Here is a 54,334-nt window from a genome sequence, read left to right on the forward strand (position 1 = left end):
GTGCGCCTGCTGCCTGTGCCTTGGCGTAGATATCATCCAACTTGTCGTCGCTAACGGCGGAGGAAAACTGCTTTTTAAGCATCCAGGCTTCATGCAGGCATAGGCCAAAATCATGCAGCTCGCAGCGAATCAGGTGACGGTGCATTCGCCGACACAGCGTCACGCTTTCGCGCAGTAGATCGGTCTGCGACAGCTCCGCCTCCATTTCCTGGCGCTGCATTTCGTGCAATTGTCCCGAGTCATGCAGCGCGCCCGTGTCGCAAAGCACCAGGCAGGCCTCCAGCTCGAACCGGGCCGCATCTTCAAGGCGTATGGGGTGCACCAGGTTACGCTGGTTCTCGAACTCGATCAGATTGAAGCCGCCGAACGCAGACGCGTACTGATCCTGCCAGCCACCGGCAATGCCAAAACACAGTCGCTCTGCCTGAAAGGCCAGTTCGGCTATTTCATAGGTATTCCACCGATCCTGCCGCAGCTCATTGAAGGCGGCGATGATCGCCGTGGTTGCCGCCGAGGAGCCACCCAGACCGGAACCCACGGAAAAATCAGACCGCAAGTAGAGATCAAAACCATAGGCAGGCCGAATGACCGAAACAATAGTCGCCAGCAAGCTCTTGTGCTCACTGATCAGCAATTGCGACAAACTTGGGTAATGCTCTTCGTGCGCAATATCCTCGGAGTAAATATGCACACTGGCGTCATCGCGCGGTACCAATGTCGCGTGCGCGTAAAGCCCTACCGTGCAACTCAGCACGGCGGCAGGATGATCAACAAAGAAGTAGGTCAGGTCCGCCCCACCGCCACAAAAACTCATTCGCACCGGGGCGCGCGCGCGCGCCAGCACCGGCACTTCCGGGCTGGCCGTCATTTGCCGTGTATAAATCTCGCAGAGACGCCCGTTGACATCCAACCCCGGCAGCGCGTTGTAGCCAAGATCGAAGGTTTTCAACAACTGCTCACGCGTGGCGCCGAGCTCAACCGCGCGGAAGTTCCGATTCATGCAAGCAGTGACCGGCAGCTTGGTGTCACCGCCCTGCAGTAGGTACCGCCGTACGTCACCGTTGGTGACGACGCCTACCAGCCGCTCTTGCGCCTCGACGACAAAGGCAATCTGCAGGTCTCCCGACTCGATGCACTTCACCGCATCAAGAATCGTCTCATCCACCCGAACCGTGAGCATATCCAGTAACCGGCTCATTGTTGCGCACTCCCATCCGAGGAGGCTTTGAAGGCGGCAAGTGCGTCAGGGGTGCCAATATCGACAAAAGACCCAGCGTAGGTAACAACGCGCAGCGCGCAGCGCGCTATCAGTGACGGTAACAGGTCCAGCTCCATCGAACAGGGCCGCGGTTGCTCACCGGCCATTGCTGCAGGGGTAAAACAATACACTCCGGCATTGACCAATCCCGGACCGGTCTCGCCTTTTTCCAGCAACTCGAGCACGTGACCATCATCCGCTACCCGCAGACTGCCGTAGCGCGCACGATCGGCCACTGCCACCCCCAGTATCACACTGTCGACGCCATCGCTGCGCAGCCGGAAGGCATCATGGGCGAGATAGGTGTCGGCATTGAGCACCAGATAGGGCGCATCTGCAGGATGCTGCTGCAGGGCATTGAGCAGCGCCCCGCCCGTCCCCAGCGGATGCGGCTCGATGACCAGGTCCAGTGACAACCCAGCGCCTTGCGACAGGTCTGCGAGCATTGTCTCCAGCTGATCAGCACGGTACCCGGCGCAGAGCACCACATGCCCTATGCCAGCGGTCTTGAGCTGTCTCAATAACAGCAACAGGAAGGGCTCGCCGTGCACGTCCACCACAGCTTTCTGCCCCCCCTTGGTGACCTCACGCAAACGCGTCCCCAGGCCGCCACACAGCACGTAGGCACGCATCAGGCAATCCTCGCAAAAAAGGACTCGATACTCGCGGCGATGTGTTCCAGGTGTTCTTCGCCCAATCCCGGCCAGACACCAACCCAGAAGGTGTCCCTCATGACTTTCTCGGTCACTGGCAAGGCGCCGGAAATGCGGAACTCGCGGCCCTGCATGTAGGGCTGACGCACCAGATTGCCGGCAAACAGCAAACGTGTGCCGACGCCCTGGGAATCCAGAAAGCGCAATAGGTCAACTCGCCTATGGCGTTCGCCGTCACGCAGCGTCAGCGGAAAACCAAACCAGGACGGATCGCTGTTGGGTGTCGCTTCCGGCAGAATAAGGTAGTCGCTCGCGGCAGCAAGACGGGCGTGTAACCAGTTGAAGTTGGCTTTTCTGGCAGCAATAAAATCGTCCAGTCGATCCATTTGCGCGAGCGCACAGGCCGCCTGCATATCCGTGATCTTCAGGTTGTAACCCAGATGCGCATAGATATATTTGTGGTCGTACCCTTCCGGCAGGCTACCGAGTTGCCAGTCAAAACGTTTGCCGCAGGTATTGTCTTCACCCGGCGGGCAATAACAGTCACGCCCCCAGTCACGGAACGACTCCATGATGCGTTTCAACAACGGCTTGTCGGTAAACACGGCCCCACCCTCACCCATGGTGATGTGATGCGCCGGGTAAAAACTGAGGGTACCAATGTCACCGAAAGAACCGACCATTTTGCCGTCATAGGTGGCGCCCAGCGCATCGCAGCAGTCTTCTACCAACCACAGCCCATACTTGTCGCAGAGCGCGCGTACAACGCCAAGATCAAACGGGTTGCCCAGGGTGTGCGCCAGCATCACCGCCTTGGTTTTCGGCGTGATCGCCGCTTCGATCAGCGTCGGGTCTATGTTGCAGGTAGCCAGATCTACATCCACAAAGACAGGTATTGCGCCACACTGGATGATCGGATTAACGGTGGTCGGAAAGCCTGCTGCCACGGCAATAACCTCATCGCCGGGCGCGATGGCGCGATCACCCAGCCGAGGCGAGGTCAACGCCGAGAATGCCAGAAGATTTGCCGATGAGCCTGAGTTGGTGGTCAGCACGTTGCGCCGCCCGAGGTACTTTGCCAGGCGCTTTTCAAAGGCTTCGTTGAACCGACCGGTAGTCAGCCAGCCATCAAGCGCAGCGTCTGTCATCAATTGCAGTTCGGCAGCGCCAATCACCTTGCCCGACGGCGGCACCACAGAATCACCCGGTACAAAGGGTCTCGGGGCCAAGCTGAGTTCAGCGTACTCCTTGACCTTGCGAGCTATCTCCTCGCGCAACTCCTGCTTGCGGGCCTCACTCATATCGACTCGCCCTGATGAAGTGCTATCTGCTGCAGGCAGAGCGCATGGGTGTCATCACCACTGCGCCAAGCCTGATGCCAAGCCAAGGTTTGCTTTAGGGCAACATCCAGAGTCCAGCGCGGTTGCCAGCCCAATAGTTGCCGCGCGCGCGAGGAGTCCAGCGCCAGCAGTCCAGCCTCGTGCGGCTGAGGGTCTGTGGCAGAACACCAGCGAGCGGCGCCATCACGCCAATACGAGGCCATGCGCGCCACGACTTCCGCTACGCTGGCGACGCCACTGCTATCAGGCCCGAAATTCCACGCTGTGGCGTCGCCAGGCGAAGCTTTCAGCAGATGTTCGGCCAGCAGCAGGTATCCGTTCAGCGGGTCCAGCACGTGTTGCCATGGCCTGGTGGCGTTGGGATAGCGCAAGCTCAGCTCTTCACCAGCGTCCCAGGCCCTCAGGACATCGGGAACCAACCGCTCGCGCGCCCAATCGCCCCCGCCGATGACATTGCCCGCACGTGCCGTTGCCAGCGCAACGCCAGCCGGTTTGAAGAAGGCATCCCGAAAGCTTGCGCATACCAACTCCGCACAGGCTTTTGAGTTGCTATAGGGGTCGAACCCACCTAAGCGATCAGTTTCTCTGTACGGCCAGTGCCATTCCCGGTTCTCGTAGCACTTATCGGTAGTTATCACCACGATGGCCTCGACCGACGCGCAACGACGCAAGGCATCCAGCAGATTCACCGTACCCATTACGTTGGTGGCATAGGTTTCTACAGGGTCGCGGTAAGACGCGCGCACTAGCGGTTGCGCGGCAAGGTGAAAAACCACCTCCGGAGCAAAGGCCAATACCCGATCAGACAATGCCTGCTGGTCGCGCAGGTCGGTAATGCTGCCGTCAACGCGATCCGCCAAACCGGTGGCTTGCCAGAGGGAAGGTTCACTATCGGGCGCCAAGGCAATGCCATACACCTGCGCCCCGAGGCTTTGCAGCCAAACGCTCAGCCACCCGCCCTTGAAACCCGTATGCCCGGTCAGCAGTACCCGCCGACCAGACCAGAAAGCCGCATTCACTCCCACAGGCGCCACTCCGCCTGCCCGCTGGCCCAACGCTCTTCGAGAAAATTGCGGTCTCGCAGCGTATCCATGGGTTGCCAGAATCCGCGATGAAAATGACACATTAACTCGCCGTCGGCGGCCAGCCGGGTCATGGGTTCAAATTCCCAGGTTGTGTCGTCGCCCTCGATGTAGTCGAGAGCCGCCGGCTCAAGTACAAAAAAGCCGCCATTGATCCAGCCACCATCGCCCAGCGGCTTCTCCTTGAACCCAGCAACCTGATGCCCCTGGATATCGAGGGCACCGAAGCGCCCCGGCGGCTGCACCGCAGTTACGGTTGCAAGCTTGCCGTGGTCACGATGGAAAGCGATAAGCTCGGGTAGATTGATATTGGAAACACCATCACCGTAGGTAAAGCAGAAGGTGTCGTCACCAAGGTACTCTCGCACCCTCTTCAGGCGGCCGCCGGTGCTGGACATTTCCCCGGTATCCACCAGGGTTACCCGCCATGGTTCTGCATGCTGCTGGTGAATATGCATGCGATTCTCGACCATATCGAAGGTGACATCCGACATGTGGAGAAAGTAATTGGCGAAATATTCCTTGATAACGTAACCCTTGTAACCGAGGCAAATCACAAAGTCAGTAATCCCATAATGCTGGTAGATCTTCATGATGTGCCAAATGATCGGCTTACCGCCTACCTCTACCATGGGTTTTGGCTTGAGGTGCGACTCTTCGCTGATCCTGGTTCCCAGACCACCCGCCAGAATGACTGCCTTCATTGTTTTAATCCTTGTCTCGAGGCTACGGGTCGCCAACATTCTGTCGCAAACCCACTTATATGTCGCCATACGCCAACCTACAGCAAAAACCTTGCCAGCCGGAAACAAAATACCATTGTGGCCAGCAACTTACAGCTCATTGCTGGTCTTGTCTGCCAGACTGATTCCAGCGAGCCCGTGCCAAACTCCGGACACTCGTAGTTCAAGCTGCAGCTACAACCGGATAGACTCGTAAACCACTAGAGACCCAGTGCAAGGATCGAACATGCATTTGCGCTTTCTCATCACCGGCGGCGCCGGCTTCATCGGCTCTGCTGTCATTCGCGAATTGCTGAGCAACACCCCACACCAGGTCGCCAACGTCGACAAGCTGACCTATGCGGGCAACCTGGAGTCTCTGGCCGCAGTCGAAAACTCCGCAGCCTACAGCTTTCATCAGCTGGATATCTGCGACCAGCCCAGTATTGGTCAGCTGCTCGCCGAGTTCCAACCTGATGTTGTCATGCACCTGGCGGCGGAGTCGCATGTTGACCGCTCCATCGACGGCCCTGCCGCGTTCATGCAGACCAACATTCTCGGCACTTACAGCCTGCTGGAAGCCTGCCGGAGCTACTGGCAGAGCATGCCGGACGTGCGCCGCAGCCGCTTTCGCTTTCATCATGTTTCCACCGATGAAGTGTATGGCGACCTGGAAAGCGACAACGCCCTGTTCACCGAGACAACGCCTTACGCTCCCAGCTCGCCCTATTCCGCCAGCAAGGCCAGCTCAGATCACCTGGTGCGCGCCTGGCAGCGCACCTTCGGTCTGCCGGTGGTGGTCACCAATTGCTCCAACAATTATGGCCCTTACCACTTTCCGGAAAAGTTGATTCCGCACATCATTCTCAACGCCATTCAGGGCAAATCATTGCCGGTGTACGGCGATGGCGGCCAGATTCGCGATTGGCTGTATGTCGAGGATCACGCCAGAGCCTTGATCGAAGTGGCAACGAAGGGCCAAATCGGTGAGACCTACAATATTGGCGGTCACAACGAGAAGCGCAATCTGGAGGTGGTCGAGACCCTGTGCGACCTACTGGATGAACTAGCCGCGCAGCAGCGCCCCGCTGGGCTGCAGCGTTATCGAGAACTGATTACCTTCGTGAAGGACCGGCCCGGCCACGACCGCCGCTACGCCATAGACGCGTCAAAAATTCAGCGCGAACTGGGCTGGGTGCCTCGCGAGACCTTTGACAGCGGCATCCGCAAGACCGTGGAATGGTATTTGCTTAACCCCTCTTGGTGGCAGCGAGTGCTTAGTGGAGATTATCACTTGGGCAGACTCGGCCATACTCAAGACTGACTACAACAACAGGGCGTGGGCATGAAAGGCATCATTCTGGCTGGCGGTTCCGGTACAAGGTTGCACCCGATCACCCGCGGCATCTCCAAGCAATTGCTGCCGATCTACGACAAGCCGATGATCTATTACCCGCTATCGGTGCTGATGCTGGCGGGGATTCGCGACATTCTGGTCATTTCTACCCCTGAGGACCTGCCCAACTTCCGCAAGCTGTTGGGTAGCGGCGACGACTTTGGCATTAACCTGAGCTACGCCGAACAACCTTCGCCAGACGGCTTGGCCCAGGCCTTTCTGATCGGAGAAGACTTCATTGGCGACGACAGCGTTTGCCTGATTCTTGGCGACAACATCTTCTACGGGTATGGCTTCAGCGCCATGCTGGCCGAAGCCGCTGCGCGCCCCAACGGCGCCACGGTGTTTGGCTATCACGTAAGCGATCCGGAACGCTTTGGCGTAGTGGACTTTGACGAGCGCGGCCTGGCCATTTCCATCGAGGAAAAGCCAGCAAAGCCCAAATCCAACTACGCGGTCACCGGCCTGTATTTTTATGATAACGACGTGATCGACATAGCCCGAAAAATCAAACCTTCGCCCCGCGGCGAGCTTGAGATAACCGACGTCAACATGGCCTACCTGCAGCGTGGTGACCTTAATGTCAGCCTGCTGGGACGCGGTTTTGCCTGGCTCGACACCGGCACCCATGACTCGCTGATGGACGCCAGCTATTTCGTGCAAACTATTGAGGCAAGGCAAGGCTTGAAGGTCGCGTGTCTGGAAGAGATTGCCTTCAATCAGGGCTGGCTGTCTGCCGAGCAACTGCGCACCGAGGCTACCGCCCTGAGCAAAACCGGTTACGGTCAGTACCTGCTGCGGGTATTGCAGCAGGAAGGTAGACGATGAAGGCACAAGCGACAGCGCTCCCCGGCGTACTCATTATTACCCCCCAAAAGTTCGGCGATGAGCGCGGTTTCTTTGTAGAAACCTTTCAGGCCGAACGCTACCGCGCACTGGGCATTGCCCATGATTTTGTCCAGGACAATCACTCTCGCTCTGCCAGGGGCGTACTACGCGGGCTGCATTTTCAGCGCAATCATCCGCAGGGCAAGCTGGTCAGGGTCAGCCGTGGCAGCGTGTTTGACGTGGTGGTAGACGTCAACCCAGCCTCGCCGACCTACGGGCAGCATGTCAGCGCCGTCTTGTCCGATGAAAATGGCTTGCAGCTGTGGATTCCGCCAGGTTATGCCCATGGCTTCTGCGTGCTCAGCGACCTGGCTGACTTTGAGTACAAGTGTACCGAGTACTACCGCCCGGAGGATGAAGGCGGCCTACTGTGGAATGATCCTGCTCTGGCTATCGAGTGGCCCATCAGCGACCCAGTTCTGTCCGCCAAGGACCAGCGCAACCCCACCCTGGCAGAGTTGCTTGCCGAAGGCGGCGAATGATGCGGGTTTTGTTGACCGGCGGTAATGGGCAGGTCGGGCGAGAACTCTTGGCGCAGACCCCAACAGACATAACCTGCGTGGCACCAAGCTCGACCGAGCTGGACATTACCCGTATGGACCAGGTGCGCGCCTGGGTAAAACGGGTATCACCGCAACTGATCATCAACGCCGCTGCCTATACCGCGGTGGATCTGGCGCAAAGCGAACCCGAGCGCGCCTGGGCCATCAATCACCAGGGTGTGGTCAACCTGGCTGCGGCGGCAAAAGAAGCTGGAGCCCGGTTATTTCAATTGTCCACCGACTACGTTTTTGACGGCAACGCCAAGGCAGCTTACGTCGAGACCGCCCCCTGCCAGCCACTGAATGTTTACGGTGCCAGCAAGCTTGCCGGTGAAACGGCGCTACAGACAGCGATGGAGCATAGCTTGATCCTGCGCACCAGCTGGGTCTTCAGTTGCCACGGCAACAACTTTGTCAAAACCATGTTGCGCCTTGGACAGCAGCGCGCGGAGCTGGGCGTGGTCGCCGATCAATACGGTAGCCCGACATCCGCTGCCGATATCGCCACGGTGCTCTGGCAACTTGCCGTACAGCCGCAAACCAAGGGCGTGTTCCACTACAGTGGCGCACCGCGCTGCAGCTGGTATCAATTCGCCACGCAGATTTTTTCCGAGGCGCACACCCTCGGGCTGCTGCAACGCGTTCCCCAGCTGACGCCGCTAACCAGTGCCGAGTACCCCACAGCAGCCAGCAGACCAGCCAATTCGGCGCTTGATTGCAGCTTGCTGCGCCAACGCTTTGGCATTACCCAGCCGGATTGGCGGCACGCCCTGCGACTCGTTCTGGCTCAACTGCGCGCCATGCCACGCCAATAACGCCGCATGCGGTCCATCGATCGCGCCGCCCTGCTGCCGGCTTCATTACATCTGCATGAATATTGCCCCAGCGGTGAAGGCATGCAACACCCCTGTAACCTGCCTCCGGTTAGCTGGTGTCATTTCCAGACCCGTGTGCCAAGGCGCACGCCAACAGACTGACACCGAGGTGCCCATGTACGCTGAGAAAGCCGTTATTCGCGTGCACCGCGATTTGCAGGTGCACACCTGGTTCTACCCCAACCCCGCAGCTGAATCGACCATCATTCTGGTCAATGGCTCGCTGGCTACCAGTGCGTCCTTTGGCCAGACGCTGCGGTACCTGCAACCCCTGTTCAATGTGGTGCTGTTCGATCAGCCCTACAGCGGTCACTCCCGCGCGTACAACGGCAATCAGCTACTGATCGGCAAGGAAGATGAGGCGCTGATTCTGCTGGATCTGATAGAGCATTTTCGCGCCGACCAGGTGTTGTCTTTCTCTTGGGGTGGCGTGGCGACCATGCTGGCACTGGCGCAGCGACCGGAGCGCATAAAGCGCGCGGTGATCACCTCGTTCTCGCCAATCATCAACCCGGCCATGCAGGACTACCTCGCGCGCGGCAAAGCCTATCTGGCCGCCTGCGACCGGCAGCAGATTGGCAACCTGATCAACGAGACGATTGGCGAGTTTTTGCCGCCGTTGTTCAAGCGTTGCAACTTCCGCCATGTCAGCAGCTTGGACGAACACGAGTACGCGCAAATGCTCCTGCATATCCGCCAGGTACTCGAGCTGGATAGTAGTCAGTACATGAGCTGCGTCAGCAATATCGATATACCGCTACTGTTCGTCAACGGTACCTGGGACAAGTACACCAGCGCCGAAGATGCGCTGCATTTCGGCAATCTGGCGCCACGCGCCGAGTTTGCGCGTATCGCCCATACCGGGCACTTTCTGGATCTGGAGCACAAAACCGCCTGGCAGGACACCCGAGCTGCGGTGGAATCATTCGTCCTGCGCGAGGTGCGCGAGGAGCCGGTCAGGCCTCGCCAGCTGGCGCTGGCAGGCTGACTCGCTCACCGCTATTGCACCAAGGTGCACAGCGGTGAGCGACCGGCGGCTCAGGGATTCAGCGAGTCGAACACGGTGGTTTCCGCGTCGGCGGCTTGCGCACGCAGACCGATCAACTGCTTGATCTTGCGATGCGGGAACACATAGAACTGGTTGTCCTCGACCGCTTTGAGCGTCTGCTCGGCAATATCGTTCGCCTGAATCTTGCCCTTCTGAACCGCAGCCTTGGTCATCTCGGCACGCTTGAGCATTATTTCGCTCGGCGCAATGGTATCAGCCTTGTCCGCCGGGCGGTTACGCTGCGAATCGGAAATACCGGTGGGGAAGAACGCCGGGCATAGGCAGGTAACGCCCACGTTGGCACCCACATCACGCAAATCCAACGCCAGGGTCTCGGACAGCGCTACAACCGAGTGTTTGGTCACGTTGTAGATGGCCATGCTGGGGCCGTTCAACCAGCCAGCAGCAGAGGCGGTGTTGATGATGTGGCCTTCGCCCTGCTCGATCAGCATCGGGGTGAATACCTTGACGCCCCAGACTACGCCATACAGGTTGACACCCATGACCCATTCCCAGTCGGCAACGGTGTTTTCCCAGGCCGGGCCGCCGACGCTCACGCCAGCGTTGTTGAAGATCAGGTGAGCCGCGCCAAACTCGCTCTTACACAGATCAGCAAAGGCCTGCACCTGCTCGAGCTTGGAGACATCCAGACGCATGGTAGCGGCCGGGGTACCCGGATGCGCCGCCTCAACCAGGCGCAGGGTTTCCTGCATGCCGGCCTCATCTACATCGCCGAGCACCAGCTTCATTCCCCGCGCGGCGCAGCACAGCGCGAATTCCCGACCCAAACCACTGCCGCCGCCGGTGATGGCCGCCACTTTGCCCTGTAGATTCTGCATGCTCTGCTCCTCTGAACCTGCGCCCGGCTTATGCGGGCGACAATGAATTATAAGTTGGATGAATAGAATGCCCCGTTCACCCTGGCCAGACCAGTGCTATCGGTCAGGTTGATCGACCCCAAGCAGTGCAATTTATAAAGCTCGTCACAGCCTGAGGTCACACGGCAGAAATCAACTACCCAGAGACCGGTTATGACCTATAGTGGGATCAACATGGTTGCTGGAATACAAAGATGCCTGGACGCCTCTGGTTAGCCCTGCTCCTCACCCTGCCCCTGGCCGCCCAAAGCGCGCCACTGAGGCTGAATACGGATATTTTCCCGCCCTATCAGGTGCAAGAGGGAGACCGCCTGACCGGTAGCTCCATCAAGGCACTGGCCTGCATTTTCAGCGCCATGGATAGAGACTACGAGATCAGGGTTCTGCCCTGGCAGCGAGCCGTGCATGATGTCAGCCTCGGCCGCGCGGAAGGCTTCTTTTCCGCCACCCGCATGAACCGCGCCAGCGACTTTGCCACCCTCTCCGCGCCCTTGGCGCTGGAAAAGTGGTACTGGTTCAGCAACAACCCTGTCCGTCCGCCGGCATTTGGTACCAACAGCACGTTGCGTATTGGCGGGGTGCGTGGCAGCAATCAGGTCGACTGGCTACTGCAGCATGGCTACGAGGTCGATCCCCTGGTGACCAATACCTCGCAATTGCTGCACCTGCTCAAGCGCGGTCGCATCGACGCCTTCCTCGCCGACCAGCAAACCCTGCGTATCGAGCTCACCCAGCAGCCACTCGACCTGCGCCCGCGCAATGCCTACTTTCAGCAGTACACCACTCTGGGAGTGTATTTTGCCAATGCGCTGCTCGGCCGTGAGCCCAATTTTCTTGAGCAGTTCAACCAGCAAGTCTATCAATGCATTCCGGAGATCAGCGTATTGCAGGCCGAGGAACGCGAGCAACTACAGAAGTTGCACCGGACGCTGTTTGCCAACTGGCGGCACGAACCCGCGCTGATCGAGGCAATACTCCAGCAGAACCAACAGCACGCCAACATTTCATTGAGCGGCATCCACGAACTGGACCAGCGGTGGCAGACCGAGCAACGGCAAGTCGAAAGACCCTTGATCAGCAGCGTACTCGGTAACTCGCTATCAGCCTGGCTCGCGCAACAGCAGGCCAGCTACAAGGGGCTGATCAGTGAAATCATGGTAACCGACCAGCACGGGCTGAACGTGGCGGCCAGTGAGATGACCACCGACTACTGGCAAGGTGACGAGGCCAAATTCGCCGATGCCTTTTTTGCCAGCCAGGACAGTCCCTTCATGGGGCCATTGAGTTACGATCAATCCACCCAGCGCTATCAGGTGCACATCAGTACCGCCATACACCGCCCCGGTGGTGATGAGGTGATCGGCGTCATGGTAATCGGCATCGATATTGAACGCGCGCTGAAGATGGAAAACAGCCTGTTTGACGGAGAAAGCACACCGCAATGAGTAATCACCCACTGCCCATCAAAATCATTCCCTGCGCGCTGCTGATCGCCTGCAGCGCCTGTTCACCGGTACCAGAGAAACCCATCGACAAGGGCATGGCGCGCATCAACCTGGATGCTGACGTGGGCAATGAGGTCAGAGCGTATCACCTCGATGGGGAGCTCACCAAGAGCATCCGCTTTGGTGATATCAACCCCGGCGCCCACCAACTGCAGGTGCGTTATCACTTTGAAGTGCCCGGCGGCTCGGCCAGCGGCGGCTTGCTCGACGGCAATTTTCGCACCTGCATAATGGAAGTCAGCTACGCGAACTTCGAGCCCGGCATGCAGTACCTGTTGAAAACCGAGCGGCGCGGCTGGAAACCGGCCGGCTGGTTATACGATCAGCAAACGCAGGAGAAAATTGCCGACGCCGAGGAGGTGCGCTGCGGCCCCGGCATCTAACGCGGCGCTACCCAGCCCGCCGCGCGCCACGCCGCCAGCCAAGCCAACCGATCCGTCTCTCCTTTTGCCGCGCGATACTCCGCCGCGAGCCACCCACGGTAATCGGCACTGTCGAGCGCCTGGAACGCCGCGCGAAAATCCAGCTCGCCGCTACCGGGTGCGCCGCGCCCGGGCACATCCGCAAACTGCACATGACCAATCTGCCCGGCCAGCTGCCGAACGCTCAGGGCAACCGGCTCGCCCATCCGCGCCATGTGGTAAAAATCCAGCTGCGCGGACAAATTGGGATGGGCTACCCGCGCCAGCATGGCCGCCAATTCGGCCGAGCTGGCCAGCAAAAAACCTGGCATATCCAGGCGATTGATCGCCTCACACACCACAGCCACGCCCAACGGCGCGAAGGCCTCCGCCGTCAACCGCAGGTTGTGCTCCAGGGTGTCGAGCGCCTGTGCCTCGCTCACGCCGCGGGCCAACTTACCCGGCAGCACGTTAACCTTCTGCGGCTGCAACACATCGGCATAATCCAGCGCCTGTTGCAGCGCCTGCGCAAACGCCGTCTCGCGGCCGGGCACGGCTGCCAGCCCAGGGCCGCCGTCCATCAAATCACCGGCTGGCAGGTTGAACAGCACCAGCGGCATGCCCTGCCGTTGCAATTCAGCCTGTAGATCCGACGCCGGCAGCCCGTACGGAAACTGTACTTCCACGCCATCAAAGCCGGCCTGCGTTGCCGCGGCGATACGCTCAAGCAAAGGCTGTTCGGTAAACAGCATCGACAGGTTGGCGGCGAGTTTCCATTGCATGGCAGAGGCTCCGATAGGACGAGGCAATCAGTGTAATTCACTGCGCCCAAAGCCTGAATGGCCAAGGGGCTTCGCCTGCGTGGGCTTTTTCTTTAAACTTGGCGCCACGCCCTGCTCTGCCACGACAGCCGAGCCGGAGTCTTCCGCTATTGAACCGGAGCAATAACATGTCGATGATCAAACGCCCCCTGGCTGCGCTGGCAGGTCTGTGTCTGTCTGCCGTTACCCTGCTGTCTACCCCTGCGCTGGCAGAGACCACCACGCTGCGCGTTTCGGCCATCCCCGACGAGGCGCCCACCGAGCTGATGCGCAAGTTTGAGCCACTGGGCAAGTATCTGGTGGCCGAACTGGGCATGCCGGTCACCTTCCAGCCGGTATCGGATTACGCCGGCGTGGTTGAAGCACTGGGCGCCAAACGGCTTGACCTGGCCTGGCTGGGCGGCTTTACCTTTGTTCAGGCCAAACTGCGCACCGGTGATGCCATTCCGCTGGTACAACGCGAACAGGACGAGGTGTTTACCAGCACCTTTATTACCGCCGATCCCGACGTAAAAACCCACGCTGACCTCAAAGGCAAGAGCTTCGCCTTTGGCTCGGTGTCGTCCACCTCTGGTCACCTGATGCCGCGTTATTTCCTGCAGCAGGACGGCATTGATCCTGACGCCTTCTTCAGCCGCGTCGGCTTCTCCGGTGCGCACGACGCCACCGTAGCCTGGGTCGAGTCCGGCAAGGTCGACGCCGGCGTGCTGAACTCCTCGGTCTGGGAAAAACTGCTAGAGCAGGACAAGGTGAATACTGACAAGGTGCGCGTTTACGCCGTCACTCCCACCTACTATGACTACAACTGGACGGTACGTGGCGACCTCGACCCGGCACTGATCGAAAAGATCAAGGCGGCCTTCCTGGCGCTCGACCCGGCCAACCCGGAACACAAGACGATCCTCGATCTGCAACGCGCCTCACGCTTTGTGCCCACCAAAGCAGAAAACTACCAGGGCATCGAAGAGGCTGCGCGCGCTGCCGGCTTGCTTGAGTGAGCATCAGCCTGAACGGGGTGGGTTACACCCACCCCAATGGCACGCAGGCCTTGCGCAGCATCAATCTACGCATAGACGCAGACGAACAGGTCGCCATCATCGGCTCTTCCGGTGCCGGAAAAACCACCCTGCTAAAGCTGCTGGCCACCAGCCTGATGGCCTCCAGCGGCGAGTTGGAGCTGCTGCAACAGCACCCCAGGCGCCTGCGCTCTCGCGCATTGCGACAGCTGCGTAGCCGCATCGGCCTGATTCATCAAAGCCCGCCCCTGCCGCCGCGCCAGCGCGTGGTGACCGCTGTACTGGCAGGCCGGCTTGGCCAATGGTCACTGGCCCGAGCCTGTCTTTCGCTGTGTTATCCGAGCGACATTAGCGGTGCACGAGCAGAGCTGTCCCGGCTTGATGTGAGCGACAAGCTGTTTGCCCGCTGCGATCAGCTCTCCGGTGGCCAGCAACAACGCGTTGGCATCGCTCGTGTGCTGTATCAGCAGCCTGACCTGATGCTGGCGGACGAACCGGTTTCGGCGATGGACCCGGTACTGGCAGAACACACCCTAAGCATTCTCGGCAGTATCGCCCGCGAGCGAGGCGTGCCGCTGATTGCCAGCCTGCATGCAGTCGAACTGGCGCTGCGTCACTTCCCCCGCATAATCGGTTTGCGCGCCGGCGAGATTCTGTTCGACAAGGCTGCCGAGACGGTAAGCCAGCAGGATCTGGATGCGCTCTACGTCAACACTGGTCTGAGCGACCCACAGCAGCAAGCCAGTGCAGTTGTGCTACCGCCACTGCGCAACCCATGCCTGTAGCCGCGCCCCGCCAGCACTGGCAGGACCCGGCAGCCAGACCCAGGTTGCTAATAACCCTGGCCGCACTGCTCCTGCTATGGCCAGGCCTGCAGATCACCGAGTTCCGACCACAGATCCTGTTCGACGCGCAGAACCGTGAGGTCATGGGGCGTTTTCTTTCCGGCTTCTGGCCGCCGGAAGTCGGTAGCGAATTTCTCAGGTTGCTCGGCCGCGCTACGCTGGAAACCCTGGCCATGGCCACCGCCGGTCTCGTCCTGGCCCTTCTCTTGGCAGTGCCGCTAAGCCTGATTGCCACCCGCGCGCTATCGATCTCAACCGTGCTCATTGGCACGCCGAGCGGCGTTGGGCGCTGGGTACGCTATCCGGTGCGCGTCGTGCTGGTTGTGCTGCGCAGCATTCCCGAAATTGTCTGGGCGCTGCTGTTCGTGCGCGCCGTTGGACTCGGCCCGACCGCCGGTGTGTTCGCCATCGCCATCACCTATAGCGGCATGCTCGGCAAGGTGTATGCCGAGATCTACGAATCCGTCGACGCCCAACCCACCCGCGCGCTGCTCCAGAGCGGTAGCTCACGGCTAGCGGCTTTTCTGTATGCCGTGCTGCCCAACGCCGCACAGGAGCTGACCTCCTACACGCTGTATCGCTGGGAATGCGCGGTGCGCGCTTCGGTGATCATGGGCTTTGTCGGCGCCGGCGGCCTGGGTCAGATGATCGACCTGTCGATTCGCATGTTTGCCGGCGGTGAAGTCGTCAGCATTTTGCTGACCTTCCTGCTGTTGGTACTGCTGGCCGACCAGGTCAGTCTGCACCTGCGCCGGAGGCTGGCATGAGACCTGGCGTCGGCGCGGCATGCTGGCTGGTAGCGATCACTGCGGCCGTAGTGGCGTCCTTTGCCTATCTGCAACTGGATTTCGGCAGCCTCATCCGGGCTGACAGCCGTGCCCAGATGCTGGACTACGCGGGTTCATTCTTTCCGCCCAACACCTCGCCCGCCTGGCTGGCCAAATTGTGGCAGGGCGCGGCGGAAACCCTGGCTATTTCCGCCATCGGCACTCTGCTCGCCGCGCTTTTTGGCTCAGCATTGAGCCTTCTGGCCGCAGGTCGGCTAGGCGGCATGGCCAAATCAGCCTGCCGTCTGTTGCTCAATGCTCTGCGCTCGGTACCCGAACTGGTCTGGGCGGCGCTCATGGTATTGGCGGCAGGGCTTGGGCCCTTTGCCGGCACACTGGCAATCGCCCTGCACACCACTGGCGTGCTCGGCCGCCTGTTCGCCGAAGCGCTGGAAAACGCTCCGTCAGAGCCGGCCAACGCCCTGCGCCAAGCAGGTGCTTCAGCCACCACTGCCTTTCTCTATGGCACCCTGCCCGGCGTCATCCCGCAGTGGCTGGCTTATACCTTGTATCGTTGGGAGAACAATATTCGCATGGCGGCGGTGCTGGGCTTTGTGGGTGCTGGCGGTTTGGGTCAGATGCTGCACGTCACGCTGAGTCTGTTTCAGCAGTCCAAGGCGATGAGTGTCATTTTGGCTATGTTGGCAATGGTGTTGTTGGTGGATGCGTTGAGCGGGTGGTTAAGGGCGAGGTTGGGTTAAGCCTGAAGCACAAGCAACCTGCAACACTGCGCAGCGCGCATAGCACTGGACGCGTAGCACTAAGAAGAACTCCCCACGCTGGAGTGCAGCTCCCCTCCATGCAATACCTCAGAGCCACCGATTTAATTCATTGCTGCGCTGTTTTGGGGTCTGCCCTTAGCCTTTTCCGGCGAGTTACTTTTCTTTGAATGGCCAAAGAAAAGATAACCAAAAGAACTTCACGCGACCAGCCTGGGCCACTAGGCTGGCCTTCGGCTCCTCTGCATTACTCGGCAGAGCGGAACGGGGAGTCAGCGGCTAGCCTGCGCGCGAACTTGGATTTTGATTGTGTAGTTTCATTTCTTACATAAGACTCTGCAGCAACACGGGCTAATAATTCCCATCTGAGCGGGCGAGTAGCACAGAGCTACCGGGAAAAAGGCGTGCGCGGTGTCTGAGCGAAGCGAGTTTGCGCGCGTCCCCGGTAGATCGAGCAACGCAGCGAACCCGAAGGGCCGCGCAGCTGGGTGCCCTGGGGGATTGTTAAGGGGGCATGGGCAAGCATGCCCCCTTGACTCGCCTGGAGGCGAAAAGGGTATCAAGCCAATCGCCGGCTTCTGAGTGAGCGCAGTCAGCAAGACCGCCAGCCAAACGAAGCTATCTCCCAGCGTTGATTTCAGGTGAAGAAAGCGCGTCAGCTTCCAACCCGCTCCTGCACCAACACCCAAGGCCTGATCACCACGGCCCACAAGTTGTCGGGCTCGCGCTCAGCCCAGTCGCCAGCCTGCGCGTCCGTCGCCACCTGCAACTGCCTGGCGTCCATCCAGGCTTTGATCTGCTCACTGTCGTCTTCCATCATCGCCGCGGCCGCTTGCACCAGATCCAACTCAGGCGCCACCACTAGCAAATCGCCACGGGCAAAATGCGGCTCCAGGGTTTTCCATTCAATGTTGCCGGTGGCGCCAAGGATCGCCGCATAGGCTTCATCAGACAGGGTCATTGCTCAGGTCCTTTCTTCATATACAAAGGTGTTGCATGGTAGCCAGCTGCGGCCGACATGCAAGAAATCGTCGGCAATGTCGCCAAAAACGGCCTATTCTTTCCGTGGGTATGTCGCCATACAGACACAATATTGCAGTTAACGGACATTGGCTGACAAATCGACAGCCGTCGATTCCCTGTACCGATGGCGGTTGCTAAACTGCGCCGGTACAGTTCCGATCAGGCTGTGTATCCATAAAAAATAAGCAGGAACAAGCCAAGGCTACTTCGGCATAACAACACAAGTGAGCAGATGATATGAAAATGGCACACAAAAAAGCACTTTCCCAGATTATCGCCGCCGCTGCGCTGGTTGGCGTCAGCGGTTATTCGCTGGCGGCAGACACCATTAAGATCGCGCTAGCCGGCCCGGTCACCGGCCCGGTAGCCCAGTACGGTGATATGCAGTTCATTGGTGCCAAGATGGCCATCGAGCAGATCAACAAGGCTGGCGGCGTCAACGGCAGCCAACTTGAGGGTGTGGTATTCGATGACGCCTGCGACCCCAAGCAGGCGGTAGCAGTCGCCAACCGCATCGTCAATGACGGCATCAGCTATGTGGTCGGCCACCTCTGCTCCAGCTCTACCCAGCCGGCTTCCGACATTTATGAAGATGAAGGCATCCTGATGGTGACCGCGGCGTCCACCAGCCCGGAAATCACCGAGCGCGGTTACCAGCTGGTATTCCGCACCATCGGTCTGGACAGCCTGCAGGGGCCAACCGCCGGCAAGTACATCGCCGAGCAGATCAAGCCGAAGAAAGTCGCGGTCATCCATGACAAACAGCAGTACGGCGAAGGTATTGCCACCGCCGTGCGCGATGTGCTGACCGAAGCCGGTATTGAAGTCCCCCTGTTCGAAGGTATCACCGCCGGTGACAAGGACTTCTCCGCACTGATCGCCAAGCTGCGCCAGGCCGGTGTCGACTTCGTCTACTACGGCGGCTACCACCCCGAGCTGGGCCTGATCCTGCGTCAAGCCTCCGAACAGGGTTTGGACGTACGCTTCATGGGTCCTGAGGGCGTGGGCAATACCGATATTTCCGCGATCTCCGGCGAAGCCTCTGAAGGCCTGCTGGTTACCCTGCCGAAAGCCTTCGACGAAGATCCCAAGAACGCTGACCTGGTAGAGGCCTTCAAAGCCAAGAACGAAGACCCCTCCGGCCCGTTCGTGTTTCCGGCCTACGCCGCCGTTCAGGTTATTGCCGATGGTATCAAGCTGGCTAAAAGCACCGACACCGAGGCCGTTGCTGCCGCACTGCGCGCCAACAGCTTCGACACCCCCACCGGCACCCTGGCTTTTGATGAAAAAGGCGACCTGAAAGACTTCAACTTTGTTGTCTACGAATGGCACGCTGACGCCAGCAAGACCGCACTGACCGAGTAAGTGAACTGACTCCGGGCCTGTCCAACGCTGTTGGCAGGCCCGGTTTTTTTGTTGATGCCCGTCTTTGCGGACCAGCATTGCTCCCCTTGTAATTTCGGTGTCATGGCTATGCCAGAGTCCCTCTACTATTTCATTCAACAGCTGTTGAACGGCCTGACCGTCGGCAGTACCTATGCCCTGATTGCCATTGGCTACACCATGGTTTACGGCATCATCGGCATGATCAACTTCGCCCACGGCGAGATTTACATGATCGGCAGCTACATCGCCTTTATCGTCATTGCCGCCTTGGCAATGTTCGGCATCGAGTCGGTACCGCTGCTGATTTTTGCGGCCTTCGTCATCAGCATGCTGGTGACTAGCGCCTACGGCTACAGCATCGAGCGTGTAGCCTACCGCCCGCTGCGTGGCGGCAACCGCCTTATTCCGCTGATTTCAGCCATCGGCATGTCCATCTTCCTGCAGAACCTGGTACGCATTGCCCAGGGCTCGCGTGACATCGCCATGCCCAGCCTGATTACTGGTGGCATCGATATCGGCCCGCAGGATGCCTTCCATGCCAGCCTGTCCTACATGCAGATGATCATTTTCGGCGTGACCCTGGTCAGCATGGTGCTGTTAACGCTGTTCATCTCGCGCTCGCGCATGGGCCGCGCCTGCCGGGCCTGTGCTGAAGATCTGAAAATGACCAACCTGCTGGGCATCAACACCAACGGGATTATCGCCCTGACCTTTGTCATTGGCGCCGCGCTGGCCGCGGTTGCCGGCGTCTTGTTAAGCATGTACTACGGCGTGATCAACCCCTACATCGGCTTCATGGCCGGCCTGAAGGCGTTCACCGCTGCCGTACTTGGCGGTATCGGCAGCATCCCCGGCGCAGTGCTCGGAGGTTTGTTGCTCGGCGTCACCGAGGCGATCACCGCAGGTTACTTCAGTACCGAATACAAGGACGTGGTGGCCTTTGCTCTGCTGATCCTGATCCTGCTGTTCCGCCCGAGCGGCATTCTTGGTCGCCCGGAGGTGGAAAAAGTATGATGCGCGCCAATTTGAAACCGGCGGTCATTTCCGCCGTGGTGGTAGTGGTACTCACCGCCTTGCTGATGGGTGTGCGCCTGAACCAGGACGGCACCAACCTGTCACTGGTCGGCGCTGGCCCAGATGTGTACTGGAAAATCGCCTGCGCGGCGATCTTCATCTTTTTCTACAACCTGTTCCGTGATCACTTGGCAGCACTGTGGAAGGCCATGCCCGGCATGCCGAAAACACCCACGCAGCTGGTCGAGGTCAGCAAGAAGCCGGCTCTGCGCCGCCTGTTCTGGTGCTTTCTGATCGCCCTCGCCATTATCTGGCCGTTTATCTCCAATCGCGGCGGTACCGACCTGGCTACCCTGGTGCTGATCTACGTGATGCTGGGTCTGGGCCTGAACATCGTGGTGGGCCTCGCGGGTCTGCTCGACCTGGGTTACGTCGGCTTCTACGCCGTAGGCGCCTACGGTTACGCCCTGCTGGCGATGTACTTTGATGTTGGCTTCTGGACCGGTCTGGTCGCCGCTGGCGCACTTGCCGCGCTGTTCGGCTTTCTGCTGGGCTTTCCGGTATTGCGCCTGCGCGGTGACTATTTGGCCATCGTGACCCTGGGCTTTGGCGAGATCATCCGCATTCTGCTCAACAACATGACCTGGCTCACCAACGGCCCGAACGGGATCGGCGGCATTCCCAAACCCACCTTATTCGGTCTGGAGTTCAGCCGCCGCGCCAGTGAAGGCATGCAAAGTTTCCACGAGTTTGTCGGCATCGACTACAGCTCCGAGCACCGTGTGATCTTCCTGTACCTGTTGGCCCTGCTGCTGGTGCTGATCACCCTGTTCGTGATCAATCGCCTGCTGCGCATGCCGATCGGCCGCGCCTGGGAAGCGCTGCGCGAAGACGAGATTGCCTGCCGAGCGCTGGGTATCAACCCAACCACGGTCAAGCTCGGCGCCTTCACCATCGGTGCCAGCTTCGCTGGTTTCGCCGGCTGCTTCTTTGCCGCGCGCCAGGGCTTTATCAGCCCTGAATCCTTCACCTTTATCGAGTCTGCCATCATCCTCGCCATTGTGGTGCTGGGTGGCATGGGGTCACAGATTGGCGTCATCCTGGCCGCTATCATCATGACCATCCTGCCGGAGATGGCCCGCGAGTTTAACGAGTACCGCATGCTGCTGTTTGGTTTGATGATGGTCCTGATGATGATCTGGCGCCCGCAAGGGTTGCTGCCGATGAACCGTCCGCATCTGGAGTTGCGCACATGAGCCGCCCGTTACTCGAAGTGTCCGGGCTGACCATGCGCTTTGGCGGCCTGCTGGCCGTCGACGGCGTGGAGCTGAGTGTGCAGCCCGGCCAGATCGTTTCCATGATCGGCCCCAACGGCGCCGGCAAGACCACGGTATTCAATTGCCTCACCGGCTTCTACAAGCCGAGTGGCGGCAAGATCGTGTTTGATGGCCAGGAAATCCAGGGCCTACCCGGTTTCCGCGTGGCGCGGCGCGGCATGATCCGCACCTTCCAGCACGTTCGCCTGTTCAAGGAAATGACCGTGGTGGAGAACCTGCTGGTCGCTCAGCACCAGCACATGAATACCAGCATGCTGGCGGGGCTGTTCAAGACCCCGGGTTACCGGCGTAGCGAACGCGAAGCCATGGAGCGCGCGGCCTACTGGCTGGAGCGGGTAGACCTGCACCAGTTTGCCAACCGCCCGGCCAATACCCTGGCTTACGGCCAGCAACGCCGCCTGGAGATCGCCCGTTGCATGGTCACGCAACCCAAACTGCTGATGCTGGACGAGCCGGCTGCCGGCCTCAACCCACGGGAAACCGATGATCTGAAGGCGCTAATCGCTGAACTGCGCGACCATCACCAGCTCACGGTGCTGCTGATCGAGCACGACATGAAACTGGTGATGAGCATCTCTGATCAGATTGTGGTGATCAACCAGGGCCGGCCACTGGCTGCCGGTACGCCAGACGAGATCAAGCAGAATCCAGACGTCATCAAAGCCTACCTGGGTGAAACCTGAGGGATTGCAAGCCATGCTGTACATGAAGAACGTATCGACCCACTACGGGAAGATTCAGGCGCTGCACGAGGTGAACCTGGAGGTTCAACGCGGCGAAATCGTTACCCTGATCGGCGCCAACGGCGCCGGCAAGACCACCCTGCTGATGACCCTGTGCGGCGATCCCCGTGCCACGACCGGCAGTATTCGCTACGAAGGCGACGAGCTGACCGGCCTCACCACCGCTGAAATCATGCGCAAGGATATCGCCATCGTGCCGGAAGGCCGCCGGGTATTCTCGCGTCTGACCGTGGAAGAGAATCTGAGCATGGGCGGTTTTTTTACCGCCAAGGAGCAGCTGCAGGAACAACTGGACACCACGCTGACGCTGTTTCCGCGCCTCAAGGAACGCTACCAGCAACGTGCCGGTACCATGTCCGGGGGCGAACAACAGATGCTGGCGATTGGTCGTGCATTGATGAGCAAGCCCCGCCTGCTGCTGCTGGACGAGCCCTCGCTGGGTCTGGCGCCCATCATCATCCAGCAGATCTTCGATATCATCGAGCAACTGCGCCAACAGGGTGTCACCATCTTTCTGGTCGAGCAGAACGCCAACCAGGCGCTCAAACTGGCCGATCGTGGTTACGTGATGGAGCACGGCCACATCGTCATGCAGGACAGCGGCGACGCGCTACTGGCCAATCCTGACGTTCGCAAGGCTTATCTCGGCGGTTAACCTGCCTGCTGTCAGGGCGTCGTCTGACGCCCCTGATAGCCACAACCACTCTGGCGCTCGCCATTGACCAACAGTACCGAGTGCATGTGGAAGTAATCCCCCGTCACCACATCCTGACAATCCTGGGGATACAGCCACAGCTCCAGATCGCCGCTCAGACTACGCGCATTCAACGAGCCATCCGGCAACTGCTCGGTTACCACTGGCACCGGCGCATGCGCCCGGTCGGCATCACTGCGCGTCAAACCATTGGCAGCCAGTACCGCGCGCCAGGCGGGTTGATACTGTAACGCGACCCACTGCGCGCCATCGGCGCTGCTGTCGGCACAACCCCTACCCTGCGATTGCATACGCAGAACCTTGACTGGCTGCACCCGCCCGGCAGAGTCGGTTCGACCCAGCAGATCCACGAATATCGCCGTCTGGCCCGGTTGGGCTGCCTGCGCAAAAATGGTTTCAAGCTGGGCATTTTCGATCACCGGTTGCGCCCCGTCCGAGCCGCACTGACGCAACGTAAAGCCCGCAGCGTTATGCTCCAGCAGACCACTTATGCGCTGCTCCGGACCACTCCAGCTGTTGCGCAACAGGCTACAGCCGGAGACCAGCAACACCATTGCAATCAGCATGATGCGCGTGCTTTTTAGTGTAAAAGGTCTCAATCTGTGAACTCCATTGCGTAAAAATTGAATATGCCGCCAAAATCATGACGTACGGCAGATCACAAATGCAATTGGCAATGGTACTCTGTGCCACATTCGCCCGCATGCGATTCATTTTGGCGGGTTTGGTTCCCGAATATCGTTTTGTTGGATAACACTGTTGGAAGCACAATAATGAAGAAGATTTCTGCCGTCGTACTCAGCACTCTCGCACTGACCATTACCGCTTGCTCAACCAACAAACCCGCACCACCGCCGCCAACGCCGGAAGCCACACCCTGGGCCCAGGCGCATATGGCGGAGCTGACTGCTATAGCGCTCGAAGAGCACTATGAAATTCAGAACAACGGTGAGCAGATCCGCCTGATTATCCCGGTGAAAAACAACTTCCATCCCAAACGCACGTTACTGTTGCCCTCCGGCCTGGTGCCCTTGTCACGTATCGCCAAAGTGCTACGCACCGCGACCGATAGCAACATCTCGGTGGTTGGCTTCAGCGACGACGTAGGGGCTGACGACACCAACCAGCAACTCAGCCTGGAGCGCGCCGAAGCGGTCGCCAGCGTTCTGCAACTGGGTGGTGTCCGCCGCCACAACATGCAACTCAAGAGCCTGGGTGAAGATCAGCCACGTGCCGACAACAGCACCCCGGAAGGCCGTGACCTGAACCGTCGGGTAGAGATCGAAATTACCCCGCGCGGCGCGGTCTCCAGTCTGGCACTGGCCCCCTGAGCCAACTCCTTGGCATCGGCCAGCCCGGTGCCAAGGTCCTGCCCTCCCGCTCGCACTTGCAGCAGGCACTCGCCTACCATGGCTGCTAGAATATCGACTGATTCCGCCACCTCTGGGCGGTAACCTTTTCAGCTAACCCATAAGCGACTTCCCATGGACTCTACGCCCCAGGCGCCAAGGGCATCAGCCCTGTTACCACTGCTGCTGTTTCTGCTGATTTTCCTCGGCAGCGGCATTTACTACACACTGCAAGGCACCGACTTCGCGTTTTATCAGCTCAAGGCACCGGTAGCGATACTACCCGCCATCATTCTGGCTATGCTGCTGACCCAACGCAGCTACCGCGAGAGCCTGATGACCTTTATCGACGGTATCGGCGACCGCAACATCATCACCATGGCGCTGGTGTTCCTGCTGGCCGGTGCCTTCTCCAGCGTGGCCAAGGCTATCGGTGGCGTCGACGCCACCGTGAACCTGGGGCTCAGCGTACTGCCAGCCAATATGGTGCTGCCGGGGCTGTTTGTTATCGCCGTGTTCATTTCTACCGCCATGGGCACCTCCATGGGCACCATTGGCGCATTGATACCCATTGCGCTGGGCTTTGCCGAGGCGACCGGGCTGTCGATTCCGCTGGCCGCCGGTGCCGTCATTGGCGGCGCCATGGCCGGCGACAACCTGTCGATCATCTCCGACACTACCATTGCCGCCACCCGCACCCAGGGCGTGGGCATGCGTGACAAGTTCCGACTCAACCTGATGATTGCCCTGCCCGCCATGTTGCTGACGCTAGTTGTGCTGTTCATTCTTGGCGGCAGTACCACAGCGGCGCCAGCGGCCGAGTACAATGCATGGCTGGTGTTGCCCTACGTCGCGGTGCTGATACTGGCTCTGAGTGGACTGGACGTGATGATAGTACTGATGGCCGGCATCCTGCTGTCCGGCATTACCGGCCTGCTGGTGAAGCCGGATTACGCGTTGGCTACCTACGGCAATGATATTTACCAGGGCTTCGCCGGCATGCTGGAAATCATGGTGCTGTCGATGCTGATCGGTGGGCTCTCGGCCATCATGAAACAGGAAGGCGGGCTGGACTGGCTGCGCCTGCGAATCCAGAGCCTCACCTCACGCAGCGCCGCGCCAGGCCGCCGCAGCGGTGAAACCGGGATCGCCGGCCTGGTCAGCCTGACCAACCTGTTTGTCGCCAACAACACCGTCGCCATCATCATCAGCGGCAGCGTCGCCAAGGACCTGGCTGATCACTACTCCGTCGATCCACGCCGCAGCGCCAGCCTGCTCGATATCTTTTCCTGTGTGGTGCAGGGGTTGATTCCGTACGGCGCGCAAATCCTGCTAGCCGGCTCTTTAGCGGCGCTATCGCCGCTGGCACTCATCAGCCAGGTACATTACTGCTGGCTGCTCGCGCTGATGGCGGTATTGGCTATCGTATTCGGCTTCCCGCGGGTCAAGCAGCCCCCCGCCGAGCACGCCGCCTGAGCCAGCGCGCTACTGCTCCCAGGGCTCGCCTCGGGTCCTAGGTTCGCGCCGCAGTTTCTCATGCATGGCCGCCTTGGCCAGCATCTGCGCACTGACTGGCGCTGTCAGAAACAGGAAAAAGGTAATCAGCAACTCATGCAGGCTGGGCTCACCGGCCTGCAGCGAGAAATACAGCATCGAGCCCAGCACCATGGAACCCACGCCAAGCGTAGTCGCCTTGGTCGGGCCGTGCAGGCGCATGAAAAAGTCTGGCAGCTTGACCAGCCCGATGGAGCCGATCAGCGCGAACAGGCTACCGGTCAGCAGCAGTGCGGCGATCAACCATTCGATCCAGCTTGGTTCGTTCATCCCTACCTCTCCTATTCGATGATGTTGCCGCGCATCAGGTGCTTGGCAATGGCCACGGTGCTGACAAAGCCCATTACCGCAATCAGCAGTGCGGCCTCAAAAAACAGGTTTGAATCCAGATACAGGCCGAACAGCATGATCACCGCGATGCCGTTGATATACAGGGTATCCATGGCCAGAATGCGGTCAGGTAAATCAGGCCCCTTGATCAGACGCACAAAGGTCAGAATCAACGCAACGCTCATTACACCCAAGCAAAACAGAATCACGGCCTGGAGCATTCGAATACCTCCTTGATCGGCTGCTCATAGCGGCGCCGGATATGCTCGATCAGCTGCTGCTCATCCTTTACGTCCAGCCCATGGATCAGCAGGGTCTTGCGGTCGGCGCTGATATCCGCCGAAACGGTGCCGGGCGTCAGCGAGATGGTACTGGCCAGCACACTGATGGAAAACTCGTGTTCCAGGCTGATGGGGTATTCCACAAAAGCCGGGCGCAGTTCGCGGCGCGGGCCGAGAATCAGCTTGGCGACCTGCAGATTGGCCAACAGGATATCCACCAGCACCCGCCAGACGAACAGCAGCAAACGGTCAACCCGGCAGCTCAGCGGCGGATTGGGCCAGAACACATTGGTCAGCCAGGGGATCAGGCAAGCCAGCACCGCGCCCATGATCAGGCTACCCGCCGACACGCTGTTCATCAGCAACTGCCAACCTATCAGCATCGACAGGCTCAGCCAGGGGTGCGGCAGCACGCGCTTGAGCAGGCTCATGGAATCACCTCGGAGTGTGCGGGCAGCACAGCGTCAATATAACTCTGGGGCTGCAGCAGCTGATCTGCCGTGGCGGCCAGATAGGTCAGCACCGGCTCGGCGAACACCACCAGCAATGGGCTGGCCAGCAGCAGCAACAGCAAGGCGGTCATGCGCAACCCATCAACCGGCTCGCCCGAGGCTGCCACATCGGTCTGCCGCCAGAACAGGGTGGTACCTGCGCGGCTCAGCGCAACAAGACTCAGCAGCCCGCTGCCAAGCACCACCGGATACAACCAGGCGGCCAACTCACCGGTGCCAGCCGCGCTCAACAGCAGCAGCTTGCCGATGAAACCGGACAGCGGCGGCATACCGACAATTGACATCGCGGCGAGAAAAAACACGCCGCCCAGCAGCATAGGGCGAGGCAGGCTCGGGCCGGCGACCAGCCGCGCAGCGAAACGCGGCCCGCGTACCCGCTGCACCACGCCGGCAAATAGAAAAAGTGCACCGGTAATCCAGGTCGAGTGCATCAGGTAGAACAGGGTCGCACGCAACGCCTCCGGCGTGCCCATGGCCAGCCCCGCCAGCATGGTACCCACCGACACCACCACCAGGTACGCAATCAGCCCGGTCAGAGTCGCCGCCGCCAGTGCACCCACCGCGCCCAGTACCAGGGTTACTAATGCCAACGGCCACAACCAGCCGTTGACCAGTTGCGCCAGGGTATCCGCCTGCTCGCCAAACATCAGGGTATAGACGCGCAATATCGAATACAGGCCCACCTTGGTCATGATCGCGAACAGCGCCGCCACGGGCGCGCTGGACGCTGCGTAGGCGCGCGGTAGCCAGAAATACAGCGGAAACACCGCCGTCTTGAGGCCAAAGACGACCAGCAACAGCATACCGGCAGCGCCCACCAACGGCTGCTCGGTGCGGGGCAGCTCGCTGATGCGCACTGCCAGGTCGGCCATATTCAAGGTGCCCAGCACGCCGTACAGCGTGCCCACAGCAATCAGGAACAGCGCCGAGCCGGTCAGATTCAGCAGCACATAATGCAGGCCCGCACGGACACGTGCCGAGCCAACGCCATGCAACAGTAGCGCGTAGGATGCGATCAGCAGAATTTCAAAAAACACGAACAGGTTGAACAGGTCGCCGGTCAAAAAGGCACCGGTAATACCCATCAACTGAAACTGAAACAACGGGTGAAAGTTGCGCCCTGCAGCATCATCGCCGCGCACCGCATACAGCAGCGCGGCGCAGGCGAGCACGGCAGTAATCACCAGCATCAGCGCTGCCAGACGATCCACCACCAGAACTATGCCAAACGGTGGAGCCCAGTTACCCAGGGTGTACACCAGGGTTCCTTGGCTGGCCTGCAGCAACAACATGATCGCCAACGGCAGCTGGGCAAAGGTCGCGAGCAAACTGATGCCGCGCTTGAAATCCATACTGCCGCGCATGAGCAGCAGCGCGGCCCCGACGACCATCGATAGAAAGATGGGCAGAATCGGCAAGTGGCTCATCAACGATCCCCCTTGCCATCAACATGGTCACTATCCAGCTCACCCTGTGCACGCAAGGCCAGCACCAGAGCAAACGCGGTCATGGCAAAGCCGATCACAATGGCGGTCAGCACCAACGCCTGTGGCAAGGGGTCTGCATAATCCGTGCGGTCGCTCAGCACCGCCGGCACCGCCTCACCAATGCGCCCCATGGCGAACAGAAACAGGTTGACCGCATAGCTGAGCAAGGTCAGGCCGATGACCACCGGGAAAGTGCGGGCGCGCAACATGAGAAACACCCCGCAACTGGTCAACAGGCCGATAAGCAGCGCATACATCAGCTCCATCAGAAATCCCCCCCACGCGATGGCAGCTGCGACAGCTTGCCGAGGTTGGCGAGGATCAACAGGGTGGCACCAACGACCGTCAAATAAACCCCCAGATCAAACAGCATGGCGGTGGCCAACTCGATGTCGCCCACCAATGGAATATGGAAATGGTCGAAGGCACTGGTGAGGAACGGGTAACCGAACAGCCAGCTGCCAGCGCCGGTGGCGGCCGCGATCAATACCCCGGCCGCCGCCAGGTAGTGGTAGTTCACTGGCCAGCGGCGTGAAGTCCACTCCTCGCCACTGGCAACGTATTGCAGTATCAGCGCCACCGCGGTAATCAGCCCAGCGATAAAACCACCCCCGGGCAGATTGTGACCCCGCAGGAAGATATACACCGAGATCAGCAGGGCCAGCGGCAGTAGCACCCGCGACAGGTTGACCAGCATCAGCAGCTCACCGCGCTTCGCCCAGGGCTTGCCGAGGCTGTCACCGCCCGGCAGACGCAAACGCAGGCCGTCGATCAGCGCGTAGATACCAATAGCCGCAATCGCCAGCACGGTGATCTCACCCATGGTATCGAAGCCACGGAAGTCAACCAGAATCACGTTCACCACGTTGCTGCCGCCACCACCGGTCAGGCTGTTCTGCAAGAAGAAGCCGGCAATACTGTCGTAGGGTCGCGTCAACACGGCAAAGGCCAATGCCGCCACCAATAGACCGCAGAGCAACGCCAACAGCAGGTCGCGGCCACGCCGTAATACCGAGGACTCACGCGGCGAGCGCGCCGGCAGGAAAAACAGTGCCAGCATCAACAGGACGATGGTAACCACTTCGACCGAGATCTGCGTCAGTGCCAGGTCCGGCGCGGCAAAACGCGCGAACGCCAGCACCACACCAAGCCCCACCACACTGAGCATGGTCAGCGACACCAGCCGCTGACGATGCCAGAACACAGTTGCCAATGCCGCCACCGACATGATCAGCGCCACCGCCAGACTGGTGCCATCAATCGGCGTGAGCGCTACTTCGCCACGCAGGCTCGGCAGTTTGTACAACCACCAGCCGCTGACCAATAACGCTGAACCCAGCAAACAAGCCAGATAGCGCTGCAGCGAAGCGTTCTCCAGCATCAGCGTAAATTGCCCTGCACCGCGCACCAGTGATTGCACCAGCCGCTCAAACACCAGCTTGGCATCCAGCTCGGGTTGCCGTGCATACCAATCAAACAGGGGACGACGGGCAGCATAGACCGCCACACCCACTACCAGCGCCACCACACTCATCAGCAGTGGCAGGTTGAAGCCATGCCAGATAGCCAGACTGTATTCAGGCAGGGTCGTGCCGATCGTGGCCTGCGCGGCAACCGCCAACAGCCCCGCCACGGTGAGTCCTGGCGCGAGGCCCACCATCAAACACATGGCAACCAGAATCTCGACCGGCACCTTCATATAGCGCGGCGGCTCATGGGGTGGGTATTTGGGCAGATTGACCGGCTTACCGTTGAAAAACACGTCGTGCACGAAACGCAGCGAGTAAGCGACAGAGAACACCCCACCGAGCGTGGCGCCCAGGGGAATCAACCAACTGAAGCTACCCAGCATGTGCTGTTCCAGCGTCTCGCTAAAGAACATTTCCTTGCTCAGGAAGCCGTTGAGGAGCGGCACCCCGGCCATGGCCGACGCCGCCACCATCGCCAGCGTGGCAGTATGCGGCATGTACCGCAGCAGGCCGTTGATACGCCGCATGTCACGGGTGCCGGTTTCATGATCGATAATACCGGCGGCCATGAACAACGAAGCCTTGAAGGTCGCGTGGTTGATAATGTGGAATACCGCCGCGACGGCGGCCAGGCGCGTATCCAAACCAAACAGCAGCGTAATCAGCCCCAGATGACTGATGGTCGAATAGGCCAGCAAGCCCTTGAGATCATGCTGAAACAACGCCGTACAGGCACCCACCAGCAGTGTGGCCATACCGGCACTGCTGACGATGTAAAACCAAAGGTCGGTGTCGGCCAGCGCGGGATAAAGCCGTGCCAGCAAGAATACCCCGGCCTTGACCATGGTTGCCGAGTGCAGGTACGCAGAAACCGGGGTCGGCGCCGCCATGGCGTGCGGTAGCCAGAAGTGAAACGGGAACTGTGCCGACTTGGTAAACACGCCCAGCAGCACCAGTACCAGTATTACCGGGTAAAGCGCGTGCTCGCGCAGCAGGTTGCCAGCGGCAAATACATCGCTCAGTTGATAGCTGCCCACCACCTGGCCAATCAGCAACACACCGGCCAGCAGCGCCAGGCCACCCGCGCCGGTAACCGCCAGCGCCATGCGCGCACCCTTGCGGGCATCTGTGGAATGCGACCAGTAACCGATCAGCAGGAAAGATGACAGACTGGTCATCTCCCAGAAGAACATCATCAGCAGCAGGTTTTCCGACAGCACCACGCCCAGCATGGCCGACATGAACAGCAGCAGATACGCAAAGAAACGGCCCATGGGGTCTTTCTTCGCCAGGTAATAGCGGGCGTAGAGAATGACCAGCAGACCGATGCCGAGGATCATCAGTGCAAACAGGAAACTCAGGCCGTCGAGGCGAAAACTGATGTGCAGCCCCAGCAGGTCGAGCCAACGCCAGGTCTGCACCAGTGTTTCACCGGCGAACACCGCCGACGCCTGTTGCCAGAGCAACACCATGCCAATGACCGGGGCCAGCATGGTCATGGTGGCGCACAATGAACGACCGTGATTATTGAACAGCAATGGCAGCAAGCTGCCCAACAGGGGAAGGATGACGATAAGCGCCAAGGTCATGCAGGACTAACTCCATCAATGGCCAAGAAGGCTATTACCGGTGATTCCGCTCTCCGTGCGCTACCAGCCCGAGCGGCCTCGTGTGACTCATCAGCCTAGCACGGCAGGCACCTGCCGGTCGCCGCGCGCCAGTCAGGGCGCTCATTATAGAGGCAGTGACCGGGTGCGCGACGCCTGGCATTCACGCATTGCGTTACAAAATGCGTAACCCGGCCAGGGCAGGGTCGGGTTACGCAGGCTGCAGCTTACTTAACTACCCGCGACTCGCCGTTTACGGTCATCACCCGCACCCGGTCACCCGCGGCAAAATTGACGCCTTCCTGTGCTTCCTGCACGTAGGCGCGGGTCTGGCCGGAGTCCTCGGTGACGGTGATTTCCACCCCCTGAGTACGCGTAACCCCCTCTTCCGCCGCCGCGCCGGCCAAACCACCGGCCAAGGCGCCAACGATAGTGGCGATCGCGCGTCCACTGCCGCCGCCCACACTGTTACCCGCAACACCGCCAATCGCAGCACCGGCAGCAGGTCCAACCACCGTCTTGGTGCCTTCGATCTTGACCGGCCGAACGGACTCCACAGTGCCCATGCGCACGATCTGCGGGGCGCGCGCATCTTCACGGCTGTAGGTATCGCCGGTCAGCGATGACGCACAGCCGGACAGCACCAGCACAGCGCTCATCAGCAGAGTTGTCATCAGTTGCTTGTTCATATCTGTAAACCTCAAAGTGGGTGTAATAGTCATGCTGGGTTGTGCTCACCAGGCTGCGCAGCTTGCCGTATAGGTGGCAAGGCGCACCAGAGGGCGGCACCACCATTGATCGGGAAGGCGGCCTCACTGGTCGAATTCAATCGCCAATTGGCCTAAAATCGCGCCTGCTTATGAACCGGTGGAATGGCGGATGCCGCCCACCACATCATCCCATTTGTGTTTCGTCGTAACCCTCCATAATCACAAGAATAGACAGGTACAGACAGGACCGGAAGCGGCGCACCGGTTAATCGCTGGCTGGCCATCCTGTACCGCTGGTTACCGATTCCGTTGTTCGGAGGACCGCCCATGTCTCCCTTGCAGGCAGCATGGCTGTATTACCTTGCGCATCCGGCGCTGGTGATTAACGCACTGGCGCTGTTTTTTGCCGTTACCGGCAGCTGGCTTTGGCTGGCTACCCAGCTGCGCGGTCTGTTGGCAGCCCAGCGCCTGGCTACTGCTGCGCAGGCGCCGCAGCTGAACGCCAACGATCGCGCGACAATGCGCAGCAACCGCCTGTTCTATAGCGTTGGCGCGCTGAGCCTCAGTCTGGCACTGCTGCTCAGTGTAATCAGCACCCAGATATAACGGGTCGGCGGCAAATGCCGCCTCAGGTTGCCTCCAGCACCCGCAAGCGACTGCGCACCGGGTTGGCATATTGCAACAGCCAATACGGCTGTTGCGCGGGTGACACCGCGGCCAGACGTTCGGCAAAGCGGCGCTCCTCGGCGGCGACCTCGGCGGCGGTGAACGAGCTGCGCCAATCCGCCACCGCTACCGGCAGCTCACCCTGTTGTTCCAGCGCCAGATAATTGCTGGGATACAAACGGTATTGGGTAAGTATCTGCTGATCTACCGCTCGCGCCACCACCTTGGCATCGGCATAGTCCTCCTGCAATGGCTGACCAAACGCCACATGCACCCGTCCCTTGTAACCAGTCAGCCCCATGGCGATGGAACGATCATCCTCACCGGCTTCCTTGCGGTACTCACCCAGACGGGCCTTCTGCTCAAGTTCACGGGCCTTCATGCCATCGCAGGGGTCCCATTCGTAGGCAATGGAGACAGGTACGATGCGCAGTGAGCGAATCACTTCGGCAAAGTCCTCACCCTTTCGACTCATGCAGAACATCTTGATGATCGCCGGATCGGTTTCATCCAGACCATCCTTCGCGCGTCCTTCAGCCTGGGCGATCCAGATCGACTCATTTTGCCGCAACGAGTGGCTGATATAAGCCGACATGGTCTGATATGCCTGCAGCTTCTCACGGCGCCCGGTCAACGAGCGATGGACGATGAAGCACTTGTTCAGCCGCATCAGGTCGGCAACGAAGGGACGTTGCAGCAAATTGTCGCCAATTGCCATGCGCGGCGTCGGATGGCCCGCGTGGTAAAGCGCATAGTTGACGAACGCCGGATCCATCACGATGTCGCGGTGGTTGGCCAGAAACAGGTGAGACTGCCCCTTCTGCAGATTTTCCAGGCCGCTGTAGGTCACCTGTAGAGTGCTACTTTCAATCAGACGATCAAGATAGGGCTCCAGCTTGTGCTGCAGCGTGTCCACGCAGGCGATACCCCGCGCCTCACGGCGCAGACCGCACTGCACCGCCGCCTGCAACGGGCCGGGGAACCAGCGTGACAGGCGCGGAAAACGATAGGACGTCAGCATCCGCATCAGATCGCGGTCGGCCAGTAATCGTGCCATTACCGTTGGCACTTCAGCATCGTCATACGGCCGAATAGCATCAAACTCGCCCATGTAATCCTCAATGTCGTAAGCTCAGGCCGCGCATTATGCGACGCGCACAGCGGTTTCGCCAAATTGACGATAGGGCTACACTGGGCGTCACACTCGCTACAGCGGAGTTATCCCTTGCAGGCCCTCGAAGAAGCTACCCTCGCCTGCCCGCATTGCGGCGAAGCCATCGTCCTACTACTGGACATCGCCAGCGGCACGCAGGCTTACATCGAAGATTGCCAGGTGTGCTGTCAGCCCATCCATGTGAGTCTGTGGATTGATCCGCAGGCAGACGAATACCACGTTGATCTGCGCCGCGAGCAGGACTGAGCATGCAGTGTATCTATCGCCCCCTCGATCTCACCGAGGCCACACTGTTGCAGCGCATGCTGGCCGACCATCACATCGACTGCCATATCAGCGGCCAGTACCTGCAAGGCGCTGTTGGCGACCTGCCAGCGCACGACCTGATTGCCCTGTGGCTCAGCGATGAAGACGCTCCGCGCGGCAGCCAGCTAATCAACGACTACCTGGCAGCCAGCCCGCTAGAGGCAGCCGGCGAGCAGCCTGACCCGGACTCTCGCCCTTCATGACCGGACGTCTTGCCCAGTTCACCCCGCCGCACGCCAGTACTCCCGGCGATTGGCAACCCGACTGGAATCTGCCACCCGGCGCGCGCGTTCTGATATTGCGCAAACAGGCGGCGCGTCTGGAATGCGTGCCGGTACTATGGAATCTGACACCCGCTTGGCTGACCGATTTTAGCCGCGCCAGTTTCAACGCACGCGCCGAGTTCCTGCATGAAAAACCCATGTTCAAACAGGCACTGGCGCAACGCCGCTGTCTGCTTCCGGTCAATGGCTATTACCTGTGGAAAAGCAACGGCACGCGCAAGCACCCCTGGTATCTGCGGCGCCGCGAAAGCGGCCTGGCACTGGCCGGGCTGTGGGAGCGTTATCAGCTGGATGACGGTCAGTACTGGGACAGTTGCGCACTCATCACCGCGCCGGCCAAGGGCTTGCCGGCCAAGCTGGCCGAGCGTATGCCGGTCGCGCTGAACAGCGGCGAGCAAGCCATCTGGCTGGCAGAGGCAACCGCCGTTACCGCCCTGCAGCCGCTGCTAATGAACGCCGAGGCGCAGGTCGAGATGATGCATCCCGTGGCCAGTGCCGTCAGCAGCCCGCTGACCAAGGGGCCGCATTGCTGCAACCCCCACGGCCCGGTTCAGACCTTGAACTGATTGATCAGGCGGCGCTGATGCTCGGCCAACTTGGTCAGTGAAGCACTGGCCTGAGAGGCTTCCTCGGCACCCGCAGCGACCGACTTGGCGACAGTATCAATAGTGGTCACATTGCGGTTGATGTCTTCCGCCACAGCGCTTTGTTGCTCCGCGGCACTGGCGATCTGATTGTTCATGTCGTTGATCACCGAGACCGCCTGAGTGATAGAGGTCAAGGCGGCATCCGCCTCTTCGGCCTGCAGCACGCTCTGATCGGTACGCGCGCGGCTCTGCTCCATCACCTTGACCGTTTCGCGGGTGCCGTTCTGCAACTGCTCGATCATGGTCTGGATCTCAGCCGTCGACGACTGGGTCTTCTGCGCCAGGTTGCGCACCTCGTCCGCCACGACGGCAAAGCCGCGCCCCTGTTCACCCGCGCGCGCCGCCTCGATAGCCGCGTTCAGCGCCAGCAGGTTGGTCTGCTCGGCAATACCGCGGATGGTATCGAGAATCCCGGTGATGTTTTCACTGTCCCGCGCCAGCGACTGCACGCTGTCTACCGCGCGCTGAATATCCTCTGACAGACTTTGAATGGTCGCCGAGGTCGCTTGCACCACCTCCCGTCCGTGGTTCGCCGAGCCATCAGCATTGTGCGCCGCACTGGCCGCCTGCGAAGCGTTGCGCGCAACATCCTGCGCCGTTGCGGTCATTTCGGTCACCGCGGTGGCCACCAGATCGATCTCGCTGAGCTGGCGCTGCACGCCGTCGTTGGTGCGGATAGCGATATCGGCGGTATGCTCGGAGGCATCCGTTACCTGCTGGACCGACCCCACAACCTCTTTGATCATGCCCTGCAACTTGTCGAGGAAGGCGTTGAAACCCTTGGCAATCGCGCCAAGCTCGTCGGCGCGCTCCACTTTCAGCCGTTTGGTCAGGTCCCCGTCGCCCTTGGCGATATCGTCCAGCATCGCCACCAACTGGCGTGCCGGTTTGGCCAGGCCGTAGGCCACGAAGACCATCACCACCAGCCCGACCAGGGCCACCAGGAAGCCGACAACCGCCAGCATAATTGCCGAGCTGGTGCGCTGGGCATCCAGCTCGGCATCCAGCGCTACCAGATCTGCCATCACGGCATCCAGCGGCAGAATAATCAGCAGCGACCAGCGCACGTTGCTGCCGCCGATAGTGATTGGCATGGCCAGCTCAATATGTCCGCCAGCTTCGTCGATGTCGTAAATGGGCTCGTCCTGCAGGCGCGCCAGGTTAGCCAGATCGTTCGCATCGAGTACGCTGTCGGCACGATCACCCGGCTTGGCGTCACTGCCGGTGTACGCCACCAGACGGCCACGCTCACTGATCAGCGCCTGCTGGCCCTGGCCCGCATAGAGCTCGTTGTCGCTCTCATGCAGCATGCCCTGCAGAAAATCCATCGAAAGGTCGGCCCCGGCCACACCCACAAAGTTACCCTCACTGATGATAGGCACCGTGAAGGAGGACAGCAGGATGGTTTTATCGCCCACTTCATAAGGCGCTGGATCGGTCACGCAGGGCCGCAGGCTTTCCTTGGGGCAGAGGTAATATTCGCCCGCGCGCACACCGGTCTCGAGGAGGGTTTCATCTTCCATATCAGACAGCGAGTCCAGCGTGAGTGAGCCGTCCGCGTTACGGTACCACCAGGGCATGTAACGGCCAGTGCCATCGTAGCCGCCACCTTCAACGCCTTCAAAAAAGTTGTCCAGGTCATCCAGCGAGTTGGGCTCCCAGCCGACGTAGGCTCCCAGCAGGTCCGGGTTTTCCTTGAGGGTCATTTCAATCACGCGGGTCATTTCCTCGCGCCCCATCATCAGCGCGGGCATGCCATCAGGCTGGATCTCGCCAATCATCTGGTTGAGGTTGGCCAATTGCGAGGCAACGGCAAGCGGGAATTCCAGATGGCGGCGAATGCGCGCGCGCTCAGCGTTGGCGATCGACAGCAAACGCTCCTTGACCACCCCTTCCAGCAATTCCTGACTACGCGCTTGCACGTGTTGTTGGCTGCGCTCGGAGGAGTAGACGGAAAACAGCGTCATAACCCCCACTGCGATGAACAGACAAGCTCCAGCCAGAACTGCGATGGATAGCTGAATCGACTTGAATTTCATTGATTACCTCGGCTTAGCGGCCAGACTAGGGCGGCGCGTACATGTTCTTGTTGTTATATCGGCGCAAGGCAAAAAAACTTCAATCCTGTGAGGACTTTGGCGCTTTGGCGCTGTCGAATTGCCTGAAACCGGTGATGGCCATACCATACTAGCCGTGTTTCCGTGTGCTGAACTACCGCATTTTATGCACCGCGCCCGTTAACCCGGTTCGCCGCCGAAACAGTCGCGAACTGGGCAGCGCCCCAGGCTCTGCTAGATTTACCGGTGCGGGTGTGTATTGCGTTCAATCAATCTGGAGAAACACATAATGAAAAAAACGCTGATGATGCTTGTAGCAACCCTGTTCGGTATCGCTGTGCTCTCGGGCTGCAATACCGTTGAAGGCTTTGGCAAGGATGTGCAAAAGGTTGGCGATGGTATTGAAGACTCTGCCGATCGATAAGCACCACAATGGCGTGGCGGTCAAACGCCACGCCCAGTTATTCAAGGAAAATAGAACCATGCGATTGCGTTTTCTGCTGTGTGTCCCGGTCATCGCGCTGGCCGGCTGCCAGAGCGTACAGACCACCCAGGGTGGCAATGTGGGGGTAGACCGCACCCAGTATATGATGAGCGGTTTATCCAGTGAAGAAGTCAACCAGATGGCCGCCCAGTCGTATGACGAAACCCTCGCCGAGGCCAAAAAGGCCGGCGTGCTGAACACCAACGCGGCCACCGTGCGCCGTCTGCGCAAGATCGCCGACGACCTGACCGCGCAAGCCACTTATTTCCGCCCCGATGCTGCGCAGTGGGATTGGGAGGTCAACCTGATCAAGGATGACCAGCTCAACGCCAGCTGCGCCCCCGGCGGCAAGATCCTGTTCTACTCCGGCATCATCGACAAACTCAACCTGACCGACGATGAGATTGCCCAGATCATGGGCCACGAAATCGCCCACGCCCTGCGCGAGCATGGCCGCGAAGCCATATCCCGCGCCTATGCGACACAGATGGGCACGCAACTGGCAGGCGCCCTGCTGGGTCTGGGCGCCGGCAGCCAGCAGGCTGCCGAAATGGCAGTACAGTATGGGCTGACCCTGCCCAACAGCCGCTCGAATGAGAGCGAGGCCGATCTGATCGGCCTGGAACTGGCGGCCCGCGCGGGTTACAACCCCGACGCTGCGGTCTCCCTGTGGCAGAAAATGTCCAGCGCTTCGCAGGGTGAGCCACCGGCTTTCATGAGCACGCACCCCTCCTCCTCCGGCCGCATCGATGCCCTGCGCGCTGCCGCGCCCCGGGTTGAGGCGCTCTACCAAGCTAACAAGTAAACCCTTGCCGGGCGCCGCCAGGCGCCCGGCATCCGCTTGACCCTTACCCCGCTGAACGTCCCGTTCATCCATTGCGCACAAAATAACTGGCCGTGCGCCGATAAATCATTAGAATATCCGCCGCTCAAGGCCATACTGGCCGACATGGGTTCCCTAACCCCATTTACAAACAACGGCGGAGGCACGGCTTCCGAACCGGTAAAAAGGACACAAGATGCAGACCCTTTCCCCCGCGCGCCGGCAGCAGGCCCTCGCGCTGCTGATTGCTTTTCATATCGCCATCATCATTGCCAGCAACTATCTGGTTCAGTTGCCGATCACGCTGTTTGGCTATCACACTACCTGGGGCGCCTTCAGCTTTCCCTTTATCTTTCTGGCCACCGACCTGACCGTCCGCCTGCTCGGCAAGGGCGCCGCACGCAAGGTGATTGCGCGCGTGATGCTGCCTGCGCTGGTGGTGTCTTACGCGGTATCAGTGGTGTTTCAGGAGGGCAGTTATCGCGGGTTGGAAGCGCTGTTGTCGTTCAACGACTTCGTATTACGTATTTCTCTTGCCAGTTTCGTGGCCTATGTCATCGGCCAGTTGCTGGACATCCAGGTGTTTGATCGCCTGCGCCAATCGAAGCGCTGGTGGATTGCCCCCAGCCTCTCGACCGTGCTCGGCAACCTGGCCGACACCTTCGCCTTCTTCTCCGTCGCGTTCTGGCGCAGCAGCAACGAGTTTATGGCGACCCACTGGGTCGAAATCGCCACGGTGGACTACGCCATCAAGCTGATCATCAGCCTGCTGTTGTTCCTGCCGCTATATGGCGTACTGCTGAATGCGCTGCTGCGCCGCATATCAGGCCCCACGCCTGCACCCAGCCACTGATCTGGCGAGCACGTCCACGGCGCGCTGCTACCAGAGGCTGACTCCCAGCCCCAGCAGCGCGCAGACCGCCAGCGTTTGCAATGCCGAACGCTTGGCCGCAAAAAGCATCAGCACCGCCACTAAGGCAATCACCACAGCGCCCGCATCCCACTGGCCCGCAAAGCCTTGCGGCCAGAACACGTGGTAGGCGAAGAACAACGCCAGATTGACGATGACGCCCACTACCGCCGCTGTAATTGCCGTCAGCGGCGCAGTGAACGACAGCTTACCGTGGGTCGATTCAACCAGCGGGCCACCGCCCAGAATGAATAGAAACGAGGGTAAGAAGGTAAACCAGGTCACCAGAAAGGCCGCTACCGCACCCGCCAGAAATGCCTGCGCCGGGCCAAATACCTCCAGCCCGTAGCCACCGACAAAAGCGACAAAGACCACCACCATGATCAGCGGGCCCGGCGTGCTTTCACCCAGCGCCAGCCCATCAATCATCTGGGTTGGCGTCAGCCAGCCGAACTGGGTTACCGCGCCCTGGTACACATAGGGCAAAACCGCGTAGGCGCCACCGAAGGTCAACAGCGCCGCCTTGGTGAAGAACCAGCTCATCTGCGTCAAGTCGCCGCCCCAGCCAAAGCAGAGCGTCAACGCCGCCATCGGCAGCAACCAGAGCAAGGCCCCAACCGCAAGCAGCCGAGCCAGCGCAGGCCAACTGAAACGCGCGTGCGCGGGGGGTGGCGTGTGATCGTCAATCAGCGCGGACGGGTGCTCGCGCTTAGCGTTAGCGGGCTCACCGCCCAGCTGAAAATACGCAGGCCGCCAGCGCCCACCGAGATAACCCGCCACGCCGGCGCCCAGCACAATCAGCGGGAAGGGTAACCTCAGGGCAAAGATTGCCACGAAGGCACTTACAGCGATCGCCCACAGCCACGGATTTTTCAGCACCCGCCCGCCAATCCGCCAGGCCGCCTGAAACACCACGGCAGTCACCGCCGGCTTGATGCCATAAAACAGACCCGCCACCCAGGGCAGATCACCGTAGGCCAGATACAACCAGGCCAATAGCACCAGCAAAAACAACGAGGGCAAAATAAACAGCACCCCTGCGATTACCCCGCCCCAGGTGCGGTGCAATAACCATCCAAGATAGGTCGCCAACTGCTGCGCCTCGGGGCCGGGCAGCATCATGCAGTAGTTCAGCGCGTGCAAGAAACGACGCTCGGAAATCCAGCGGCGTTTATCCACCAGCTCTTCATGCATGAGCGCAATCTGGCCGGCGGGGCCGCCAAAGCTGATAAAGCCAAGCTTCAGCCAAAACAGCAGCGCCTCACGCAGTGAGGCCTGCGCAGCTGAGCTGGCCGAGCCCTCGTGTGTTTGCGGTGCGTCCATACCAGCTCCTCTTGTAAACCCACCTTCAGCGCGCGCCCTTATTTCAGCAGCATGCCAGAGTCAGGTTGCAACCAGATTGCAATATTGTGGAAAAAATACTGTCTTGAGGGGCTAGCCGAAAATCACCGCCAGAGGCATTATTCTGCCATCGCAGGCACTGCCTCGCGGCCCTCCTGCGGCATGGATGCCCCCGATACTCTGCCTGTTTGTGCTTACCGTTCGGCCACTGCTCGCTGGCACTCTGAGCATCCGCCGCCAAGGCCCCGGAAGCACTGAAGAGAATCACCCACAAAAAGGAAGTAGTCGATGTTAATCAGGAAAATGCTGTTCTCTGCAGTACTCATGGGCGCGGTGATGGCTACCGGTTGCGCCAGCGTCAACAAGGCGCCCGCCGCCATGGATGCCGAAGCCAAGCAATTCAACACCCACCCCGATTTCGCTCAGGTTTACGTTTACCGCAACGAAACCTTCGGCGCTGCGGTCTCCATGCCGGTCGCGGTCGACGGCCAGCGCGCCGGCACCACCGGGCCCAAGTCGTTCTTCATGTTTCAGCTGCCTGAGGGGTCGCACACTATCAGCTCACAGAATGGCGCTTCTTCGCTGTTGATCAATGCCGAGAAGAACAAGAACTACTTCGTCTGGCAGGAAGTGAAAATGGGCATGGCCTCCGGCGGCTCCAAACTGCAGTTGGTGAGTGAGCAGCAGGGCCGTTCCGGTGTGCAGCAGTGCAGCCTGATTCACAGCAACCTCTGAAGCCTGTGGCAAGATGACCGGCAGCGCTAGGCGCCGGTCATTTCAATTGCTACGCCCGTTCGCAACTGCCTTGCTGCTTGCGGTACCCCGCTGCAGTTAGCGGATGGGTCACCACTCCCTCTCAGCATGCAACGAGCGACCAGGCCGAGTGCGATCGATCAGCACACAGCACTATTCGACAAACCTGTCAGGGAGGAGCATGACGCATGACTGAACTACACGGAAAATGCCTCTGTGAAGCGGTCACCTATCAAATAACCGGAAATCTCGGCCCGATCTACCACTGCCACTGCAGCAAATGCCGCCGCTGGCATGGTGCAGCCTTTCGCACCCGCACCTCTATTCTGCGCAGTCAGTTCAGCTGGCTCAGCGGTGAAGACAAGCTCTCCACCTACGATTCATCCGACAACGTCACCAAGTACTTCTGTCGCACCTGCGGCTCGCCGCTGATCAGCACCTACAAGGATCACCCGCAAGTGCTGGGCATCGCGCTCGGCGGGCTTGAGGGTGAGATCACCGAGCAGCCGCAGGGCCATCTATTTACCGACTCCAAGGCCAGTTGGCACCAGATAACCGATGACCTGCCGCAGTTTCCGGGCTGGCCCGGTGCCGAGGCGCTGGTACGCAAGACCGCAGATTAGGCCGGCGCGCCCTCGGCGCCCTGCTGGGCGATTTCACGCAGCGCTTCCACCAGATAGGCTGGCTCTTGGGCGCCGGAAATCAGGTATTGATTGTTGATAATAAATGCCGGTACCGACGACACGCCCGCCTGCTGATACCGCGCCTCGTCGCTGCGTACTTCTTCAACATAAGCATCGGAGGCCAGCACCTGCTGCGCGGCGTCTGCATCCAGTCCTACCTTCTGCACACAGCGCAAGAGCACATCCCGCTCGCCCACGTTCTCCGCGTGACCAAAATAGGCATCAAACAGCGCCTGTTTCATCGCCGTCGCCTTGCCCTGCTCCGCCGCCCATTTCACCAGTCGGTGAGCATCAAAGGTGTTGGCGGTGTAGCGCTGCTGCATTTTGCTGAAATTCAGCCCCAAGTCGGTAGCAATCTCGATCATGTTGGCCTGCGCCGCTTCCATCTCGGCTTCACTGCGGCCGTACTTACGGCTCAGTGCCTGCAAAATGGGTTGCGGCTTGCTGTCCGGGTCCGGGTTCAGCTCAAAGGCATGCCACTCGACATCGGCCTGAAGCTCGCCGTCCAGACTAGCCATCGCCTGTTCCAGCCGGGCATAGCCGATGGCGCACCAAGGGCAGGCGATGTCGGACACGATATCAATATGCAGGTTGGTGCTCATGGACTGTCTCACTCTGAGTCGTTATCAAGGCACACAGCCTACACCGCAAGCCCCGAGCTTTCACCTGTCAGCTCGGCAAGCTGGCTATACTCGCTGCACCACCCCTGTTTTGCCGGAGCCACCATGCTTGAGTTACGCCCCAACTGCGAATGCTGTGACAAGGACCTGCCACCGACTGCAGAAGACGCATTGATCTGCAGCTTTGAATGTACCTTCTGCCACGATTGCGCAGCGCGACACCTGCAGTTCACCTGCCCCAACTGCGGCGGCAATCTGCTGCAACGGCCGAGCCGTCCGGAGCGCCTGTTGGCAGCGAACCCGGCCTCCACGCAGCGCGTACTCAAGGTCCACGGCAACTGCCGGCAGACGCGCTGATTCGGCACCGGGCAGAAAGAACATAGACTTTAGTCACATAGCCGCCCTATTTACTGTGCAACCCGGCTACCCTTCGCGGTCGCGTCGACTATAGTTAGGCCAGACCCCACCAGGGTCTGGTTCACGCAGCCGCGCACAAATACAAAACCGGGAGCCTTGCATGAGCGCTGTTATTCTGTTGTTGGCCGGTCTGGCCATGATGTCTCTGGGGTACTTCATCTACTCCAAGTTCATCGCCGAAAAGATCTATCGCCTTGACCCCGACTATCGTACGCCAGCGCACGAGTTTGAAGACGGCGTCGATTTTGTCCCCACCAACAGGTTCGTACTCTGGGGCCACCATTTCACCTCGGTCGCTGGCGCAGCGCCCATCGTCGGCCCCGCTATAGCCGTGATCTGGGGCTGGGCACCGGCCTTTTTATGGGTGGTATTCGGCACCATCTTCTTTGCCGGCGTACACGACATGGGCGCCATCTGGGCCAGCGTGCGCAACAAGGCCCGCTCGGTCGGCTCGCTGACCGGCGATGTGGTCGGCAAGCGCGCCCGCAGCATCTTCATGATCGTCATCTTCCTGGTATTGCTGATGGTCAACGCGGTCTTTGCCGTGGTGATTGCCAAACTGATGATGAGCTTTCCGACCGCCGTATTGCCGGTCTGGGGCGCCATTGGTGTGGCACTGATCGTCGGCCAACTGATTTACCGTCGCATCCTCAACCTGGTCAGCGTCTCAGTTATCGGTGTGATTGCGCTCTACGCGCTGATCTTTGCCGGCCCGTCCATGCCGATTCAGATGCCTGCCGAGGTAGCTGGCGTCTCCGGTAACGCAGTCTGGATCGTGCTGCTGTTCATCTACGCAGGTGTAGCGTCGATCCTGCCGGTGTGGATGCTGCTGCAACCGCGCGATTACATCAACGGTCTGCAACTGTTTGTGGGCTTGCTGATTCTCTACGGCGCCATCCTGCTGCTGAATCCGACAATGGTTGCCCCCATGTTCAATGATGCCGTGCCCGCCGGTACGCCCTCGATAATACCGCTACTGTTCGTCACCATTGCCTGCGGGGCGATATCCGGCTTCCACGGCTTGGTCGCTTCCGGCACCACGTCCAAGCAGTTGAACAAGGAAACCGACGCACGCTTTGTTGGCTACTTCGGTGCTATTGGGGAGGGTTGTCTGTCGCTGGCGGCGATTCTGGTCGCCACCGCCGGCTTTGCCAGTCTGACCGACTGGAAGGCCATGTACTCGGCCTTTGGCCAGGGCGGCGTCACCGCCTTTGTTGAGGGCGGTGCGTACATCATCCACAACGGGCTGGGCCTGCCGCAGGTCACTGCTGCCACGCTGCTCACCGTTATGGCGGCGCTCTTTGCCGGTACCACCATGGATACCGGCCTGCGCCTGCAGCGTTACATTTTCCAGGAATTTGGCGAAATCTATAACCAGCCCTGGATGCAGAAACCTCTGGTTGCCACCCTGCTGGCGGTTGGCAGCTGCATGTTGCTGGCATTCGGTGCCGGCGCCGATGGCTCCGGCGGCATGATTATCTGGCCGCTGTTCGGCACCACCAACCAGTTGCTCGCCGGCCTCACCCTGCTGGTAATCACCGTGATGCTGGTGCACATGCGCCGCCCGATGTGGTACACCCTGGCGCCACTGTGCTTTCTGCTGGTAATGACCGTGGTGGCGCTGCTGACCCAGCTGCGCACCTTCTATCAGCAGGAGAACTACTTCCTGCTGTTTCTCGACATTGTGGTACTGATAGCAGCCATTCTGGTGGCCATGGAATGTGCCGCCGCACTCAAGCGCCACCGCGCGATAGCGGCTGCAGAGGACGGCAATGCCTCCTGAAAAAGCCGGGGAGTGGCGCGCCTGGCTAGGCAAGGCGCGCTTCTTTCTCGAGGAAACCTACAGCACGCGCTACCGTGGCGCCATTGCCCGGGCACGGCGCGATGAAGATGACCTGTTCATGCTGCTGGTGTTCTCGGAGATGATGGGCGTGCCCAACCCAGCCAGCTATTACACCCTGGAACTGCAGCCGCTGTTGCTGCAGCGCTTCCATGACTGGCACAGACGCATGGGCATGGAGCACTCGCCGCTGGACCACTTTCGCTGCTGCTGATCTGGAGCACCCGCTATCACTACCGCACGCTTTGACCTGCTCAACCGCCGCCTGATCTGGGTCGGCGGCAAGGGCGGGGTAGGCAAGACAACTGTCTCCGCCGCCCTTGCCGTACTCGCCGCCGGCCGCGGCAAACGCTGCCTGATTGTCTCAACCGACCCGGCGCACAGCCTGGGCGACGTGTTCGCCAAGCAGCTGGACGACACACCACGGCGCCTGCTGCCCAACCTCGATGCCATGGAAATCGACCCCGATACCGAGGTCGAAGCGCACCTGGCACGCGTCAGCGCCCAGATGCGCCGCTTCGCCAGCGCCGAAATGCTGCCGGAACTGGAGCGCCAGTTGCGGCTGACGCGGCAGTCCCCGGGCACCCAGGAAGCAGCACTGCTGGAACGGATTGCCCGGCTGATCAGCACGCCGCACCCCGAGTACGACCTGATCATTTTCGATACCGCGCCCACCGGCCATACCCTGCGACTGCTTACCTTGCCAGAGGCCATGGCCGCCTGGACCGAGGGACTGCTCAGCCATAACCGCAAGTCAGAGGAACTGGGCAAGGTATTGCAACACCTTACGCCCAAGCGCGGTCGCGATATCGACAGCCCTTTTGATACGCCGCAAACCAATGAACTGGGCGACCTTGACCGCAAAACCCGCGACATCGCCGATACTCTGCTAAACCGCCGCCGACTATTCCACCAGGCCAGGCGGATACTCAAGGATCATCAGCAAAGCGGCTTTCTGTTCGTGCTCACGCCAGAGCGTTTGCCTATACTGGAAACCGCCCGCGCAGTCAGCGCGCTGCAATCGGTGGACATTCCCATCGTCGCCGCACTGATCAACCGGGTGATTCCGGCGACGGCCGACGGTCAGTTTCTACAACGCCGTCGAGAACAGGAAGCCAGCTACCTGCAGCGTATTGAGCACGAGCTTGGACACTTGCCGCTACCCCGCTTGCCGTGGTTGGAAACCGACGTCCAAGGTCTGGATATTCTGCAGAGCATTGCTGAACAATTGGCAGCTCAGGGCTTCTAAGCCATTAGGTTAAGACCCATGACAGAGAAGGGATACCACATGAAACAGCTATTAATGACCGCCGCCGCACTACTGCTGATCGCCGGCTGCACCAGCCAACCGATCTACAACGTCAGCGATGCCAGCACCCAGGTTTACAACAACGACTTTGAGCCCACCGAGCAACAGGTAGAACAGGCCATCATGCTGGGGGCTACCCGCTACGGCTGGCAGCCGCGGCTGGTCGAACCGGGACTGATCGAAGCCAGTATCCTGTTGCGCGACCATCAGGCGACTGTCGAAATCCCCTACTCCGCCAACAGCTACAGCATTCGCCACAAAAGCAGCGAAAATCTGGACTACAAGAACGGTGAAATTCACCGTAACTACAACCGCTGGGTGATGAACCTTTCGTCGGCCATTCAGCAACAACTGAGCGCCGAAGCCTACGGCAGCAGCCCGCAGGGCGGCCAGATTCGCTGAACCCACAGCGCTACGCTGGGTCAACTGCAGTAATACCCGCGTAGCGCAGGAGGATCACCGCATGCTCAACATCACGCTCGACCCCGATAGCGCCATCGTCACCCTCGAACCCCACGGCACCCTCAGCGAAGAGGATTTTCGCCGTGCCGGCGCCGCCGTCGATCCCTTCATCGAGCTGCACGGCGGCTTGCGCGGCATGATCATTCACGTGCACTCGTTTCCGGGCTGGGATTCGTTCAGCGCCATGATTTCGCATCTGTCCTTTGTTCAGCAGCACCATCGCAAGGTGAAGCGAATTGCCGTCGCCAGCGATAGCAATCTGGGCAACCTGGCCGAAGCCATTGGCTCTCACCTGGTCGCCGCCGAGATCAGGCCGTTCGGCTTTGATCAACTGGAGGACGCCAAGCGCTGGATTCTGGCCGGCTGAGATGCTCGCTCTCCCGGTTAACGACTGACAACCAAGCCACCTCTCGAAGCTGCCACAAAGTCGTGCTATACAGAAGCCATCACTTTTCCAGGGACAGGAGCAGTTATGGCACTCGACACCGCCACCAGCGGCCGCATTCATAGCATTCTCGGCAGCGCACAGGCCAAAATAGAACAACTGCGCAACCTTGAACCCTTTCTGATCGATCTCTCGCTGCGGGAAAACCCGGTCGGCGCGCGCGTGGGCCAAACCCTGGCCGACAAGCTGGCGATCCTGCCCAAGGTGCGCGCCTTCGGCTTCGACAAGATATTGCTCGGCACCCTCGACTACTCGATGCCCGATGAACTCGAAGTCGATGACGACTTCATGCTGTACCTGCGTGACCAGCAGATCGATACCACCGGCTGCTACGCCTTCACCGACATTGGCCTGGTCGACGCGCAGGGTCAGTTCACGCCCTCGCCATCAATGCTCAAGCTGCGCGATTACCGCGTGCCCAACACCCTGCACGAAATCTACCTGAGCAAGGATGGCATGGCCGGCCAGTACGACTTGCCAACACTGGTGCGCAGCCTGCCCGCCAGCATCGCCTGGTTGCAGCAGAACATTCGTGGCGATAATGGCGGTGCACCGAAGATTCTGATCAACGTGGTCGACGGCTGCGATGCCCTGGCCGAAGATCCGGACACAGCCTGCAGTGTGTTCGCCCTGCTCGCCCAGCAACCCATAGAAGGCATTAGCATCGAGGACGACCGCGGCACCTACCTGCCGTTCCAGGTGGGTGCCTTTGTTGCTGCCATCCGCTGCGTGCTGCCGGCGCCGTTGAAGCTGTTGGTGCACATGCATGCCGGCGGCGGGTTCGAGAATGCCTCGGTGCTCGAAGCGCTGCTCAACGGCGCCGATGGCGCGTGGGGCGGCTTGCCCAAACGGGCAGCGATCATCGGTCATGCCTCGCTGGGTGAGCTGATCGCCAACCTGGTGCGTGTCGGCAACCCGCACATGAGCACGCGCTATCAACTGGATCAACTACTGCCGCTGGCAACCCAGCTGCAGGTGCTCGACGAAGAAGAGACAGTACCGGACGACCTGCCAATCCTGGGTTACAACGCGTACCGCTTACCGTTGAGCTTTTTTCGCCAGCGTGCCGATCGCTTCATGGATCTCATCCCGGAAGCCATTGGGGGCAGTTACCGTTACCGCATCTGCCCGGTGGTCAGCGACCCGGCGGTGATTGCCGGGCGTCTGGCCGAGGTCACCGGCCAGCCCGCCGACAGCTTTAGCCAGGCAGTCCTGCAACAGATGGTGCGCTTGATGCGGCGCGAACTGCGCGCCGGAGAACGCATTGTCTACGACCAGCCGGCGCAGTTACTGGCGCTCTACGACAGAGCCTGCAACAGCCTGTGAGCCGTTGCAACGGCGGCCATGAGCCAGACAAGGCTTTACAAGCCGTGCGGCTGGTCGTAAAAAAGACCCTTAACGTTCGACAGATTTCTGCATGGATCAGCAGCCACGCGCCAGGGAAGCCGCTGAACCTTGCACTCTGCACTCCCTACTCAGAGTTGAAGGACCATGACTGACATAGCCCGCGAGATAGAACAGGATAGCGCCGTCTACAAAACCCTGCTGGAATCCACCAAGGCCATTCCCTGGAAAATCGACTGGGCGACCATGCAGTTCGCCTACATCGGTCCGCAAATTGAAGCCCTGCTGGGTTGGGCCCAGAACAGCTGGCTCAGCGTCAACGACTGGTCCGACCGCATGCATCCCGAGGACCGCGAGTGGGTGGTGAATTTCTGCGTATCGCAATCGCAATCAGGCATCGATCACGAAGCCGACTATCGCGCGCTGACCCGCGACGGTAACTACGTATGGATTCGCGATGTGGTGCACGTGGTGCGCAATGATGATGGCGAGGTAGAAGCGCTGGTTGGCTTCATGTTCGACATCAGTGAGCGCAAGAAAACCGAAGAAAAGTTGCTGACCCTCCAGAAAGAGCTGGAAGAGCTGTCGTTCAAGGATGGCCTGACCGGCGTGGCCAACCGCCGTATGTTCGACTCGATAATGCAACTGGAGTGGACCAACTCAAGGCGCACCGGCCAGCCCTTGTCGGTCATCATGATCGATATCGACTACTTCAAGCAGTACAACGACCATTATGGCCACCTCAAGGGCGATGATTGCCTCCGGCGCGTGGCCAAGGCGCTGAACACGGCCGCAGCGCGCTCACGCGACTTTTTCGCCCGTTACGGCGGCGAAGAGTTCATTCTGGTACTGCCGGAAACCGACGCTGCCGCGGCCGAGCGCGTAGCCGAACGCTGTCGCAACCTGGTGTTCAAAGAACAGATCCAGCACGACTACTCCGCCGTCAGCCAGATACTGACCATCAGCATGGGTCTGGGCACCATAACGCCCAGCCAGAAGGACGAACCCCGCGCCTTCATCGACGCGGTGGATCGCAACCTCTATCTGGCCAAGCAACAGGGCCGCAACCGGCAGGTCAGCGGCCTGGACTGAACGCCGCCTATGCCGGCTGAAACACCAGCCAGCCGGCATACAACCCCAGCAGCAAGAAGGCCAGCGCCGTCACCCGGCGTATCCACACCAGCGGCAACTTGTCAGCGGCGGCATTGCCCAGCAATACCACCGGCACGTTGGCCAGCAGCATGCCCAGCGTAGTGCCGAGGACTACCCACAGGTAGGCATCAAACTGCGCTGCCAGCACCACGGTCGCAATCTGTGTCTTGTCGCCCATCTCCGCCAGGAAGAAGGCAATCAGCGTCGCCATGAAGGCGCCATAACGGCCAATGGGCGGCGTGTCATCTTCATCCAGCTTGTCTGGCACCAGGGTCCAGGCGGCGACCGCCAGGAAAGATACGGCCAGAATACCGTGCTGCCATTCATAACTGAGCAGATCGGCCACCACCTGCCCGACCGCGCCAGCCAGGGCGTGGTTGACGACAGTGGCAACAAGAATGCCCCAGATGATCGGCCAGGGCCGACGGAAACGCGCCGCCAGCAGCAAGGCCAGCAATTGGGTTTTGTCGCCGATCTCTGCCAGCGAGACAATCCCGGTTGATACAAAAAAAGCTTCCACGGAGGTTCCAACGGAGGGCGGGTCAGACATACCAATGACACACAAACACCCCCGCCCTCGGCTGGTGCTCGTATGTCATAGGTCTCGTCAAACCCGTGCCGCGAGGTGCGGCTGAGGTTTGCGAACGCCATGATCTGCGGATCAATTATGTTGACGTTCGCCAATGGAAGGCAGGCTTCCGGAGAGACTACTCCCCTAAGACGGGGGCAAATTTAACAGCATCGGCGCGCGCAGGCAACGGCAAAATCAGCCGGGCGCGACCGCCGAGTAAACCTTGAAGCGATTATTCTCGCGCAGTACCTCACAGGGGCCAATGTGCTGTTCTATCAATGGCGGGTACCGCAGAAAACCGTTGGCCACAATGCGCAGCTCACCGCGCGGCAACAGGTTGCGGGTTACCTGATTGAAAAAACGTTCGGCGATGCTGGTGTCCTGGCGGATACCAGTATGAAACGGCGGATTACTGATCACGCTGGCGTAGCGCCCATGTACTTCGCTCAGGCCATCGGAGGCATACACCTGCGCTGCAACGCCGTTCAGTTGCAGCGACTGCTGAGCACACCAGAGCGCCAGCGCATCCACATCAACCAGTTCGAACTGGCACGCCGGGTTGCGCCGCGCCAGCGCAATGGACAACACGCCCGAGCCGCAGCCAAAATCCAGCACCTTGCCGCTGGGCAGCGCCTTGCGCTCATCCAGCAGCAGCTCACTACCCTCGTCCAGACGGCCGTGGCTGAACACGCCGGGCAGACTCAGCAGGTCAATCTGCTGGTCGTCCAACTGCAACTGGTAGCGCTGTTGCCAGGCGTCCAGTTTGAACGGCGCTGCTGGGCGGTCGGTAACCACCCGCCAGAGCTGACAGTGGCGCGCGGAATCCAGTTTCTCCGGCGTCGCACCATACGCACCCAATAGCCGTTCGGCGCGGGTAATACCCCCCTTCTTCTCGCCCACCAGATAGATCGGCTTGCCCAGCGCCAGCAACGGCGCCACCTGCGCCAGAGCATACTCGGCACGTTCAATGGCTTTGGGCATGAGCACGATGGCGGCATCCAGCGCCTCGACCTCGGGGCACAGATGGGAGAACACCAGTCGCTCGGCCGGCAGCTGACCGGAGAGCCCCTGAATGACTGCAAAATCCCAGCTCCAGAGCGTCCAGTCGGCCGCCAGGCTGCGGGTCAGGCCGTCGGCGGTCGGATTGACCAGCAGCAGACGCTGGCCGCTGAACAGCTCGGCACTGCGTTCAAGAATCTGACTGGTATTGTCCATGGGCTACTCCTGATGATGGCCAGCGGGTTGCGCAAAGGGCGCATTGTAAGCGCAGCGCCAAGACGCTGAAACCTGCAATTACGATCGCGGCTTGGCCCGCCGCGTGGGTTCGGCCTGCAGCGGATCATCCGGCCAATAATGTTTCGGATAGCGGCCTTTCATCTCTTTCTTTACCTCGGCGTAACTGCCGCGCCAGAAGCCGGCCAGATCCTGGGTGACCTGCACCGGGCGCTGTGCTGGCGAGAGCAACTGCAGTTTGAGCGGCTGCCGCCCGCGCGCAATGCGCGGGTTGTCGGCACTGCCGAACAGCTCCTGCAGCCGCACCGACAGGCTCGGCGGCGTTTCACTGTAATCAATGCGAATGCGCGAACCGGTCGGCACTTGCCAATGGGTCGGTGCCTGCTCGTCCAGTTGTTGTGGTAACGGCCAGGGCAAGCGCGCCGCGAGTATGCCGGGCAGATCGAGGTTGGCAAAATGGGCCAGCCGGGTAACCTTGTCCAGATAGGGCGCGAGCCAGTCTTCGAGACTATCGAGCAGCGTCTGGTCAGACATATCCGGCCAGTCACTGGTGGGCTGCTGCGCCAGATCCAGGGCACGCAGCAGCGCAATGCGCGCCTGCCATTGGCGCAGCGCCGGCGTCCAGGGCAGCAACGCCAAGCCTTGCCGGCGTACTACGTCACAGAGCGCGCGCTGACGTTGCTGCGGATCAATTTGTGGCAGCGCAGTGCGCTGCCAGACCAGTTCGCCGATGCGCTCCTGGCGTTCGGCCAACAGACTTTCGCTGCGCGCGTCCCAGGCCAAGGTATCGCGCTGGTTCAGTAGTTCAGGCTGCAGCGCCAGCAGTGCCGGTACATCCAGCTCGGCTGCCAGAAAAATCCGCGCATTACGCTGCGCGGCCTGGCCGCCCAGGGCGGCAATCGCCAGCCAGCTCGACTGCTGTAACGAGTCGGGTTCGATAAAGGCAGCGGCGCGACCATTGGCCAGCCGGTACTCGCTGCCAGCTGCGCCGCGCCGTTGCGCGATGCGATCCGGATAGGCCAGCGCCAGCAGCACGCCCACCCATTTATCGTGCGCTGGATCACTCACCTGCCCCCACTGCGGCAATCGCTGCAGTTGCCGCTGCCACTGCTCGGCCAGCTTGCGCGCACGCTGCAGGGCGCCGCGGTCGGCATCAGCGCCACGGGCGTCGTCAAACAGCGCCAGGCGCAAACTCGCATCGACACTGACAGCGCGCCGCAACAGGTCACGTTCATCCACAATTGCGGCCAGCCGCGCCGCCATCTGGCCCAGGCCAACGCGCTGCCCTACCACCAGCATATGCGCCAGCCTGGGATGCATGGGCAGACTCACCAGGGTTTCGCCATGTGCGGTCAGCTGCCATCCCCGCTCGCTGTGCTGCAAGGCGCCCAGGCGCTGCAACAATTCGCGACCCTGCTGCAAGGCCGCAGCGGGCGGCGGGTCGAGCCAGACCAGTTCGCTCGTGTCCTGCACGCCCCAGTGCGCCAACTGCAATGCCAGTGGCGCCAGATCGGCCTGGCGGATTTCTGGTTCACGCTGGGCTGCCAACTGCTCATGCTGCTGCGCAGACCACAACCGATAGCAGACGCCGGGCTCCAGGCGACCGGCGCGGCCCGCGCGCTGTTCCGCGGCAGCGCGGGAGACGCGGCGAGTCTGCAGCCGGGTCATGCCGGTTTGCGGGTCGAAGGCGGCCTCGCGTGACAGGCCGGCATCGACCACCACACGAATGCCTTCAATGGTCAGACTGGTTTCGGCAATCGCAGTGGCCAGCACGATCTTGCGCTGCCCGATCGGCGCTGACTGAATCGCTTGACGCTGGGCGGTAAAGTCCAGCTCGCCGTACAGGGGCGTCAGCAGCACATCCGGCCGGCTGCCCAGGCTCTGCTCGAGCTGCGCTTGCACCCGGCGAATCTCGGCGGTGCCCGGCAGAAATACCAACAGGCTGCCCTGCTCATCGCTCAATGCCTGCAGCACCGTCTGACAAACCAGCGGCTCGATAAACTGCCGGGACTCCCAGGGCGCACCGTAGTTCACAGTCACCGGAAACTGGCGCCCCAGGCTGGTTACTACCGGGGCGTCGTCGAGCAACTGGCTGACGCCTTCGGCATCCAAAGTAGCCGACATCACCAGCAGGCGCAGCGGCAACTCATCGCGCAGGTATTGCTGAGTTTGTACGCAGAGCGCCAGGCCCAGATCGGCGTCCAGGCTGCGTTCGTGGAACTCATCGAAAATCACCAGGCCAACGCCTGGCAACTCGGGATCGGCCTGCAACTGGCGCTGCAGAATACCCTCGGTGACCACTTCGATTCGGGTAGCCGCGCTGACCTTGCTGTCGAGGCGAATGCGATAGCCCACGGTTTGCCCAACCGGCTCGCCCAGCATGTGGGCCAAGCGCTCGGCTGCGGCGCGAGCAGCCAGCCGGCGCGGCTCGAGCAAAATGATTTTCTGCCCGGCCAGCCACTCGGCCTGCAACAGGGCCA

At 60.3% G+C, this 54,334-nt stretch carries 58 protein-coding genes and 1 riboswitch (2 of these 59 only partly in view); of the genes, 35 read left to right on the forward strand and 23 right to left on the reverse strand.

Annotated features, from left to right (window positions below; genetic code table 11):
• The 5 genes in view from BLU26_RS06685 to rfbF are tightly spaced (each overlapping or abutting the next) and all read right to left on the reverse strand, a layout consistent with a single transcriptional unit that may run on beyond the window.
• Nucleotides 1–1,198, reverse strand: partial view of a GHMP family kinase ATP-binding protein gene (locus tag BLU26_RS06685; protein ID WP_092285038.1) — the 5' portion only. 167 nt of this gene lie to the left of the window's left edge; only the first 1,198 of its 1,365 coding nucleotides appear in the window; the start codon lies at nucleotides 1,196–1,198; its stop codon lies beyond the left edge, outside the window.
• Nucleotides 1,195–1,890 (reverse strand): sugar phosphate nucleotidyltransferase, encoded by a 696-nt coding sequence (locus BLU26_RS06690; protein ID WP_092285040.1) that lies wholly within the window; start codon nucleotides 1,888–1,890, stop codon nucleotides 1,195–1,197. The genes BLU26_RS06685 and BLU26_RS06690 overlap by 4 nt, the downstream gene beginning before the upstream one ends.
• Nucleotides 1,890–3,212 carry a lipopolysaccharide biosynthesis protein RfbH gene (rfbH, locus tag BLU26_RS06695; RefSeq protein WP_092285042.1) on the reverse strand — a complete coding sequence of 441 codons (1,323 nt, stop codon included), beginning with the start codon at nucleotides 3,210–3,212 and terminating at the stop codon, nucleotides 1,890–1,892. Before rfbH ends, BLU26_RS06690 begins: the two co-directional genes overlap by 1 nt.
• Nucleotides 3,209–4,276 (reverse strand): CDP-glucose 4,6-dehydratase, encoded by a 1,068-nt coding sequence (gene rfbG, locus BLU26_RS06700; RefSeq protein WP_092285044.1) that lies wholly within the window; start codon nucleotides 4,274–4,276, stop codon nucleotides 3,209–3,211. The genes rfbH and rfbG overlap by 4 nt, the downstream gene beginning before the upstream one ends.
• Nucleotides 4,267–5,037: a glucose-1-phosphate cytidylyltransferase gene (rfbF, locus tag BLU26_RS06705; protein WP_092285046.1), complete on the reverse strand. Its 771-nt coding sequence runs from the start codon at nucleotides 5,035–5,037 to the stop codon at nucleotides 4,267–4,269. The genes rfbG and rfbF overlap by 10 nt, the downstream gene beginning before the upstream one ends.
• Before the next feature lie 265 nt (nucleotides 5,038–5,302).
• On the opposite strand from rfbF, the gene rfbB reads away from it, so the two are divergent.
• The 5 genes from rfbB (at nucleotide 5,303) to BLU26_RS06730 (ending at nucleotide 9,744) form a co-directional block, all read left to right on the forward strand.
• A complete protein-coding gene (gene rfbB / locus BLU26_RS06710; RefSeq protein WP_092285048.1) occupies nucleotides 5,303–6,379 on the forward strand; it encodes a dTDP-glucose 4,6-dehydratase in 1,077 nt (358 codons plus the stop codon).
• 21 nt (nucleotides 6,380–6,400) lie between these two features.
• Complete coding sequence (gene rfbA / locus BLU26_RS06715) at nucleotides 6,401–7,279, forward strand: glucose-1-phosphate thymidylyltransferase RfbA (protein WP_092285050.1); 879 nt, start codon at nucleotides 6,401–6,403, stop codon at nucleotides 7,277–7,279.
• Complete coding sequence (gene rfbC / locus BLU26_RS06720; RefSeq protein ID WP_092285052.1) at nucleotides 7,276–7,821, forward strand: dTDP-4-dehydrorhamnose 3,5-epimerase; 546 nt, start codon at nucleotides 7,276–7,278, stop codon at nucleotides 7,819–7,821. Before rfbA ends, rfbC begins: the two co-directional genes overlap by 4 nt.
• A complete protein-coding gene (gene rfbD / locus BLU26_RS06725) occupies nucleotides 7,821–8,696 on the forward strand; it encodes a dTDP-4-dehydrorhamnose reductase (protein ID WP_092285054.1) in 876 nt (291 codons plus the stop codon). The genes rfbC and rfbD overlap by 1 nt, the downstream gene beginning before the upstream one ends.
• Before the next feature lie 175 nt (nucleotides 8,697–8,871).
• On the forward strand, nucleotides 8,872–9,744 hold the full coding sequence (locus BLU26_RS06730) for an alpha/beta fold hydrolase (RefSeq protein WP_092285056.1): 873 nt from the start codon (nucleotides 8,872–8,874) through the stop codon (nucleotides 9,742–9,744).
• Between the two features lie 50 nt (nucleotides 9,745–9,794).
• Here BLU26_RS06730 and BLU26_RS06735 read toward each other — a convergent pair whose 3' ends face one another.
• Nucleotides 9,795–10,643 carry an SDR family NAD(P)-dependent oxidoreductase gene (locus BLU26_RS06735; RefSeq protein ID WP_092285058.1) on the reverse strand — a complete coding sequence of 283 codons (849 nt, stop codon included), beginning with the start codon at nucleotides 10,641–10,643 and terminating at the stop codon, nucleotides 9,795–9,797.
• Between the two features lie 233 nt (nucleotides 10,644–10,876).
• Between BLU26_RS06735 and BLU26_RS06740 the strand changes: the two genes are divergently transcribed.
• Nucleotides 10,877–12,127 carry a transporter substrate-binding domain-containing protein gene (locus BLU26_RS06740; RefSeq protein WP_092285060.1) on the forward strand — a complete coding sequence of 417 codons (1,251 nt, stop codon included), beginning with the start codon at nucleotides 10,877–10,879 and terminating at the stop codon, nucleotides 12,125–12,127.
• On the forward strand, nucleotides 12,124–12,570 hold the full coding sequence (locus BLU26_RS06745; RefSeq protein ID WP_092285062.1) for a PA0061/PA0062 family lipoprotein: 447 nt from the start codon (nucleotides 12,124–12,126) through the stop codon (nucleotides 12,568–12,570). Before BLU26_RS06740 ends, BLU26_RS06745 begins: the two co-directional genes overlap by 4 nt.
• Here the strand turns inward: BLU26_RS06745 and BLU26_RS06750 are convergent.
• Entirely contained in the window at nucleotides 12,567–13,370 is an 804-nt protein-coding gene (locus tag BLU26_RS06750; protein ID WP_092285064.1) for a hydroxypyruvate isomerase family protein, read from the reverse strand. The genes BLU26_RS06745 and BLU26_RS06750 overlap by 4 nt on opposite strands.
• 173 nt (nucleotides 13,371–13,543) lie before the next feature.
• Here BLU26_RS06750 and BLU26_RS06755 point away from each other — a divergent pair, with 173 nt between their 5' ends.
• From BLU26_RS06755 to phnE, 4 genes are read left to right on the forward strand one after another with little or no spacing between them, the layout of a single operon-like run.
• Nucleotides 13,544–14,407 (forward strand): putative selenate ABC transporter substrate-binding protein, encoded by an 864-nt coding sequence (locus tag BLU26_RS06755; protein ID WP_092288392.1) that lies wholly within the window; start codon nucleotides 13,544–13,546, stop codon nucleotides 14,405–14,407.
• Nucleotides 14,404–15,210, forward strand: a complete 807-nt coding sequence (locus BLU26_RS06760; RefSeq protein WP_092285066.1) for a phosphonate ABC transporter ATP-binding protein — start codon at nucleotides 14,404–14,406, stop codon at nucleotides 15,208–15,210. The genes BLU26_RS06755 and BLU26_RS06760 overlap by 4 nt, the downstream gene beginning before the upstream one ends.
• Nucleotides 15,201–16,037: a PhnE/PtxC family ABC transporter permease gene (locus BLU26_RS06765; protein ID WP_092285068.1), complete on the forward strand. Its 837-nt coding sequence runs from the start codon at nucleotides 15,201–15,203 to the stop codon at nucleotides 16,035–16,037. The genes BLU26_RS06760 and BLU26_RS06765 overlap by 10 nt, the downstream gene beginning before the upstream one ends.
• On the forward strand, nucleotides 16,034–16,798 hold the full coding sequence (gene phnE, locus BLU26_RS06770; RefSeq protein WP_092285070.1) for a phosphonate ABC transporter, permease protein PhnE: 765 nt from the start codon (nucleotides 16,034–16,036) through the stop codon (nucleotides 16,796–16,798). Before BLU26_RS06765 ends, phnE begins: the two co-directional genes overlap by 4 nt.
• Before the next feature lie 673 nt (nucleotides 16,799–17,471).
• Here phnE and BLU26_RS06775 read toward each other — a convergent pair.
• Entirely contained in the window at nucleotides 17,472–17,777 is a 306-nt protein-coding gene (locus tag BLU26_RS06775; protein WP_092285072.1) for a DUF2288 domain-containing protein, read from the reverse strand.
• Between the two features lie 299 nt (nucleotides 17,778–18,076).
• On the opposite strand from BLU26_RS06775, the gene BLU26_RS06780 reads away from it, so the two are divergent.
• The 5 genes from BLU26_RS06780 (at nucleotide 18,077) to BLU26_RS06800 (ending at nucleotide 22,974) form a co-directional block, all read left to right on the forward strand.
• Nucleotides 18,077–19,204, forward strand: coding sequence for a branched-chain amino acid ABC transporter substrate-binding protein (locus BLU26_RS06780; RefSeq protein ID WP_092285074.1), 1,128 nt, complete (start codon nucleotides 18,077–18,079; stop codon nucleotides 19,202–19,204).
• A gap of 108 nt (nucleotides 19,205–19,312) precedes the next feature.
• Complete coding sequence (gene livH, locus BLU26_RS06785) at nucleotides 19,313–20,239, forward strand: high-affinity branched-chain amino acid ABC transporter permease LivH (RefSeq protein WP_092288393.1); 927 nt, start codon at nucleotides 19,313–19,315, stop codon at nucleotides 20,237–20,239.
• On the forward strand, nucleotides 20,239–21,495 hold the full coding sequence (locus tag BLU26_RS06790; protein WP_092288394.1) for a high-affinity branched-chain amino acid ABC transporter permease LivM: 1,257 nt from the start codon (nucleotides 20,239–20,241) through the stop codon (nucleotides 21,493–21,495). Before livH ends, BLU26_RS06790 begins: the two co-directional genes overlap by 1 nt.
• The gene (livG, locus tag BLU26_RS06795) at nucleotides 21,492–22,259 is read left to right on the forward strand and encodes a high-affinity branched-chain amino acid ABC transporter ATP-binding protein LivG (RefSeq protein ID WP_092285076.1); all 768 of its coding nucleotides are present in this window, start codon (nucleotides 21,492–21,494) and stop codon (nucleotides 22,257–22,259) included. Before BLU26_RS06790 ends, livG begins: the two co-directional genes overlap by 4 nt.
• A 13-nt stretch (nucleotides 22,260–22,272) precedes the next feature.
• A complete protein-coding gene (locus BLU26_RS06800; protein WP_092285078.1) occupies nucleotides 22,273–22,974 on the forward strand; it encodes an ATP-binding cassette domain-containing protein in 702 nt (233 codons plus the stop codon).
• A gap of 11 nt (nucleotides 22,975–22,985) precedes the next feature.
• Here the strand turns inward: BLU26_RS06800 and BLU26_RS06805 are convergent, their stop codons facing one another.
• Nucleotides 22,986–23,600, reverse strand: coding sequence for a hypothetical protein (locus BLU26_RS06805; protein ID WP_092285080.1), 615 nt, complete (start codon nucleotides 23,598–23,600; stop codon nucleotides 22,986–22,988).
• A gap of 207 nt (nucleotides 23,601–23,807) precedes the next feature.
• On the opposite strand from BLU26_RS06805, the gene BLU26_RS06810 reads away from it, so the two are divergent.
• Together BLU26_RS06810 and BLU26_RS06815 are read left to right on the forward strand one after the other, a co-directional pair.
• The gene (locus tag BLU26_RS06810; RefSeq protein WP_092285082.1) at nucleotides 23,808–24,365 is read left to right on the forward strand and encodes an OmpA family protein; all 558 of its coding nucleotides are present in this window, start codon (nucleotides 23,808–23,810) and stop codon (nucleotides 24,363–24,365) included.
• A gap of 153 nt (nucleotides 24,366–24,518) precedes the next feature.
• A complete protein-coding gene (locus BLU26_RS06815) occupies nucleotides 24,519–25,859 on the forward strand; it encodes a Na+/H+ antiporter NhaC family protein (protein ID WP_092285083.1) in 1,341 nt (446 codons plus the stop codon).
• Between the two features lie 9 nt (nucleotides 25,860–25,868).
• On the opposite strand, the gene BLU26_RS06820 is transcribed toward BLU26_RS06815, so the two are convergent.
• The 7 genes from BLU26_RS06820 to BLU26_RS06850 all read right to left on the reverse strand — a co-directional run bounded on the left by BLU26_RS06820 (nucleotide 25,869) and on the right by BLU26_RS06850 (nucleotide 32,312).
• Nucleotides 25,869–26,207 carry a Na+/H+ antiporter subunit G gene (locus tag BLU26_RS06820; RefSeq protein WP_092285085.1) on the reverse strand — a complete coding sequence of 113 codons (339 nt, stop codon included), beginning with the start codon at nucleotides 26,205–26,207 and terminating at the stop codon, nucleotides 25,869–25,871.
• A gap of 11 nt (nucleotides 26,208–26,218) precedes the next feature.
• Nucleotides 26,219–26,488, reverse strand: coding sequence for a K+/H+ antiporter subunit F (locus BLU26_RS06825; protein ID WP_092285087.1), 270 nt, complete (start codon nucleotides 26,486–26,488; stop codon nucleotides 26,219–26,221).
• Nucleotides 26,473–26,979, reverse strand: coding sequence for a Na+/H+ antiporter subunit E (locus BLU26_RS06830; protein ID WP_092285089.1), 507 nt, complete (start codon nucleotides 26,977–26,979; stop codon nucleotides 26,473–26,475). The genes BLU26_RS06825 and BLU26_RS06830 overlap by 16 nt, the downstream gene beginning before the upstream one ends.
• A complete protein-coding gene (locus BLU26_RS06835) occupies nucleotides 26,976–28,487 on the reverse strand; it encodes a monovalent cation/H+ antiporter subunit D (RefSeq protein ID WP_092285091.1) in 1,512 nt (503 codons plus the stop codon). The genes BLU26_RS06830 and BLU26_RS06835 overlap by 4 nt, the downstream gene beginning before the upstream one ends.
• Nucleotides 28,487–28,813 (reverse strand): Na+/H+ antiporter subunit C, encoded by a 327-nt coding sequence (locus BLU26_RS06840; protein ID WP_092285093.1) that lies wholly within the window; start codon nucleotides 28,811–28,813, stop codon nucleotides 28,487–28,489. The genes BLU26_RS06835 and BLU26_RS06840 overlap by 1 nt, the downstream gene beginning before the upstream one ends.
• Nucleotides 28,813–31,605, reverse strand: coding sequence for a monovalent cation/H+ antiporter subunit A (locus BLU26_RS06845; protein ID WP_092285095.1), 2,793 nt, complete (start codon nucleotides 31,603–31,605; stop codon nucleotides 28,813–28,815). The genes BLU26_RS06840 and BLU26_RS06845 overlap by 1 nt, the downstream gene beginning before the upstream one ends.
• Before the next feature lie 245 nt (nucleotides 31,606–31,850).
• On the reverse strand, nucleotides 31,851–32,312 hold the full coding sequence (locus tag BLU26_RS06850) for an outer membrane lipoprotein (protein WP_092285097.1): 462 nt from the start codon (nucleotides 32,310–32,312) through the stop codon (nucleotides 31,851–31,853).
• 348 nt (nucleotides 32,313–32,660) lie between these two features.
• Between BLU26_RS06850 and BLU26_RS06855 the strand changes: the two genes are divergently transcribed.
• Nucleotides 32,661–32,939 (forward strand): hypothetical protein, encoded by a 279-nt coding sequence (locus tag BLU26_RS06855; RefSeq protein ID WP_092285099.1) that lies wholly within the window; start codon nucleotides 32,661–32,663, stop codon nucleotides 32,937–32,939.
• A gap of 22 nt (nucleotides 32,940–32,961) precedes the next feature.
• Here the strand turns inward: BLU26_RS06855 and BLU26_RS06860 are convergent, their stop codons facing one another.
• The gene (locus BLU26_RS06860; protein WP_092285101.1) at nucleotides 32,962–34,110 is read right to left on the reverse strand and encodes a 1-acyl-sn-glycerol-3-phosphate acyltransferase; all 1,149 of its coding nucleotides are present in this window, start codon (nucleotides 34,108–34,110) and stop codon (nucleotides 32,962–32,964) included.
• A 114-nt stretch (nucleotides 34,111–34,224) separates the two neighbouring features.
• On the opposite strand from BLU26_RS06860, the gene BLU26_RS06865 reads away from it, so the two are divergent.
• Genes BLU26_RS06865 through BLU26_RS06875 form a run of 3 tightly spaced genes read left to right on the forward strand, consistent with a single transcriptional unit; the run spans nucleotide 34,225 to nucleotide 35,329 of the window.
• Nucleotides 34,225–34,419, forward strand: coding sequence for a CPXCG motif-containing cysteine-rich protein (locus tag BLU26_RS06865; RefSeq protein WP_092285103.1), 195 nt, complete (start codon nucleotides 34,225–34,227; stop codon nucleotides 34,417–34,419).
• A 2-nt stretch (nucleotides 34,420–34,421) separates the two neighbouring features.
• On the forward strand, nucleotides 34,422–34,682 hold the full coding sequence (locus tag BLU26_RS06870) for a putative signal transducing protein (protein ID WP_092285105.1): 261 nt from the start codon (nucleotides 34,422–34,424) through the stop codon (nucleotides 34,680–34,682).
• Complete coding sequence (locus BLU26_RS06875) at nucleotides 34,679–35,329, forward strand: SOS response-associated peptidase (protein ID WP_092285107.1); 651 nt, start codon at nucleotides 34,679–34,681, stop codon at nucleotides 35,327–35,329. The genes BLU26_RS06870 and BLU26_RS06875 overlap by 4 nt, the downstream gene beginning before the upstream one ends.
• Here the strand turns inward: BLU26_RS06875 and BLU26_RS06880 are convergent.
• Complete coding sequence (locus BLU26_RS06880) at nucleotides 35,314–37,449, reverse strand: methyl-accepting chemotaxis protein (protein ID WP_092285109.1); 2,136 nt, start codon at nucleotides 37,447–37,449, stop codon at nucleotides 35,314–35,316. The genes BLU26_RS06875 and BLU26_RS06880 overlap by 16 nt on opposite strands.
• A gap of 307 nt (nucleotides 37,450–37,756) precedes the next feature.
• On the opposite strand from BLU26_RS06880, the gene BLU26_RS06885 reads away from it, so the two are divergent.
• From BLU26_RS06885 to BLU26_RS06895, 3 genes are all read left to right on the forward strand, one after another.
• Nucleotides 37,757–37,891, forward strand: a complete 135-nt coding sequence (locus BLU26_RS06885; protein WP_092285111.1) for an entericidin A/B family lipoprotein — start codon at nucleotides 37,757–37,759, stop codon at nucleotides 37,889–37,891.
• A gap of 58 nt (nucleotides 37,892–37,949) precedes the next feature.
• Nucleotides 37,950–38,756: a M48 family metallopeptidase gene (locus BLU26_RS06890; RefSeq protein WP_092285113.1), complete on the forward strand. Its 807-nt coding sequence runs from the start codon at nucleotides 37,950–37,952 to the stop codon at nucleotides 38,754–38,756.
• 214 nt (nucleotides 38,757–38,970) lie between these two features.
• Nucleotides 38,971–39,627 (forward strand): 7-cyano-7-deazaguanine/7-aminomethyl-7-deazaguanine transporter, encoded by a 657-nt coding sequence (locus BLU26_RS06895; protein WP_092285115.1) that lies wholly within the window; start codon nucleotides 38,971–38,973, stop codon nucleotides 39,625–39,627.
• Between the two features lie 27 nt (nucleotides 39,628–39,654).
• On the opposite strand, the gene chrA is transcribed toward BLU26_RS06895, so the two are convergent.
• The gene (gene chrA / locus BLU26_RS06900) at nucleotides 39,655–41,007 is read right to left on the reverse strand and encodes a chromate efflux transporter (RefSeq protein ID WP_092285117.1); all 1,353 of its coding nucleotides are present in this window, start codon (nucleotides 41,005–41,007) and stop codon (nucleotides 39,655–39,657) included.
• A 306-nt stretch (nucleotides 41,008–41,313) separates the two neighbouring features.
• On the opposite strand from chrA, the gene BLU26_RS06905 reads away from it, so the two are divergent.
• On the forward strand, nucleotides 41,314–41,760 hold the full coding sequence (locus BLU26_RS06905; protein ID WP_092285119.1) for a DUF2846 domain-containing protein: 447 nt from the start codon (nucleotides 41,314–41,316) through the stop codon (nucleotides 41,758–41,760).
• Between the two features lie 206 nt (nucleotides 41,761–41,966).
• Nucleotides 41,967–42,401 (forward strand): GFA family protein, encoded by a 435-nt coding sequence (locus tag BLU26_RS06910; protein WP_092285121.1) that lies wholly within the window; start codon nucleotides 41,967–41,969, stop codon nucleotides 42,399–42,401.
• Here the strand turns inward: BLU26_RS06910 and BLU26_RS06915 are convergent.
• On the reverse strand, nucleotides 42,398–43,063 hold the full coding sequence (locus tag BLU26_RS06915) for a DsbA family oxidoreductase (protein ID WP_092285123.1): 666 nt from the start codon (nucleotides 43,061–43,063) through the stop codon (nucleotides 42,398–42,400). The two genes, BLU26_RS06910 and BLU26_RS06915, sit on opposite strands and share 4 nt — an antisense overlap.
• 123 nt (nucleotides 43,064–43,186) lie before the next feature.
• Here BLU26_RS06915 and BLU26_RS06920 point away from each other — a divergent pair, with 123 nt between their 5' ends.
• The 8 genes from BLU26_RS06920 to BLU26_RS06955 all read left to right on the forward strand — a co-directional run bounded on the left by BLU26_RS06920 (nucleotide 43,187) and on the right by BLU26_RS06955 (nucleotide 49,990).
• On the forward strand, nucleotides 43,187–43,438 hold the full coding sequence (locus BLU26_RS06920) for a DUF1272 domain-containing protein (RefSeq protein WP_092285125.1): 252 nt from the start codon (nucleotides 43,187–43,189) through the stop codon (nucleotides 43,436–43,438).
• A 160-nt stretch (nucleotides 43,439–43,598) separates the two neighbouring features.
• Nucleotides 43,599–45,281, forward strand: a complete 1,683-nt coding sequence (locus BLU26_RS06925; RefSeq protein WP_092285127.1) for a carbon starvation CstA family protein — start codon at nucleotides 43,599–43,601, stop codon at nucleotides 45,279–45,281.
• A complete protein-coding gene (locus BLU26_RS06930) occupies nucleotides 45,271–45,552 on the forward strand; it encodes a cory-CC-star protein (protein ID WP_092285129.1) in 282 nt (93 codons plus the stop codon). The genes BLU26_RS06925 and BLU26_RS06930 overlap by 11 nt, the downstream gene beginning before the upstream one ends.
• Nucleotides 45,553–45,606: 54 nt before the next feature.
• Complete coding sequence (locus BLU26_RS06935; RefSeq protein WP_231702050.1) at nucleotides 45,607–46,587, forward strand: ArsA family ATPase; 981 nt, start codon at nucleotides 45,607–45,609, stop codon at nucleotides 46,585–46,587.
• 39 nt (nucleotides 46,588–46,626) lie between these two features.
• Nucleotides 46,627–47,049: a hypothetical protein gene (locus BLU26_RS06940; RefSeq protein ID WP_157719320.1), complete on the forward strand. Its 423-nt coding sequence runs from the start codon at nucleotides 46,627–46,629 to the stop codon at nucleotides 47,047–47,049.
• 61 nt (nucleotides 47,050–47,110) lie between these two features.
• Nucleotides 47,111–47,476 (forward strand): SpoIIAA family protein, encoded by a 366-nt coding sequence (locus BLU26_RS06945; RefSeq protein WP_092285135.1) that lies wholly within the window; start codon nucleotides 47,111–47,113, stop codon nucleotides 47,474–47,476.
• Nucleotides 47,477–47,581: 105 nt separating this feature from the next.
• Complete coding sequence (locus BLU26_RS06950; protein ID WP_092285137.1) at nucleotides 47,582–48,880, forward strand: beta/alpha barrel domain-containing protein; 1,299 nt, start codon at nucleotides 47,582–47,584, stop codon at nucleotides 48,878–48,880.
• 165 nt (nucleotides 48,881–49,045) lie between these two features.
• Nucleotides 49,046–49,990, forward strand: coding sequence for a GGDEF domain-containing protein (locus tag BLU26_RS06955; RefSeq protein ID WP_092285139.1), 945 nt, complete (start codon nucleotides 49,046–49,048; stop codon nucleotides 49,988–49,990).
• Between the two features lie 7 nt (nucleotides 49,991–49,997).
• Here BLU26_RS06955 and BLU26_RS06960 read toward each other — a convergent pair whose 3' ends face one another.
• From BLU26_RS06960 to hrpB, 3 genes are all read right to left on the reverse strand, one after another.
• Nucleotides 49,998–50,570, reverse strand: coding sequence for a TMEM165/GDT1 family protein (locus BLU26_RS06960; protein ID WP_092285141.1), 573 nt, complete (start codon nucleotides 50,568–50,570; stop codon nucleotides 49,998–50,000).
• Nucleotides 50,571–50,595: 25 nt separating this feature from the next.
• A riboswitch (yybP-ykoY riboswitch) is annotated at nucleotides 50,596–50,778 on the reverse strand.
• A gap of 38 nt (nucleotides 50,779–50,816) precedes the next feature.
• Nucleotides 50,817–51,836, reverse strand: a complete 1,020-nt coding sequence (locus BLU26_RS06965) for a class I SAM-dependent methyltransferase (RefSeq protein ID WP_092285143.1) — start codon at nucleotides 51,834–51,836, stop codon at nucleotides 50,817–50,819.
• A 78-nt stretch (nucleotides 51,837–51,914) separates the two neighbouring features.
• Nucleotides 51,915–54,334, reverse strand: the 3' portion of a protein-coding gene (hrpB, locus tag BLU26_RS06970) for an ATP-dependent helicase HrpB (protein ID WP_092285145.1). It continues 115 nt past the right edge of the window; the window shows 2,420 of its 2,535 coding nt (coding positions 116–2,535); its start codon lies beyond the right edge, outside the window; it ends in the stop codon at nucleotides 51,915–51,917.

It is taken from the genome of Halopseudomonas sabulinigri, from assembly GCF_900105255.1.
Lineage (GTDB): Bacteria > Pseudomonadota > Gammaproteobacteria > Pseudomonadales > Pseudomonadaceae > Halopseudomonas > Halopseudomonas sabulinigri.

What these genes read in the sequence shown, in the direction of transcription:
- BLU26_RS06840 (WP_092285093.1), bottom strand. Translation starts at nt 28,813, where the DNA reads ATGGAGCTGATGTATGCGCTGCTTATCGGCCTGTTGACCAGTTGCGGG.
- chrA (WP_092285117.1), bottom strand. Translation starts at nt 41,007, where the DNA reads ATGGACGCACCGCAAACACACGAGGGCTCGGCCAGCTCAGCTGCGCAG.
- BLU26_RS06890 (WP_092285113.1), top strand. Translation starts at nt 37,950, where the DNA reads ATGCGATTGCGTTTTCTGCTGTGTGTCCCGGTCATCGCGCTGGCCGGC.
- rfbF (WP_092285046.1), bottom strand. Translation starts at nt 5,037, where the DNA reads ATGAAGGCAGTCATTCTGGCGGGTGGTCTGGGAACCAGGATCAGCGAA.
- BLU26_RS06940 (WP_157719320.1), top strand. Translation starts at nt 46,627, where the DNA reads ATGAAACAGCTATTAATGACCGCCGCCGCACTACTGCTGATCGCCGGC.
- BLU26_RS06735 (WP_092285058.1), bottom strand. Translation starts at nt 10,643, where the DNA reads ATGCAGAATCTACAGGGCAAAGTGGCGGCCATCACCGGCGGCGGCAGT.
- BLU26_RS06745 (WP_092285062.1), top strand. Translation starts at nt 12,124, where the DNA reads ATGAGTAATCACCCACTGCCCATCAAAATCATTCCCTGCGCGCTGCTG.
- BLU26_RS06850 (WP_092285097.1), bottom strand. Translation starts at nt 32,312, where the DNA reads ATGAACAAGCAACTGATGACAACTCTGCTGATGAGCGCTGTGCTGGTG.
- BLU26_RS06820 (WP_092285085.1), bottom strand. Translation starts at nt 26,207, where the DNA reads ATGAACGAACCAAGCTGGATCGAATGGTTGATCGCCGCACTGCTGCTG.
- BLU26_RS06965 (WP_092285143.1), bottom strand. Translation starts at nt 51,836, where the DNA reads ATGGACAATACCAGTCAGATTCTTGAACGCAGTGCCGAGCTGTTCAGC.
- BLU26_RS06800 (WP_092285078.1), top strand. Translation starts at nt 22,273, where the DNA reads ATGCTGTACATGAAGAACGTATCGACCCACTACGGGAAGATTCAGGCG.
- livH (WP_092288393.1), top strand. Translation starts at nt 19,313, where the DNA reads ATGCCAGAGTCCCTCTACTATTTCATTCAACAGCTGTTGAACGGCCTG.
- BLU26_RS06855 (WP_092285099.1), top strand. Translation starts at nt 32,661, where the DNA reads ATGTCTCCCTTGCAGGCAGCATGGCTGTATTACCTTGCGCATCCGGCG.
- BLU26_RS06885 (WP_092285111.1), top strand. Translation starts at nt 37,757, where the DNA reads ATGAAAAAAACGCTGATGATGCTTGTAGCAACCCTGTTCGGTATCGCT.
- BLU26_RS06780 (WP_092285074.1), top strand. Translation starts at nt 18,077, where the DNA reads ATGAAAATGGCACACAAAAAAGCACTTTCCCAGATTATCGCCGCCGCT.
- phnE (WP_092285070.1), top strand. Translation starts at nt 16,034, where the DNA reads ATGAGACCTGGCGTCGGCGCGGCATGCTGGCTGGTAGCGATCACTGCG.
- BLU26_RS06825 (WP_092285087.1), bottom strand. Translation starts at nt 26,488, where the DNA reads ATGCTCCAGGCCGTGATTCTGTTTTGCTTGGGTGTAATGAGCGTTGCG.
- rfbB (WP_092285048.1), top strand. Translation starts at nt 5,303, where the DNA reads ATGCATTTGCGCTTTCTCATCACCGGCGGCGCCGGCTTCATCGGCTCT.
- BLU26_RS06690 (WP_092285040.1), bottom strand. Translation starts at nt 1,890, where the DNA reads ATGCGTGCCTACGTGCTGTGTGGCGGCCTGGGGACGCGTTTGCGTGAG.
- BLU26_RS06950 (WP_092285137.1), top strand. Translation starts at nt 47,582, where the DNA reads ATGGCACTCGACACCGCCACCAGCGGCCGCATTCATAGCATTCTCGGC.
- BLU26_RS06915 (WP_092285123.1), bottom strand. Translation starts at nt 43,063, where the DNA reads ATGAGCACCAACCTGCATATTGATATCGTGTCCGACATCGCCTGCCCT.
- rfbC (WP_092285052.1), top strand. Translation starts at nt 7,276, where the DNA reads ATGAAGGCACAAGCGACAGCGCTCCCCGGCGTACTCATTATTACCCCC.
- BLU26_RS06860 (WP_092285101.1), bottom strand. Translation starts at nt 34,110, where the DNA reads ATGGGCGAGTTTGATGCTATTCGGCCGTATGACGATGCTGAAGTGCCA.
- BLU26_RS06740 (WP_092285060.1), top strand. Translation starts at nt 10,877, where the DNA reads ATGCCTGGACGCCTCTGGTTAGCCCTGCTCCTCACCCTGCCCCTGGCC.
- BLU26_RS06750 (WP_092285064.1), bottom strand. Translation starts at nt 13,370, where the DNA reads ATGCAATGGAAACTCGCCGCCAACCTGTCGATGCTGTTTACCGAACAG.
- BLU26_RS06805 (WP_092285080.1), bottom strand. Translation starts at nt 23,600, where the DNA reads ATGCTGATTGCAATGGTGTTGCTGGTCTCCGGCTGTAGCCTGTTGCGC.
- BLU26_RS06925 (WP_092285127.1), top strand. Translation starts at nt 43,599, where the DNA reads ATGAGCGCTGTTATTCTGTTGTTGGCCGGTCTGGCCATGATGTCTCTG.
- BLU26_RS06775 (WP_092285072.1), bottom strand. Translation starts at nt 17,777, where the DNA reads ATGACCCTGTCTGATGAAGCCTATGCGGCGATCCTTGGCGCCACCGGC.
- BLU26_RS06830 (WP_092285089.1), bottom strand. Translation starts at nt 26,979, where the DNA reads ATGAGCCTGCTCAAGCGCGTGCTGCCGCACCCCTGGCTGAGCCTGTCG.
- rfbD (WP_092285054.1), top strand. Translation starts at nt 7,821, where the DNA reads ATGCGGGTTTTGTTGACCGGCGGTAATGGGCAGGTCGGGCGAGAACTC.
- livG (WP_092285076.1), top strand. Translation starts at nt 21,492, where the DNA reads ATGAGCCGCCCGTTACTCGAAGTGTCCGGGCTGACCATGCGCTTTGGC.
- BLU26_RS06910 (WP_092285121.1), top strand. Translation starts at nt 41,967, where the DNA reads ATGACTGAACTACACGGAAAATGCCTCTGTGAAGCGGTCACCTATCAA.
- BLU26_RS06945 (WP_092285135.1), top strand. Translation starts at nt 47,111, where the DNA reads ATGCTCAACATCACGCTCGACCCCGATAGCGCCATCGTCACCCTCGAA.
- BLU26_RS06790 (WP_092288394.1), top strand. Translation starts at nt 20,239, where the DNA reads ATGCGCGCCAATTTGAAACCGGCGGTCATTTCCGCCGTGGTGGTAGTG.
- BLU26_RS06810 (WP_092285082.1), top strand. Translation starts at nt 23,808, where the DNA reads ATGAAGAAGATTTCTGCCGTCGTACTCAGCACTCTCGCACTGACCATT.
- BLU26_RS06730 (WP_092285056.1), top strand. Translation starts at nt 8,872, where the DNA reads ATGTACGCTGAGAAAGCCGTTATTCGCGTGCACCGCGATTTGCAGGTG.
- BLU26_RS06930 (WP_092285129.1), top strand. Translation starts at nt 45,271, where the DNA reads ATGCCTCCTGAAAAAGCCGGGGAGTGGCGCGCCTGGCTAGGCAAGGCG.
- BLU26_RS06765 (WP_092285068.1), top strand. Translation starts at nt 15,201, where the DNA reads ATGCCTGTAGCCGCGCCCCGCCAGCACTGGCAGGACCCGGCAGCCAGA.
- BLU26_RS06845 (WP_092285095.1), bottom strand. Translation starts at nt 31,605, where the DNA reads ATGACCTTGGCGCTTATCGTCATCCTTCCCCTGTTGGGCAGCTTGCTG.
- BLU26_RS06955 (WP_092285139.1), top strand. Translation starts at nt 49,046, where the DNA reads ATGACTGACATAGCCCGCGAGATAGAACAGGATAGCGCCGTCTACAAA.
- BLU26_RS06920 (WP_092285125.1), top strand. Translation starts at nt 43,187, where the DNA reads ATGCTTGAGTTACGCCCCAACTGCGAATGCTGTGACAAGGACCTGCCA.
- BLU26_RS06895 (WP_092285115.1), top strand. Translation starts at nt 38,971, where the DNA reads ATGCAGACCCTTTCCCCCGCGCGCCGGCAGCAGGCCCTCGCGCTGCTG.
- rfbA (WP_092285050.1), top strand. Translation starts at nt 6,401, where the DNA reads ATGAAAGGCATCATTCTGGCTGGCGGTTCCGGTACAAGGTTGCACCCG.
- rfbH (WP_092285042.1), bottom strand. Translation starts at nt 3,212, where the DNA reads ATGAGTGAGGCCCGCAAGCAGGAGTTGCGCGAGGAGATAGCTCGCAAG.
- BLU26_RS06880 (WP_092285109.1), bottom strand. Translation starts at nt 37,449, where the DNA reads ATGAAATTCAAGTCGATTCAGCTATCCATCGCAGTTCTGGCTGGAGCT.
- BLU26_RS06835 (WP_092285091.1), bottom strand. Translation starts at nt 28,487, where the DNA reads ATGAGCCACTTGCCGATTCTGCCCATCTTTCTATCGATGGTCGTCGGG.
- BLU26_RS06870 (WP_092285105.1), top strand. Translation starts at nt 34,422, where the DNA reads ATGCAGTGTATCTATCGCCCCCTCGATCTCACCGAGGCCACACTGTTG.
- BLU26_RS06755 (WP_092288392.1), top strand. Translation starts at nt 13,544, where the DNA reads ATGATCAAACGCCCCCTGGCTGCGCTGGCAGGTCTGTGTCTGTCTGCC.
- BLU26_RS06905 (WP_092285119.1), top strand. Translation starts at nt 41,314, where the DNA reads ATGTTAATCAGGAAAATGCTGTTCTCTGCAGTACTCATGGGCGCGGTG.
- BLU26_RS06815 (WP_092285083.1), top strand. Translation starts at nt 24,519, where the DNA reads ATGGACTCTACGCCCCAGGCGCCAAGGGCATCAGCCCTGTTACCACTG.
- BLU26_RS06875 (WP_092285107.1), top strand. Translation starts at nt 34,679, where the DNA reads ATGACCGGACGTCTTGCCCAGTTCACCCCGCCGCACGCCAGTACTCCC.